Raw genomic sequence first — 57,671 nt, 5'->3', positions numbered from 1 at the left:
TCGTCTCCAAGACGGCAGATTCCATCACGTTCAAGATTCCGAGCTTCCGCCCCGACCTGGAACGCGAAGTGGACCTCATCGAAGAAGTCGCCCGCCTCGTCGGGTTCGACAACATCCCGTACACGCTGCCCTCCTTCAAGATGCAGCCCAACGAACTTCCGCCGATTGAAGTTTTGAACCGCAAGATTCGCAAGACCCTCTCCGCAATGGGCCTGCATGAATGCCTGAGCCTGCGCTTCACGAGCAAGGCCCGCACCGAGACCCTGTTCGGCCCCGAAAGCGACGACCGCCGCTCCAAGCCCGCACTGCTCCTGAACCCGCTTTCCGAAGAACTGGGCGCCGTTCCCACGAGCCTCCTCCCCAACCTCCTCAAGAGCGTTGCCGAGAACGAGAAGAACCGTCCGGGTTCCGTGCGCCTGTTCGAAGTGGCCAAGGGCCAGTTCAAGCGCGACCGCAAGGACGTGCGCGACCCGGGCTTCGACGAATCGAACCTCGTCGCCCTCACGATTGCAGGCAACTTCGATACAAACCCGCTCAACGACAAGCCCGCCCAGATTGACTTTGCCTCCTTCAAGGGATTCGTGCAGAGCTTCCTCAAGCGCGTTGGCCTCGTGGTGGAATTCCGCGTGCCCGCCAAGCCTGAAATTTTCCTGCACCCGGGCAAGCAGACCGAAATCCTCGCCGACGGCGTGGTGCTCGGCACCATGGGCGAACTCCACCCCTCCGTGATGGCCGCTAACGACATCAGCTACACCACCTACGTGATGGAACTCGACATGGACAAGATGGAACACGCCACCCACAAGAAAATCGTGTTCGAAGCCTTCAGCCGCCAGGTGCCGTCTAGCCGCGACATCTCGCTCGAAGTGGCGAAGTCCATGACCCACGAGGACATCGTCGCCCGCATCAAGGGGCTCAACCCCAAGAACCTCGCGAAGATTACCCTCAAGAGCATCTACGAAGGTGACAAGATCGAAGCCGGCAAGAAGAACATGGTCTACAGCCTCACCTACCAGGCCATGGACCGCACGCTCACCGACGACGAAGTCAACAAGGCCCACAACAAACTGCGTGACAAGCTCGTCGCGAACGGCGACATCGTGCTCCGCTAAACCGCGCCTATATAAAGATTAAAACCGCTGAGGCATCCTCGGCGGTTTTCTTTTTAGTCCTTGACGCAACGGACTGATTGCCAAGGCGCACCATAGGCGTTGGTCATACGTGCATAGTCAAAGCCGTAGCTCAGCTCCACATTGTACGCATATTTGTAATCGTCCGGATTAGAAGTCCAAAAGGACGCAGCTCCACCCTCTTTTGTGTAATCTCCACTGGAATACCTGAAACCTGCCGGTAAAGCACAAAACCCGTAGGCATCAGTGCCACTATCGAGTGCATAACTGAATAAATCTTCGGTTAGCCAATCGGTCTCGGACCTGAGTTTCTTGCACACCCCATCCCATATCCATTCGCGTTCAGAATTTCTACTTCCACCCACAGCCGTGAAAAGGGCAGCCCATTCCGTGGTATCCGGCAAATGCCAACCTTGCGGGCATATTCCTTGTACCGGATATATTGGCGAACAAGGAGGATTACTCCCACATCCCACGCCATTCGTAGACCACGTTCCCGCACTATCCATTGCAATACTCCACGAGTACAAGCGACCATACTTGGCGCAGGAGTCCGCAGAGTTTGTATAGCAAAAACTGGAGTCTGTTACGAAATTGAGGTTCTCGGCCATCCATTCCTGGTCACCGATTTTTACGGTCTTGTAAACCTGACCATCGCGTTCGTCCTTCACCGTGCCGTACTCGCAATTATCCACATTTCCCATCTTGCAGGGTTTCACGGGAGCATCGAAATCCTCTGTGCTGCCGTTCGAATTCGGCGTGGCACTGGATGAAGACATTCTCCCATCGGGACGGGTCGCAAAGTCGCTGTCGTCGTCACCGCAAGCAACAAGAATCGCGGCACAAGCCAACAGAACACCAAAATATCGTTTCATAATTCCTCCTATGCTTTTCTCGTAAAAATAATTTTTTTGACAGATTCTTTCAGCAAATTCCGCTAGCCTGTGATTAATCCTTCACGCAACGGATCGGAATGGCGAACTTGTACTTTTCGTTGATTCCCAGGTTCGTCGACCCGGTAGCAGCTTTCCCATCGTACATAATAAACATCCAGGCATATTCTTCGGCATAGTCAAGCGACCAGAAATAGCCCTCCTCGCCAACTTTTTTGAATTCATCCGTATCGAAAAGGTAATAGCCGCCCGGCAGCAGCGAAAAACCGTAAGCATCGATACCATATTCCCAAAGGTAAGCGCTTCTGAGCGTAATGGAACCATAAGGCCACTCATCGTCCGACCCAACGACAGCTACATGAGGCGTTCCCGTTGCCGCCACATCTTCAAGGATATGTATTTCCGAAGATGACGGCAAATGCCAACCGTCCATGCAAAGCCCCTGGATATGGGTCAAGTCACGGCAGTCAGTCCCGTTGCCGCATTCCCGCGGATTTTCGGGATCGTTCGCCAGGGCGACCGAGTCGATGGCCGCGCCCCACGTATAGAGCCTACCATACTTTATACAGCTATCCGGTTCATTGTCGTAGCACCAGTTCTTCCCGAGCAGGCTCGGAGTCAAATCGCTATCCGCATAGCCCAGGTTTTCCGCCATCCAGACAAGGGAATCGATGGCTATCGTCTTATACACCTGCCCGTCGCGTTCGTCCACGACCTCGCCATAAGAAAGTTCAGGGTTCAGGTAGCGCCACGAGAACTTTCCGTCGAGGCGCCCGTTACCCATTTCGTTGAGGGAAAGTCCCAGGGCATCCGCACAACGGCTCTTCAGCTCCGTAGCCGTACTGTCCATAAACTCTTCCGCCGTTTTGTTCGGCATGATTTCCTGGGTACAGATCAAGTGGAGTTCATTGCATGCAAGCCCGAGCTGATCCTCGACCGATCCCTTTGCATTTTCACAGCGTTCCACGAAGGAAAGGGAATCCGCCTTGCAACCGGCTACCGGATTGTCCATATCATAGGTCTTGTCAAGACGGTCTACGACAATAGCCATCATGGAATCGCGCCGCAAAAGCTGCGTAAAGAGTTCCCTGGCAGAATCAAGGTCCACCACAAGCCGGACGCCGTTTTCATCTTCATAGACATTCACGGTGCAGACGGCAGAGTCGGCCCCCATATCGGTATAGTTAAAGTATGGCTTCGGAGCTCTCAAGAAAACAATATTGTACCACGAAACGGACGAATCCCCTTCGAGCACGACCTTTTCCGAATCGGCGGATTGTTCCGGCTCCCAGGTTTTCAGGAGTTTGAGATAAGCGACGGTATCCTTGATAATCTGGGCATTCTCTTCTTCGGTCGTGCCATGCGCAAGAAACTTGTCGTTTTCGGAACAGGCCGAGACGACAGACAACAAGGCAAAAAACGGGGAAAGCCACAGGAGAAATACAGGAACGAACTTGCGCATATATGAACAAATATAAAAAAGGTTGCCTACTGCACAAATTATCACTCTTTGACAAAAATTTTTGCTATATTAGGGGCAAAGGGCGGACCGGAGCCGCGAGTCCGGGCATTTTCCGCAAGAAATATCGCGAAATTTCTTAAAATTGGCGAAAAAAGGCATTTTTTTAGTTTTGAAAGGTAGATAATGGCTGTAAAGTACGACAAGGACAGCATCAAGACTCTAGATTGGTACGAACACATTAGGCTCCGCCCCGGTATGTACATCGGCAAGCTGGGCGACGGACAGAGCCCCGACGACGGCATCTACGTGCTCGCGAAGGAAGTTATCGACAACTCCATCGACGAGTTCGCCATGGGCGCGGGCAAGAAGATTGAAATCGACATGGAAGACCACAGTTGCCGCGTGCGCGACTACGGCCGCGGCATCCCTCTCGAGAAGGTCATCGACTGCGTGTCGAAGATGAATACGGGCGGCAAGTACGATTCCGAAGCCTTCCAGAAGTCTGTGGGCATGAACGGCGTGGGTACCAAGGCGGTGAACGCGCTCTCCACAAAGTTTATCGTACAAAGTTTCCGCGACGGCAAGGTCAAGCGCGCCGAGTTCAGCAAGGGCATCTTGGTGAAGGACTTCAAGATTACCTCCACCACCGAGAAAAACGGCACCGAAATCTACTTCGAGCCCGATAACGACCTGTTCAAGAACTTCCGGTTCCTCCCCGCCTACATGGAAGAGAAAATCTGGAACTACGCCTACCTGAACAACGGGCTTACGCTCGTGATGAACGGGAAGGATTACAACAGCCCGAACGGGCTCTTGGACCTGCTCCACAGCCGCACCGACGACACCATCCGCTACCCGGTCATCCACTGCAAGGGCAAGGACATCGAGTTCGCCATCACGCACTCGAACCAGGAAGGCGAACACTACTTCAGCTTTGTGAACGGCCAGCACACCACCCAGGGCGGCACCCACCAGGCGGCATTCCGCGAAGGCTTGGTGAAGGGTGTGCGCGACCACTTCAAGAAGGAATACGACGCTTCCGACGTGCGCAACTGCATCGTGGGTGCCGTTTCCGTGCGCATCCAGGAACCGGTTTTCGAATCCCAGACCAAAACGAAGCTGGGGTCCACCACCACGGCCCCCAACGGCCCTGCACTCCGTACCTGGATTGTGGACTTTGTGGCCCGCGAGCTGGACAATTACCTCCACAAGAACGAGGACACGGCCAAGAAGCTCCTGGAACGCATCAACCAGAACGAAAAGTTGCGCAAGGAACTAGCCGGCGTCAAGAAACTCGCCAACGAGCGCGCCAAGAAGGCTAACCTCAACAACAAGAAGCTCCGTGACTGCAGCGTGCACCTCACCGACGCCAAGAACCCGCTCAAGAGCGAGACCATGATATTCATTACCGAGGGTAATTCCGCCTCCGGTACCATCACCACGGCCCGCAACCCCAAGACCCAGGCGGTGTTTAGCCTGCGCGGCAAGCCGAAGAACAGCTACGGCCTTTCCAAGAAGATCGTGTACGAGAACGAGGAATGGAACCTGCTTCAGGCTGCCCTCAACATCGAAAACGGGCTCGAGGACCTGCGCTACGACAAGGTGATTATCGCGACCGATGCCGACGTGGACGGCATGCACATCCGTCTCCTGGTGATGACGTTCTTCTTGCAGTACTTCCCGGAACTCGTGCAGGAAAAACACCTCTACATATTGCAGGCGCCGCTCTTCCGCGTACGCAACCGCAAGGACAAGAAGAAGACCTTCTACTGCTACGACGAAGAGGAACGCGACAAGGCCGCGAAGGAAATCAACAAGAAGGATTTGGAAATCACGCGCTTCAAAGGTCTCGGTGAAATGGACTCCGAGGACTTCAAGCTGCTTATCGGCGAAAACATGCACCTGGAGACCGTCACCATGCCAAGCGACGCCTCCCTGGGCAAGTTGCTGGAATACTACATGGGCAAGAACACCCAGGCCCGCCAGGACTACATCGTCGAAAACCTGCGCACCGAAGCCGTGGAGGAACTCTAGATGGACGAAGAACAGAAAACTTTAGGACTTTCGAACGTAAACCACCTGGAAAAGCTGTACAACGGCTGGTTCCTGGACTACGCGAGCTATACGATTCTCGACCGCGCCGTGCCCTACTTCGAGGACGGCCTCAAGCCGGTGCAGCGCCGCATTCTCCACACCATGTACGAGATGAACGACGGCAGCTTCCACAAGGTGGCGGGCATCGTGGGCGACACCATGCACTACCACCCGCACGGCGACGCCTCCATCTACACGGCCCTCGTGAACATGGGCCAGAAGAACCTGCTTATCGAGCCGCAGGGTAACTGGGGCAACCCGCTTACGGGCGACGAGGCCGCTGCCCCGCGTTACATCGAAGGCAAGCTCAGCGACTTTGCGCTGGACGTGATGTTCAACCCCGAGACTACGGAATGGATCCCGAACTACGACGGGCGTTCCAAGGAACCGGTGACGCTCCCCGCGAAGTTCCCGATTCTCCTGGCCCAGGGCGTGGACGGCATCGCGGTGGGCCTTTCCACTACAATTCTCCCCCACAACTTCAAGGAACTGTGCCAGGCGAGCATCGACTACCTGCGCGGCCGCAAGTTCACGCTTTACCCGGACTTCTACACGGGCGGCATCATCGACGTGAGCGAATACAACGACGGCCAGCGCGGCGGACGCCTCAAGGTCCGTGCGAAAATCGAGAAACTCGACAACAAGACGCTGGTCATCCGGGAAATTCCCTTCGGCACCACCACCGATAGCCTCATCGACTCCATCGTGGCGGCCAACGACAAGGGAAAAATCAAGATTAAGCAGATTGTGGACCACACCACCGAAAACGTGGAAATCCAAATCCACCTGCAGGCAGGTTCCGACCCGCAGGTCGTCATCGACGCGCTCTACGCGTTTACCGACTGCCAGACGACACTTGCCGCCAACAGCTGCGTGATTATCGACAAGAAGCCGAAATTCAGCAGCACCACCGAACTTCTGAAGCTCAGCACCGACCACACGGTGCACCTGCTGGACTGGGAACTGGACAACGAGCTCAAGCACCTGCAAGACCAGTGGCACATGACGAGCCTCGAGAAAATCTTCATCGAGAAGGAAGTCTACGAGGTCATCAAGAAGGCAAAGACCCACGACGAGATGGTGGAGCTCATCGACGAAGGCCTGAAACCCTTCGTGAAAAAACTCCGCCGGGAAGTGACCCGCGAAGAAATCCTGAAGCTGGCCGAAATTCCGGTCCGCCGCATCAGCCGCTTTGACCGCAAAAAAGCCGACGAGTTCCTGGAAGAACTCGACAAGAAGATTGAAGAGGTAAACTACAACAAGGAACACCTCACCGACTACGCCGTGAACTACTTCAAGAATATCCTCAAGAAGTACGGCGAAGGTCGCGACCGCAAGACAGAAATCGGCGAATTTGGCCAGGTGAGCGCCGTGCACGTGGCTCTTGCGAACCAGAAGCTCTACGTGAACCGCAAGGAAGGCTTCCTCGGCACAGGCATGAAGAAGGAAGAATACCTCTTCGACGTGTCCGAATACGACGACCTCATCGTGTTCAAGGCCGACGGCAGCTTCAAGGTGGTGAAAGTGTCCGACAAGGACTTCGTGGGCAAGAACATCGTGCTCGTGGAAAAGTTCAACAAGGACGACGAACGCCATATCTATAACGTCATCCACCAGGATGGCAAGGAAGGCACGGCCTACATCAAGCGCTTCAACGTGGGCGGCGTGACCCGCGACAAGGACTACTTCATGGGCAAGAACAAGCCCGGTAGCCGCCTGCTGTACCTCTCCAGCAACATGAACGGCGAGGCCGAAGTCGTGGAAGTGACGCTCAAGCCGCGTCCGCGCACCAAGCTCAACTTCGAGGTGGATTTCAGCACCATCGAGGTGAAGGGCCGCGGCGCCATGGGCAACATCGTCACCAAGTACCCGGTCAAGAGCGTCAAGCGCATCCGCAAGGGCGTAAGTACCCTCGGGGCGCGCGTGCTCTACTTCGATGCCCCCAGCGGCCTCATCAGCACGCAGAAGAAGGGCGACCGCATCGGCGAATTCGGCGAGAAGGACAAGATCCTTATCGTGAAGGAGAACGGTACGGCCCGAGTGCACGACATGGCCGACCCGATTCTCGTGGGAACCGGCGTGAAATACGTCCACAAGTTCGACCCCGAACAGGTGTTTACCGTACTCTACTTCGAGGGAGGCAACTTCAACTACATGGTGAAGCGCTTCAACCTGGAAGGCTGCCCCATGACGACGGAATTCAGCCTCATCAGCGACCACAAGGATTCGCAGATGATTGAATTCTTCGCGACAGATGACGCACGCCAGCTCATGGAATACCAGGTGGGCCGCGAAGTCCAGAAGGAAGAACTCGACCTCACGGAAGTCGCCGACATCAAGAGCTACAAGGCGCTCGGCAGCAAGTTCACCGCAAAGAAGGTGAAGCGCACGAGCCGCATCACGCCTCCCGACACCTTCGACGACGGCACGAGTGACGACGCAGGCGCCGAGCCCGAAGACCCGACGCTGTTCTAGGCCGGCGATAAACAGCGCTGACGTTAAACAGCGCCGTCGCCAATTCAAATACAAAAAGCCCGCGGTTCAAACCGCGGGTTTTCGTTTCAAATATAACGGTTCGGGTCTCGTCCCGGGAAATTACAGGCCGTAACGAGCGAAGGCGTCTTCTTCGCCGATGATTTTGAAATCGACTATGTACTGTTTCTTCGAAACGGGATTGTTGTATTCAAAGACCTCGATAACCCAGGCGTTCTTTTCGCACTGGATGAGGAATCCGGTGCGTTCGAGCGTTCCGACAGTCTTCGTGCCAAGAATTTCGAAACCCACGGGCTTGCCGTACTGCGCCGCGATATTCTGGAATATCGTAGCGTATTGCATCTTGAGGTTCGATACATTCACGTTCCCCTTGAGGAAGGGGCTATCGTCGAGCACGGCATCGAAAGCCTTGTCGTACTTATCTGCTTTCAGGTGATCGACCATCGCCTTGACGCATTCGCTGGAGTGCGGGCCTGCAAATGCGAACGAGCAAAGCAAAAGGCAAAGAATTAAGGACTTGATTTTCATAGTTTCTCCTTTATTTTTTTTCATAATACTTGAATACGTCTTCCTCGGTCACCACGCGCAATGCGCTGAACGCGCTTTTACCGTTTAGCGATTCGTATTCCGTTATCACAATCAGCCACGCAGACTTTTCACAGTTAATCTGGTAAACAGTCTCGTCATAGGACTTGGACAGGCGGCGGGTACGCAGTTTCGTATGGTTCAGCACCTTGCCATGCTGCTTGACAAATTTCTCGAAATAACCGGCGTACTGCGAAACTCCCACCGCCTTTTGTTCTTTACTCATATCCATGCCATAATCCAACAAAGACGAGGCGGCATCCTTGTACTTGGACTTTTTAAGGAATTTTTCGACCTTATCCATCTGCTTGTCGGCAACAGCACCGGCATGGCACATCGCGGCCATCAAAAAAACATATAATAAAGAGCGCAGGATTTTCATATAACCTAATATAGTATTTCAAAAATTAAGCGAGGCGCGGTTTCCCCGTCCAACCAAGTTTTTCGCGGAGTGCGCCCACGAATCCGGTATGGCGCATGCGGATAAACGTCGTCACGGCCTTGCATTCGCTCAGCACGACCTTCTCGCCCACCTTCATCTCGTAGGCGGTACGGCCATCGAACACGAGGTCGAGCGGGCGCTCCACCGCAGAAACGATTTCAAGCTTCTTGTCGGTAAGCGAAAGCACGAGCGGGCGCACGGAGAGACTGCTAGGAGCGACGGGCGTGAGCACGACGGCAGGAGTGCTCGGGTGGATGATAGGGCCACCCGCCGCGAGGTTATAGGCAGTAGAACCCGTCGGTGTAGAAACCAGCAGGGAATCAGCCCAGTATTCGGTAAGGCACGTGCCGTTGTAGGCCACGTTCACGTTCACCATGCGGTCGGGCATGTGCGCGCGGACATGGACCTCGTTCAAGACCGTCTGTTTTGCGACCACCTTGCGACCGCGATAAACGACAGCATCAATCATCATGCGTTCGCGGGTAGAAAAGTCACCCGCAAGCAAGTCATCGAGCGTCTTTGCAAGGCCTTCCACGCGACTTTCGGCAAGGAACCCCACGCGACCCGCATTCACTCCGAGTATGGGAATATTGTGCCCGAGCGCGATATGCGCGGCAGAAAGTACCGTGCCGTCCCCGCCGATAGCAAGAAGCAGGTCCATGCGCGAAAGCCCGGATTCCTTGATCACGTGAATCGGCTTCTTGGCAAGCCCCTTCAGGGAATCAAGCGCAAAGAATTCCACCTTCGGGTGCGTCGCGGCCCAATCCGCAATCTGGTCGAGAGCGTTCGCGAGATCAGCACTCTTGTCCTTGAAACCGACGATTCCGATTTTTGAAAACTTCTTCATGATCCTCCCCCTATTCCTTGCCCTCGTTCGCGGGAGCCTCGGAGACAAGCACCTGCTTCAGCTTTTCGACAACGCCCGGGAACATCGCCTCCACGGCGTCAACATTCTTGACGGGTTCATCGTTCTCGAGGGCAATAGAAAGCACACCAAGCGCAAGCCCCGCCTCGGGTGAATTTCCGCCGTCAAAGTCGCTCCCGTTCACGATGGTTTCCATCCCGCGAATAACGAGCCCGTCATCGTACACGCCGACTTCCACGCCGGTCTTCCGCAGGTTTTCTGCCAAGAAGTCGTTTGACACGCGCATCTCGGAGCGAATTTCCTTCGGAATACGGAGGATGGTTTCGCCCTCGGCAAAGCACGCCGCCACCGCGAGGAACGCATAATCTGAAAGCGACGTCGCGATGGCGTCTTCGCCAAAGCGCCTGCCCTGTAGCCGTTTGCCCGCTTCCATCGGGTAGATTTCCACATCGCCGTACACGTCGCCGAACTTTTCCCTGCGGGTCACGGTCTCGATGTTTGCGCCCATGCGCTTGAGGCAAGTGAGCGCCCCCGCACGGGTGCTGTTCAGGTCCACGTTCAAAAGCTTTACCACATTACCCTTGGGCACCTTGCCGATGGTCGTCAGCAAGGCAAATGCCGTCGCCTCGGTCGTATCGCCCGGCACGTAGTAATCGCGCCCGGTAATCACGCGGGTTTCCGCAAGTTCCGTCATCTGGGTGCGTTCAATCTTCTTGCCCTGCGCCATCATCAGGCGGCGTTCGAACTCGCTCAGTTGCTCCATGCCGCGTCCCTCGTAACGGAGGGGCACGCCAAAGTACATGAGCATCTTCGTCCACTGGTCATGAACGAGCGAGCGTTCCTCGAAGCTCACGTACTCGCCACGCACCAGCGTGCGGAGCAGCACCCTGTTGCGCATAATAAACGGCACGTTCCCGAGCGAATCCTTCTTGAGCGCGGGTTCTTCGGGCGCAAAGCGGAATACGAGCCTTGCAGGTTCATCGGATTCGAGTTCCACCTTGAAATATTTCTGGAGGGTCACCTTTGCTGCGGCAACCGCAGCGGCACCCGTTTCGTCATTTTCAGCCGCAAAGGTATAGACCTGTTCGGAATCCTTGCTCGCGAGCGTCCACAAAAGGACGTTCTCCTGCTCCGGAAAATCATACGGGAGCATCGACGGGAGCGCATACTGGAAGCCCCTGCCGTCAAGCACCAGCTGGTGCCCGTGCAGTTCATAGCGGAGCCCGAATTCGGCGAGGGCCTGCGCAAAACGTTCTGAACCGCTGGCCCAGGCAAAATCGTCGAGCACGGTGCGCCCGTTCACAAGCAGGCCCATCAAAAGCGTAAGGTCCATCCGTTCCCTGTCGGGATTCAACGCAAATTCCATTATCGTTCCTTAACTTCGTAACCGAGGTAACCGAGCAGTTTCACCGCGCGGGCAGCCTCGTCCTGGGTCTTGAAGGCAATAAGCAGTGTGCCCGCCACGTTCTCGCGGACCTTCATGAGTTCAATATCGCGAATATTGAGCCCCTCTTCGGCGAGCGGCTGCATCACGCTCAGGAGTGCGCCCGGCTTGTCCTTGAGCGGCACCGTAATCTCGAAAAATGCGGAAGCGGCGTTCCGGCCAGGAGCGAACAGGCTTGCACGACCCTCGTTGCCCGCCTTGAAAATTTCTTCGAGCGAATCGGAACGGTCGGCGCATTTCCCACCGGCGACCGAACCGCGGGTCGCATCGAACGAACCACCCGCAGGCCTGCCGTCCTTTACCACGTCGAGTTTCTGCATCGCCTCGATAGTCGCATTCACGCCATCACGAACCTCGGACAAGGCACGCACCGTCTCGTCGCGGTTGGTGACGGCAATATCGTGCCACATCGCCCACCCGCTTGCCGCAATGCGCGTCATGTCGCGGAATGCGCGACCCGCATAGTGCTGGTAGTTGTGGCTCAGCAGGCGGTCAGGGATGCTTGCCGCCAGAGTAGAACTGAGCATCTGGGGCATGTGCGAAACCCACGCCATAGTGCGGTCGTGATGTTCCGGCGGGAAAACTACTGCGGAGGCGCCGAGGAACTTCACGAGTTCAAGGAGCGGCGCGTAAACGCTTTCGGCAGTTCCCTCGGGCGGGCACACGAACCAGTAGGCGTTCTCGAAAATCGCGGGATCGTTGTATTCGCAGGTGCGCTTCTCGGAACCCGCCATCGGATGGCTGCCCACAAACTTGAACGGGGCCGGCAGTTTGGAACCCGCCCTGCAGATTTCGACCTTCGTGCTCCCGATATCGCTCACGAGGCACGCGGCGCCGTTAGATGCACCATTAGACAGCGCGGCCTCCTTGGCCCACTCCACCTGCGAAAGCGCGTCAATCGTCTTCAAAATATGCAGAATCGGGCCACACAGCAAAATGAGGTCGCAGTCGCGGGACCACTCTTCTACCTGCGCGTATTCAAAAAACTCGTCCGCTAGTTCCAACTCGCGGGCGCGTGCAAGCGTCGCGGGCGAACTTACCGCGCGTATGACCGTCGGGCGCTTCGCCTGCTTAAGCGCAGAAGCAATAGAACCCGCCAGGAGTCCAAAACCCACCAGGGCAATACGCTTCATCATTCCTCCACCTTGCGGGTCTCTTCCATAATCGTGCGGAAAATATTCACGATAGATTCCGGCGGGAGCGGGCCACCCGCCTTAACCGCCTTCTCGGCGACAGCAGCTAGCACCGCCTCTTCGCGGGCCGCGTCGAATACCGGCAGGCCCTTCTCTTTCTTGAGCTTGCCAATCTCCGTCGCGAATTCCGCCCGCCTGTTCAAAAGCGAGATAATCGTATCGGTGAGTTCATCGATGCGTTTGCGCCAATCGTCTATTTCCATATGGGAATCCATGTGCCGAAAGATAGAAAAAAGAGGGTAATTTTATGCCTGCGCACGCCACACAGGGGCAATTTCACAAAAAATGGGGATTAAACGCCCCCTTTTTCGCACTTTTAGTACCCAATTTCTAGAACAAAGTAGCATAATTCCCCCGGAAAAGCCCGCGAAAGGATGATTTCAGGTTATTTCCAGGCCAAAAACAGGCGTTTTTCGCACCGTTCTTTTACAACAAACTAATATTTTTAACACACAAACTAACAAAATGGGGACCAAACGCCCCAAATTCACCCCATTTAGTCCCCAATTTCGGCATTTTTGCATTTTTCCCAGCCAAAACACGGCCAAAACACAGCCAAAACCGGCCCGCAACAAACACACTTGACACACTTTGTTCATTTAGAACTTTCGAAGCATTGCGAAACGCAGGCTTCGATTCTATTTTCTACTTGTGTATGGATCGGAGACCAACTATGAAACACCTGAAGAAAACAATCGGAATTCTAGCGGTACTAGCCATGGCAGCATCCGTCAACGCAAAAGACTTTAGCGGTGCAGAACTCTACACCAAGAACGAGTTTACCTACGGCAAGTTTGAAGCCCGTATGAAAATGGCCGCCATTTCGGGGACCGTCAGTTCCATGTTCCTCTACCAGAACGGCTCCGAGCAGGCCTCCGCAGAACGCTGGGTCGAAGTCGACATCGAAGTGCTCGGCAAGAACCCCAGCAGCTTCCAGTCCAACATCATTACCGGCAAGGCTGGCGCCCAGAAGACCTCCGAAAAGCATCACGCTGTCAACCCCGCCGCAGACCAGGCCTTCCACACCTACGGTATCGAATGGACTCCTGATTATGTCCGCTGGACTCTCGACGGTGAAGAAGTCCGCAAGACTGTCAAGGGCGAAAACAAGAACCAGGTCGAGAACCTCATCGGCACCCAGGGCCTCCGCTTCAACCTCTGGTCTTCCGAAAGCGCCGATTGGGTTGGCCAGTTCGACGAATCCAAGCTCCCGATTTTCCAGTTCATCAACTGGGTCAAGGTCTACAAATACACCCCGGGCCAGGGAGAAAACGGCAGCGACTTCACCCTCGACTGGATAGACAACTTCGATACTTTTGATGCCAATCGCTGGGCCAAGGGCAACTGGAGCTTCGACGGTAACCGCGTTGACCTGACTCCGAACAATATCTACTCCGTAGACGGCATGCTGATTCTCGCCCTCACCCGCAAGGGTCAGGAAAGTTTCACCGGCCAGGTTCCCCAAGACACTGAACCAGGTCCGACGCCGACATTCTCCAGTAGCAGCGAAATCACGGTACCGACCAGCTCCTCCAGCGCGACAGAAGCAATCCAGCCGGTCCGCATGCAGGTGCAGAACAAGCAAATCCGCGGAACCGTGAATGCGAAGGGCGCCCGCGTCAACGAGACCCGCGCCAATGACCCCCGCAAACGCTACCGCGTCAACTTCAGCTTTTAAATAACAACACCCCCCAAACAACAGGACCTACGCAGCAATTGTTGCGTAGGTCTGTTTTTTTCTATATTCGAAAAGTATGCGAGAGGAACTGGAGAAAATCATCACTGAACTCCCCCACAAGGACGGAGACAGGCTCCCTAGCGTCCGCGCTCTGATGAAAGCCTACGGAATTTCATCGGGAACCGTCCAAGCCGCCCTTCGGAACCTCGAAAAGGAAAAACTCATCTGCCGCATCCAGGGAAAAGGCTGCTTCTGGACCCAGGGCGGCATCGCAAAATTTTATGACAGAAACGTCGTCCCCACAGTCCGGGAATCCGCCTCCGAAAAACTGGAGCGGCTTTTCAACGAAGACTGGGACCGCGGCACCTTCCGCCTTGACAAGCCCCTCCCCCTGATGAAGGAACTCGTGCTACGCTACAATACATCGCAGGCGGTCCTTCGCAAGTTCCTGAACGATAAAATCCAGCAGGGCACACTAAACCGGACCGGCCGCCTATACAACTTTATCCGCAAAAGGGAAACTACAGGAAAGCCTTCCCTCAGCGAAATCGTATTCGTCACCCGCTGCAACAGCTGGGGCGGATTCACCGCCGAGAGTGAACGAGAAATGGATTTCTTGCGGATGGTCTACAAGAAGGCGGGCGCCGAAAATTACAAGCTTATTTTGCTCGGCATCAACGAAAACAGCGACACGCTCATTGACCGAAGCGGCAAGCCCCGAAAACTCACCGACTTCCAGAATGCCGTGGGAGCAGTGCTATCAACCCTGCTCGTGATGGAACCGCTCAAGTTGCTTCAAATGTTCGCCGGCGTCAAGTACCCCGTCGCCGTCTGGTGGGAGCACCCCCTGGGAGGCCTCCCTCCACGCTACCTGCAAAAGGAAAACTGGACCTTCTTCAATTCCACATTCGGAACATCCCCGGGTGTCGAAATGGGCAAGTTCCTGATATCCCACGGAATCAACCAGGCTGCGTTCTTTTCGCCATATCACAACAGTTCATGGTCCATCGACCGGCTGGAGGGGTTGCGAATTGCAGGCCTCAACGTCATCGAATACACCGACAGCGAATTCGCGAGTCCCTGGGACTTCAAGCAGATTGCGCGAGGCAAGGTCGAAAAACATGCCGTAGAATCCTACGCACGCGATTTGCTCAAGCAAAAAATATCTTCGATGATGCACGACCGCGATTACAGGAACATTCCGATCGTATGCGTGAACGACGACACCGCAAGCATGCTTCTCGAAATGCAGGAAGAAGGGACGCTTAACAACCTGGGCGAGATTTTTGCATTCGACAATTCCGCCGAAAGCTACCTGTTGCGCCTTCCCTCCTACGATTTCAACACGCAGGCGCTCGTCGACCACATGTTCTACACCATCGCCAATTCCGACGCTTTCCGCATGCAGCGGAAAATCCAGCAGATTCTCGGGAACGTCGTAGAAAAGTAAAAAGAAAGCCTAGTGCTAATGCCGCTGGTATAGCTCCAGCCCGAATTCAGGCATGGCGGCAAGGATATGGTCGAAGATATCCGACTGGATTCCTTCGTAATCTTCCCACACGACCGTATTGGTAAAAGCGTAGATTTCAAGAGGAAGCCCCTGCGGCGTCGGCTCCAGCTGGCGCGTCATGAGCGTCAAATTCTGGGCTATCGTCCCGCAAGAACGCAGGTAAGCCGTGCAGTAGGCGCGGAATGTGCCAATGTTCGTGAGATGACGACTGTTGAGCATCTCGGGTTTGAGAGTTCCCTGGTCCACGCCGAGCAGGTTTGCCTTGGAAGGCTCTCCAGCAATTTCTCGGGTCTTCTTTTCCAGATACGGAGCCAGAATCTGTATTTTGGACAAGCTTTCAATTTCGGCGGGAGTAAGGAAACGGATGCTCTTCTGGTCAATAAACAGAGACCTCTTGATGCGTCGAACACCGGAATCCTGCATTCCACGCCAGTTACGGAACGAATTCGTGATGAGGTCGTAGGCTGGGATGACCGAAATCGTATTGTCCCAGTTGCGCACCTTTACCGAGGTGAGCGTGATGTCCATGACCGTACCGTCGGCATGGTGACGCTCGATTTCGATCCAGTCTCCCTTGCGGAGCAAATCAGAAATATTGATTTGCACGCCCGAGACGACCCCCAGGATCGAATCCTTGAAAATGAGCATGAGTACCGTCGCCATCGCACCGAGCGCGGAGAAGATGATGACAGGGCTCTTGTCCGTCACCTGGCTCACGATGAAGATTGCCGCGATACAGAATAGAGCGACTTTTATCGCCTGGAAAATTCCATGGAGCGGCCTCTTCATTGTCCGTTCGTTGATGCCGTTGAAATGTTCCACCACATCGAGAACCGAACAGGCGATCGCAAACGAGAGAAGCGTATACCAGATGTTCGCCACCCTGGAACACAAATCGTAAATCCATCCCTCCGCATCGAAAATCCGCGAGACAGTCGTCGAAAACGCCGTCGCGGGAATCACCTGCAAAAGGCGGGAGGCCACATGCCGCTCGACCAGGAGTTTGTTGAATGCGCTCGGGTTTTTCTTTGCCCAATGCTTCAGGAGCGGCATAATGACCGCATAAATCGCAAGGTAGAGAAACGCGATTGCCGAAAGAAGGAAAGCGAGGTTGACGTATTCGTTATCGATAGGCATTGTTCTACTTCCTTATCAGACGCATGATTCCTTGACGGTTGTATTCTGGGGAATCCTTCGGAAATGGATTCTTTATTTCGCTACGGAGGACGAAAGCGCCGGATTCTCCCGCATCGATCTCGGTTCCCGACTTCGAGGAAACCTCGCCCGAGAATATGGAATCGGCCGCGACCGCAAGGACATCACGGAGCGCATTCTCGGACAAGGCCCCCTTCGCAATACAAAGGTCCGGAGAGTTGAACACTTCAAGTCCAAGCGTATAGAGCGTATCAGCGTTTTCGACAAAGTTAATCCAGGGATCCATCGGGAATTCGCCATCGCCCAGTTCCTCGCGGAAAGCATCCGCAGTCCAGGCAGTACCGGAATGCTGCATGTAGACACCGGCCGCGCCGGCAGAAAGCAACTTCAAGATAGCCGTATTCACCATGCGGAGGTCATCGGTATTTTTCAAGGTGCCAAGCAAGAACAGGAGCGACTTGTGGGAATCGATAGCCGACGCCTCTTCTCCAGAAATGTCCCTGTGTTCCTTAAATATATCCGAGAGTCCCGCAGCAGCGCCATTTCGGGCAACCTTGAAACTTACGCTGCAGCCGGGGACAAGCAGCGACTTCGCTTCGGGCAATACGGATACTGTATCCGTCAACTTGAAAATCTCGGAAGCGGGAACCGGAATCGGGAATGCGAGAACGAACTGATTCATACTTTATCCTCGGGCAAGCAGCCCTTCAACAGCTCCCTGCAACAGGCCCCTTTCACCGGGCTTCGGGAGCTTGACTTTTTTCTTGAAAGATTCTTCGAACGACTTGACCGACAACCCGTGTTCCGGAATATGGACGGCATAACCCGCCGAAGCGAGTTCACGAGCAAGAACAAGCTGTTCATACTGGCCTGGAGTCGGGACAAAGATGCAGCGAGCCCCCAAAAATGCCATGTCCATCACGGTGCTGTAACCGCCACGGCTTATGACCCAGTCGGCATTGCGAACGGCTTCCGCAAAAGCCTCCGTTGGCAGGTGCGTGCAAAAATCGACATTGCCTTCGGTCCAGGAGTTGCGCGGAACCTGAGGTTTACCGAGAATCATCAGGTGCCGCCCCGGAAGCGCACGCAGTATTTCGTGCAAGCTCGCCTCGAACCGGGAACGAGCGGGTTCCACTCCCGAAACCACAGCGACGGAACTGTACTGGGCCATACCCGACGGACTCGCCGAGGCTTTGACCATATCCACGCCAAAACGGGAAAGCGGGCCCACAAACTTGACATTAGGCTCACTACGGGACTGCAAATGCGACAGCGCCCCCGCATAACCGGGAAATTCCGCCACATCGGGAACCCACACTTCATCGAAATGCCGCATGCGGGCCTCGTGCCAACGGATTCCCACACCTTCGAACGCCGAAAGTGCAGGCGGGAACGCGATTCGCCTCTGATGCGTCATGTAGACATTGTAGGCTTTCTTCGAATAGAACGCGAAACGGTTATCCGAAAACAGGATATCGTAGCCATGGCGATCGACCATTTCTTCGGCATAGCGGTGCTCGTAGCGCATGACCGCATTCAAGTGCGCCGTGTTTTTCAGGAGCCACAGCCCCATGTTGGCACCGAATCTCGGATAAACTACGTTGTATCCAGGAGCAAGGCGCTGCCGCAATCCGGGAAAAACTTCGCGAAAGAAAGCCGCATTCGCCTTGACTACGGCAATTTCCACCTCGGCTCCCTGCGCCATGAACTCCCGTATGACGGGCACGCAACGCGTTGCATGCCCCAGCCCCCAATCCAAAGGGGCTACCAGGATTTTCACCGGGCCTCCAGCCAGGCGTCCGCCCAGTCGCCGTGGTCACAGTCCTTGTTTTCGCCCATATCAATACGGAGCACCAGGGAAGTCGCACCACTGATTTCCACGTCAATCTTCTGCTTTTCTGTCGAATACAGCCTCTTGGAACGGAAGACCTCTCGACCCCCAGCCTCGACAACGAAGGATGCCCCGTCGCCACAGGCACTTTCGTCATCCAGCCCGACAACCGCATGCAACACATCGAAATGACGCGGAAGCGTGAACTCCAGGACAGAATTCGCATGGCTACCGATTCCGTAGCGGAAGGGTTCTCCGTCAAGTGTCAGCTTGTGGTGTTCCACGGACTCGTTGAGCTGCGGCGCGCCCCAATCCTGGGAGAATCTACCCATCTTGATAGACGAAAGCAACGCCACCGTTTCCGATTCGACAAAGAAATCGCGATAAACGGGAAGGGTATCCCCATCGGGCATGGAGCACGAGAAGAAAGCCCTGTTCATGCCTGCACGCACCTTCGTCGAATCAAGCAGCAGCGAATCCGAATCGACGGTCAACAGCAATTCTCCGTAGTGTTCGCCATTGAGCGTGTAGTCACAGGCGATAGATTCCGGGAAATGCTTGTTCAGGACAATCCGGCCACCGGATTGTTCCGACACGATAAAGTTCTGCGCGTAGTGCGAGACGCCCTTCTTCGAAATAATCTTGTAGATGACCAGCGGATAGCCGAAATCTTTGGAATTCACCAACACGCGCTCGTGCTTGTAGCCTTCCAGAATCTGGTCAATCTGGTCGGTCGTCTTGAAGCCAACCACACGGCTGTCCCGGTTCACCTTGCCGTAGCCGTCCTGACCACGCACCAGGTAGATGTTACCGCCGGACTTCTGCATCCATTCCGCAAAGACTTCGGTACTCCAGCCTTCAAAGGTGCGCTCGCTGAAAGCGCTATGCCCTTGCGCAAGCATCTGCCACGGGCGCGCATAGATATACACCGAATTCTTGGGAAACTTGGATAGTTCCGTATTCAGGAATTCCTCTTCCCCAAGCAACCTGTTCTTGTAATAGAGCATGTTGTTGCGGTAACTCGGGGCATGGTACACCATAAGCCCAAGCGTAAGGAGGCAAGCAAGCCCCATGACAATCGTCGCGGCGGCGTCCTTGCGCATCTTGGTCGAAAACTCGAGCGCATCATAGAGACCGAGCGCCATCAAGAGAGCAAACATCGGAAGCGCCACCAGCACGTAACGCTGGTTGATATCAATCGTGAACGTTCCCGACACATTGAACATGATGACAAAAATCTGGAGGCAGAAGAATATGCCCAGGATAAATCCGCGCACATAGCGGCGGAATACAACCATGCGGACAAGGAGCCAAATCGTCGCCAACAGAAGAATCACGGTGAACGTCGTATAGAACGGGTTCGGGAGGATTCCACCAAAGTTCGGGTCTTGCATCATCTTTACAGGACCCTCGAACAGGTTCATGTTCAGCATGACTTCCAAATTGGTTTTCAGGTTGAACCACAGGTTCTCAAACGAGTGCGCCGCATGTTCACCGCCCTGGAAGTCGTAGCCGCGATAGGCAGCCATGTTGTTGACGCTGGGCCAGCTCACCGCAATCACGGCGGCAACAAAGGCCGGCAGGCGGTATGGCTTTTCGAGGAAGTAGCGGTAGTAGTAGAGCGCGAACGGAATAAACGCAAACACCGTCTCCTGGCGGGTCTGCGCAAAGAATCCGAGCAGCGGGACCGTCAGCAAGAAGTGTTTCCACGTTACCTTATTCGTAGGTACGAACGCATACCACGCCATGAGGAAAGCGAGCAGGCAAATGTAGAGCACTTCGGTAGATGCCGAGCGGGCCTGCAGCAGGTAAATGGGCATACCGCCCAAGAACGCGGTCGCCGCCAGCGCGAGCCTGCCGCTCCTGAACCACTTGGAGAGCGCGAGGAAGAACGCGATGAGGCTCAGGATATAGAACGGGTAGTTCACAAGCAGCGCCGTATCGCGATTCGGTTCCATGAAGTTAAACACGAGCGAATACACGAACCCGAGCGCCTTGCCCTTGAAGTTGTTCACTTCCGTCTTGCAGTCGAGAACACCGTCGGTCCATACGCCTTCGTTACAGATGCCGCCCGTATGCTGGAAATACATCTGGAGTCCCATCGATTCCCAGCTCGTCTCGTCGCTCAGCACGCGGTGCGTGTTGCTGATGTTGCCGAACATGAACACCGAAAAGAGGATCAGCAGCACTAGCAAACCGCATAAGCTCTTGCCCTCGGGCAAAAAGCCCTTTATGTTCTTTGCAACGAAGGGCATGTTCACCACGACACCCGCAACCAGCAGAATAAATGTCGAGAGGATGGCGTAGTAGCCCCAGTCGATATCCCAGCGCCTTGCAAACGAAACGGAAAGGTTATTGAATATGAGGAACGCGGCAAGCATCACGACAAGCGTCGTCGCAAGCATTACCGCCTGCGGTTTGCCCAGGCAAAGGGATTTCACCCATTCACGCAGGGACTCCGCCACCGATTTCCGATTATTCTTTTCTTCTTTTACAACAGTATTTTCACTACTCTTTGCACTCATACAAATCCTAATGTTTCACTCCTAATTTTGTATTCCCAACCGTTCCATCGCAATTTTCTTGCCGGTCTGCACGTCGCTCTTGCCGCTACCGAGTTTCGGAAGCACGTCAACCTTCACCACGGCACCGGGGAGCATCAGCGGCGGGAGTCCCACCTGCTTGAGCATGTCCTTGACTTCGTCTTCGGATTTTTCGCCCGCATACACGAGTACGATTTTTTCACCCTTGGAGCCATCGGGGACAGCTACCGCGAAGTGGTCAATCTCGTCGAACAGCGAGCATTCCGAAATCTTGAAGTCCACCGACCCGAGGCTCACCATCTCGCCACCGAGTTTCGCGAATCGGCTGTAGCGGTCCACGATCGTCAGGTAGCCGTCCTCATCAACATGGCCCTTGTCTCCCGTCTTGTACCAGCGCTTGCCATTGATGACCGCAATCGCCTGCGCAGTCTTTTCCGGATTCTTCAGATAACCCTTCATGATCTGGGCTCCACCGATAAGGATAAGGCCGTCCTCGCCCACGCCGAGTTCTTCCATGGTATCCGGATCCACAATGCGGAACTGCGTTCCCGGAAGCGGAGCGCCGACGGTACCTGGCTTGTTGCCCTCGATAACCGTCTTGTAGTCATCCATGAGCACGTCCTTCGTGTTCACCGCCGCCACCGGAGTCGTCTCCGTACAACCGAAACCCTCGAAAATCTCGAGTTTGAACTTGGTACGGTACAGCTGGCGCACGTCCTCACGAATTTTCTCGGCGCCGGCGTAAATGCTACGCACATGCGAGAACATCAGCGGATGCACAGCTCTGTTCAGGCCCCACATGCGCAAGAACGTGCCCGTGGCCACCATGATAGACACCTTGAACTGGGCGCACATGCGCGACACGAGCCTTGCATCCGTCGGGTCGGGGCAAGTCGCCACCGGCACGCCTTCCACAAGGCAAAGCATCGTCGTGATGGAGAACCCGAACGCATGGAACAGCGGGAGCGAACCGAGGAACACGTCTTCCGCGGTCGGCAGAAGCACGCTTTCGCACTGTTTTATATTGCCCATCAAATTAAGATGCGTGAGTTCCACACCCTTGGGGCGGCCTTCGGAACCCGAACTGAAAATGATAGTTGCCACGTCATCAAGCGAGACCTTCTTGAAGAAGCGAAGCTCCAGGTACCACGCGGGCAAGAGCATCACGCGCAGGAAGTTCTTCACGAGCGTCGACTTGTGCAGCTGCCCCTTCAGATCTTCCATGTAGTAGACCTTGTACTTGTCGAGCAACACTTCCATCGGGAGTCCCTTCTGCTTCAACTTCTCGACAAACACGCGGGCCGTGATAATCGTCTTCACTTCGGCCACGCCACAGCAATAATCCATCGTGTCGGGTGTATTCGTGTAGTTCAGGTTGTAGACGGTTTTGCCCTTGAGGAGGCACGCCATGTTCACGATGATACCGGGGCCGGACGGCGGAATAAGCACGCCCACCTGTTTTTCGCCCTTGGTCAGCTTCTCTATCATAGCGCCGAACGAGAGCGCCGCCGCCGCAAGCGCATGTGCCGAGAGGTGGTTTCCATCCGGGCTGAACACGGCCGGACCGCTACCGACACGTTTGGCAGTGCGAATCCAGGCAGAGGCCACCGGACGCAGCTTGCGGATGTAGGTGGTCCACGCGGTAATCGAAAGTTCCTGCACAGCGCGTTTCACCATCATCGGGTTCGAATCAAGCGGAAGCTCATCACCAAAGGCAACCGTCACGATTCGTCCGCCGCTATGCACCATGTCCTTGAAGCCGGCATCGGCCATGGAATAGCTACTTCCCCACAGGCCCTGCACATAGAACGGCAAAAGTTTCACGCGCGGAACATCCTTGATAGCCGTCGAATAATCCAGACGGAAACGGCTCATGTTGCCGGTCGAAGTCATCGCATTTTCGGGGAACATTACCACGGCCTCCCCGCGCAGGAGGGCCTTCCTCGCCTCCTCCATCGCTGGCCCCGGATTCGAGATATCGAGGTCAATCGTCTCCATCTGCGATAGCAGCAACTTGACATACCACTTTTCGAAGGGGCGACGCGTTATGACGAAACGCATCGGACGCGGGCTCGCCATCTGGATCATGGCCCAGTCGATATAAGAGATGTGGTTACCTACCAGGAGCACCGGACCTTCCCACGGTATATTCTGCACGCCCGTCACCAGGAACTTGTAGTGTATCGAGAGCACGGAGCGCAACAGTTGGCGAAGCAAAGTCTGCGGCATGGCCCAAAGCGCCCAGATTGTCCCCGCAAGGCAGACTACCCCGAGGATGAAGAAGAGGTTCATCCGGTCGAATGCGAAATAGCGGATCGCCACAATCGCAAGCACGTCGATAACGATAATGCAAAGGTTCTGCACCACGTTCGAAAGCGAAAGCACATGTCCGGCAGAGCGCGGCTTCGTGTTGTAGAGCATCGTCGCAAACATCGGGAGGGCGAAAATGCCGCCGCTGAACCCGAGAAGCGCGAACGCGATTGCATTGTAAGGTCTCGGAATGAGCGGGATAAGGAACAGCAAGATCGACGCCCCGGCAGTTCCCATCGGAATCAGGCCCATCTCGATAAAGTCCTTCGACATCCGCATCGCGAAGAAGAACCCCGCAACCAAACCAATCGCAGCACCGAAGATGGCATAATTCGCGAGGACATCCTGATTAAACAGCGACCCCGAACTGAACTGGTCCTGAATAACGAACACCATGAGGAATATCATGACCCAGAACATCGCCTGACCGATAATCGCCTGACGGAGCGACCTGTTCTTCCACGCCTTCGCCATCTTGCGTCGCGCATACTTGGATGACAGGTAATACTTCCAGGGGAATTTGAGGTCCTTGTCGTAAGCTCCGATTGACGGGAGCCTAACGGCAAAGAAAATAGCGAACAGCTGCAGAGCACCAAGCGTGTAAAGAACCTGCAGAATCATATTTTCGCGGACAGCAAACGCAAGAGCCACGCCCGTAAAAATGAGCCCGAGGAAGGTGACAATCATCAAGGTGCCGCTGCCGCCCGCAAGGAACCGCACGCCGACCAGTTCCTTCAGGTAGCCATTCTTGGCCGGGCTCTGGAACGCCTGCAGGACAAAGAACAGAGCGATTCCCCCGAACATCATGCGGAGGTCATCAAGGTAGGCGCCAGCACAGAACAGGCCCACCACAGGGAGCGAGAGCAAGGACGTCCACAGGAGGATGCGTTCCTTGGGATACTTGTCCGAAACAAAGCCCGCAGGAGTCAGCAAGAGCACGCAGGGCAACAGGAAAAGCAAATGGAGCACATAGAACTGCCACGAGCCCGTCGCCGTAAATCCCATACGAGAAAGCACAAGTTCCGTGTAAGCAACCAGCGCAGTCGACACCGCCACCTGGGTAAACGCAAGTCCAAAAAACGAAAAGAAGCCCTTGATTTTTTTCATTTCGGCAATCCCCCGAAGTTAAAAATGTTGTGCGCTAAAGGCCGTTCCCCTTGAGCAGTTCGACATAGTCATCCCCTTCCTCACCCACCAGGATTTTCACCTTGAGGTTCTTGTCGACAACTATCGTCTTTGGAAGAGTGATGTTCTGGCCCGCTTTGATGAGTCCAAAACCTTCCGTCATCCGTCCAAATGGATCGGTAATGGCGGGAAGCTTGTCGGCAGAAATCTTTTGAAGGAACGACAGCACCTTGGAAGGTTCCTTTTCGCCCACATTTACCAACACGATTCCCGTTTTCGCCTGCGCAAGTTCAGCCTGATGAGCAACAATCTGCTTCAGCCCCGCACGGCACGGGACACACCACGTAGCGAAATACACCAGCGCGACACGGTCATACTTTTGCACCAGACGTTGAAGGTGAGTCCTCGTGAAAGGCGTATTATCATTCTTGAGTTCACGCACGGCAAACCACGGGACCGAATCCTTTATCTCAGCCGGGAGAGGCAATTTCTGGGAATCGGCAGCAAAAGACGCCGGAGCAAAGAACGCAGCAAGAACCAAGAACACCACAAACAGCTTTTTCATATTACCTCGCAATCCATCGAACGAGTTCTTTCATCCACTCAGCAATCAAGTCGCCCTTGTCGATGCTATTCACAATCTTACCCCTGGCTTCGTTTTCGTCAAAACGGCCAACCCCCTTGAGGGTCGCGCCTAGAGTAAAGTAAGTCTCTCCGGAGCAGGAACTGCCGTTCAGGGCGACGACCTCGGTGCAAGTGATTCCAAGGCCGCCTTCCTTGCATTTCGGATCCGAAAGTTCGAGGCTGAGCACGAGCCCCACCTCACATGCCGAATCCAGCATCGTCTGCAAGAAGACCTTCTTCGAAAGTTCCTGGAAAATCTTCGTCGCCTCCTCCGCTTCCAACGAGCCATCATAGTAGACCTTGTAGCGGCTCTTGAAGTCGTTGTAGCCTTCGAGCGACTTCTTGTAGTTTTCCTCAATATCGCCGTAGCCGTCCTTGAAGCCTATCGATTCCAAGACGAGAACTGCAGCCTTGTACTTTCTGTAGGCATCAACCATGATGTCGTAGTTGCTGAACTTTTCAAGAGGATGCGTCGTCATGTCGAGAACCGCCATCGACGAGACCAGCGCGTCGCGGGCGCTCTGGTAATCCTGCCTATAAGGCTTCGCCGCATCTTCACGGGACATACAGGCCACGACACCCGTCATGCCGTCGCGCGCAAGCGTCGTCATGGGATGGACGTCCTGCATATTCCGCAGCTGGGCCGAGACCTGGGATTTCATTTCAAATGAAGACTGTATAGCTTCCGAGCCGTCGCTGGACATGTCCTCCTTTCGGATAGACGTGTTGGCCGCCTTTACGGAACTCTGGATTTGCTGTGCGATTTTCATGACGGCGATATTGAGCGCCTGGTCGTAGTCTTCTGCAGTCCCCACACCCTGCAAACTGCCTTCAGGGCACGAATGCATCTTCAGTTCCTGCATGAGAGAGACCTTGGGTGGAGGCTGCGTACCATAGGACGGATTCGTCGCGGGTTGCGGATCCTGGGATGCGCACCCGAAAAACATCATGGACGAAAACGCCACGAGTACAAGACCGGGGATACAAGTTTTACATTTCATCGTGCTACGAAAATAAATATTTATCAACCCTCAGTCAATCCAAAAAGAAGGGTGCAGGCCTGAGCCGGCACCCTTTGGGGAGTAGATGAGAGTTGTTTAGCGGAAATTCGCCGTAAGAGTCGTCACTTCGCCCGGATTGAACGTGCGTGTAGCCTCTTGGTTGCCGTCGCTCCAGCCCGCGAATACCGAGCCCGACTTCGGAACCGCAGTCACCGTCACGGGAACATCCCTGAAGAAACTTGCCGCAATGCTCGACTGATCAAGCGGGAGGTTATGCACCCGTATTTCGCCCAAACCCTGCACAGACAACGTTGTTTTCACCGTTTCACCAAGATTGAAGTACTGCTGCATCTCGCTCATAATCGTCTGCTGGCGGCTCTGCGCGAAACTCTTTATCTTCTCGAGATTCGTGCCGAAGGAGCCCGCGTTGTAGCCCCAGAATTCGGCATCGCGAGACATTTCAGACTGCACCTGGCTCTGGAGCGCGTCAATCTGCTTCACGAGACGGTCCGCAGCGAAGTTCATCGAAAGGAGCACGCAGAATCGGTTGATGAACGCCTTCTTGAAGCCTTCGTTTCCGAGCAGGCGAATCATGAGAATCGTGTGTTCCGAGATGGAACCGCCCGACTGTTGACCACCCTGCTGGCCCATGCCCGGCATCATCATACCCATGCCGTTCGTACCGTTCGCATTGGTCACGTAGCTGAACACGTTACTGTTCTGCGTATTGTAGCCGGCGCCGAATCCGAAGTCCACATCGTACAGGAACCACTTCCACTTGCTCTTCTGGCTAGCCACACGCCATTTCTTCATGTTGTTGTGCGGCCAGTCGCCATTATTCACGAACATTTCCGCCGCCATGTAGTTCATGTAGTTTTCCACGTCGACCTGTTCGGCAATCTTGTTGTAGTTCGCTTCGCTTGTAAGCTCGTTGCCCTGCAACCAATCGACCATCGCCTTGTAATCGGTAGAAGAACCTGCCGAGGCATCGTTGTTCGCATCGAGAAGGTCGATATCGTTCGGGTCGAGCCCGTAGCGCGTTTCGTAGTAGTATTCGCTATTGCGTTCACGCAGGTCATGGATGCCGTAGTACTTGCCATTGTAGTACACTATCACATAGCGCCCGTGCTGGTAATCGACCCCCAGGCCTTCCGTCATCTGGGTTCCGATGCGGTCGCGCACGTAGTCGTCACCGCTGTTGTTGCCAAAATTCCTGAACGAGAAAGCCTTGAACTTCTTGAGTTCCGGATAATCCGGGAACAGCGGGTACTTGAGGCGCTTATTACCATATTCCTCGCGGAGCGTCACGGAGAAGGATTTTTTCTCCTTCGCGCGGCTGTACTGGCCCGAAATCTTGTAGTCGCCCATCACGCCGAACGCGGGTGTCTTCGGGGAACCGGGTTCGAACATTTCCACGTACACGGGGAGTTCGCGGTTGCTCCAGAAATTCGCACCGTACTTCGGGTCCATCATGCTTGCGCTATTGCCCGTCATGTAGAGGCCGGAATCGGCGCTGAACATCGAAAGCGGGTCGGTCGTCACGAAGATCGCGGCGAGGGACGGCTGCTGTTCGAACACATAGGTACGGATAATCTCGTCGCTCGGGTAGCTGCCGTCGGCATAGGTACGGCAACGGAACACCGTCGTGGAAGAGACGTTCAGGGACTGCACCACGGGGGAACTTGCCGTAGCTTCGGCACCGCCCTGCTCGCAGCGCGTGCCTGCCGGGAACGTCACCGCGACTGCAGAAGAGTAGAAGCCCGAAGGCGGAATGTTCACCGCATTGGACTGAGCCTGTTCTGCAAACACCTCGCCCGCCGTATTGCCGTAAGGCGAAGGTGTCGCAAAGCCCCACTTGCCCGCAGCATCACGCGACCAGGAAGCCCCCGTCGGGACCGAGGAATAACTTACGGAATCGAGGATAGCGCTGTTCTCGTCCACAAGGAAGAGGGCGCCCGAATTTTCGGCCTTGAAGGTTGTGTGCGGTTCGTGACCGCGTTTGCGCGCGATATACGAGGTAATCTTGATCGTCGTGGATTCGCTGCCCGCAGTCTCGGTCGCAAACGTCGTTGCGGTAATGTTGTTGCGGTTGATCTCGCTCGCATTGTCGCTGAGCCTCACGTAGTACACCGCAGAGGAGTCGCCCGTACCGCGAAGGTTCTTGCCGCTCCAGTCGCTCATCGCATCGCCTTCCTTGAAGTTCAGGCGAATTTTGTGGGTCTTGGTAATGAACCCGCGCACCACGAGCTGGTCGGCATTGCCCGGTTTAGAAGCCGCATTGACAACCACGCGCGTGTACGAGCCCTTGTTCGGGGAAACCTTCACCACGGCACCAATCTGGTTCACGCCGCCCTCGTTATAGCACAGGGCAGACTTGCCCGGCAAATTTTCCGCATTCGTAGTCGTTGCTCCAGCTCCGGCACCGCCACCAGGATTCATACCGCCGCCCCAGTCACCCATGCCGGGGAATGCGCCGAACCCACCCGAAGACGATTCAGAACTGCAGTTAGTCCCAATCATGTTCACGGAATCGGAAGGAGCGATGTAATCTGCATAGTTCTTTCCCGAAAGGAACACGACCATGTGGCTCTTCGCGGGGACCGTCGCATTGCCGAACACCCAGCGGCGCGGGTATTTCGCGTCATTACTGAGCGCAACGCCCTTGAGGCTCACCGGAGCGTCGCTCGTGTTGTAGAGTTCAACCCAGCCCGGGTCGTTGCCGTCGTTATCCTTGAAATTCGCGTTCTCGGGCGAAACTTCGGAGAAAATCACCGGGAAATTGCCCACGTAGGTAAGCGGTGTATCGACCGCGACCATCTGCTGGTCTTCACCAGGTAGAGGGCCATCGTGCCCAGAACTCTTTTGCGAAGACGAAGACGAGGGAACAACCGTCCCGTCACCACCCTGCGAAAGCGGAATTCCGCCATCGGCCGAGGATATGGGCACAACAACCGGTTGACCGTCCTCGCCAATAATTACCTCACCGCTGCTAGAAAGGCCTTCGGCACCCGAATCGGGAGAAACCGGGTTCGTCCCGGAGTCGTCGGAGCATGCCACCACGCATGCCAAGCCAAAACACACCATGCACCAGAAAAATGACTTCCTGATATGCATACCCTAATTATACCCGCAAAAATGTCGTTTTTCAAGAAAAAACGCGGTTTACACGCGATTTCTCCATCGCAAAAACGGAACATTTCACCCCTTTCAACACATCACGGGACTATTCGCCCCAAAAAAGGATATATTAGGAATATGAAGGTATTTTTTCTCCTTTTTTTGACACTCGCGGGCGCCTGCACGGCGTGGGCAGAACCGCTGTTCATCGGCTACTACCCCGATTGGGGAAAGTGGCACAAGCCCGCATACACCGTAGACAAGGTCCCGTACAAAAAACTCACCCACGTGCTGTGGAGCTTTATCACGCCGGATACCGATGGTTCGCTTCGCGGGGATGCCGCCGAAGACCCGACCGCCCTTGACGAGATGGTAGCACTCGGGCATGCCGCAGGGACGAAAGTCATCGTCTCGCTCGGCGGTGGCGGGCAAAGCGAAAACTTCGTGCCTGTCGCATCGGACAGCGCCCTCCGCGGCAAGTTCATCGCTAACCTCGTGCAGTTCGTCGCCGACCACAACCTGGACGGCCTTGACATGGACTGGGAATGGGAATACAACCCCGTGCCCGACGCCGACACCATCGCCTACAACAAGCTACTCACCGAACTCCGCGCCGCACTCCCCGAAGGCAAAACACTTTCTGCGGCGCTTCCCTGCTCGCAGTATTACGGCAAATGGTTCACGCCCGAAGTCCTCGTGAAAAACCTCGACTGGTTCGGCTTCATGACCTACGACATCACCGGCGACTGGGACGAAAAGGCCATGTTCGATTCGCCGCTCTACCCGCACAGCGGTTACACCACCTGGTCGTGGGAACAGACCCGCGACTACTGGAAAAAGCGCGGCGTCCCGACAGAAAAGATGGTCTTCGGAATCCCCTCGTTCGGATTTCAATTTGAAGGAGCGACAGGCCCCAGCACCGACTTCACCAAGGGAACCGCAAAGCAGGTCCCGTACAAGGATATCGTAACAAACCCCGAATGGGAATTCTTTTTCGACAGCGTTTCCGTAGAACCCTACGGCGTATCGAGTACCGGATACGTGACCTTCGAAGACCCGCATTCTTCTGCCATCAAGAGTCGCTGGGTCAAGGATAACGGCTACGCGGGCATCATGGTGTGGGAAGTCTCGCACGACTACATCGAAGACACCGGGAACCCAATCCTCGACAGTATCGCGGTAGTTTTGCGCGACGGTTCAACTGACGCAATTCCATACGCCCGCAAGGTTCGCGCCACACCGCAACTGCGCCAGCAAAACGCCACGGGCAAGCAGGTAGACGCCCTCGGCAAGAGCGTGAAAGGCAAACCGAAGTTTATCCGTATTTTCGAACCGTAAAGGACCCGTTTTTTTACTTGACTTTACGCATATTCTGTATTAGATTAATAACATCGGGTCTTTTCCCGAAAGGTGTGTGGATTATATGGTGAAAAAATATCTCGCGGGCGCCGCCCCCGTTATCACAACTGCGGCATTGGCAACAGGCATGCTTGCCGCAATGTCATTCGCGGCGGACCGTTCCGTCGCACTTGAAAAGAGCATCGAAACGCTCGAGCCCATGAAGGGAATCGTGTTCTGGCCCGACCAGGCGAAAGACCAGAAGAATTTGCAAGGTTCGATTTCGCTCGAATACTCGTACTGCCTCCCCTGCGCCGTGGTGAAAGGCAAGACCGACGACAAGATTGACTACGACTGGAGCACCTTCGAAAAGATGCTCGACGATATCGCGAGCCGCGGGCACCAGGCCATCGTGCGTTTCCGCATCGAGTACCCGAGCGCGACCATCACGAACGCATCGGGCTGCACCGAGAAGGTGAAGGGCGCCACCGCAGTCCCCAACTACATCAAGGCGAACAAGTCCTACACCGAGACGTATTCCGAAGACCCGGGCGGCGACGGCCCCACCTACTATGCCGACTGGAGCAACAAGGAACTCCTGTGGTTCTACAAGCAGTTCTACACCGACTTTGCCACGAAATACGACAACGACCCGCGTATCGCATTCGTGCAGGCGGGTTTCGGGCACTGGGGCGAATACCATATCTACGGCACCAAACTCAATTTCGGAGTCAACTTCGCCACCAAGGATTACCAGGCCGAATTCCTGACGCATCTTGATAGTTTGTTCAAAGAGACCCCGTGGAGCATCTCCATCGATGCGGCAGACAACAACTACACGCCCGTCGCAGGCAACAAGACCTTGCTCGGGCTCAATTTCGGACTCTTCGACGACTCCTTCATGCACAAGGAACACGACATTTCGCAGGGCAACGGCGACAACGAGCGCAACTGGCGCGACCTGGGTACGGACCGCTGGAAAACCGCTCCCGGCGGAGGCGAAGTCAGCTACTACACCGAAAAGGACCAGCGCGAGTTCCTGAACCCGGCAGGCCTTTACGGAGTCACCTGGGAAGATGCCGCCGCCAAATACCACATGACCTACGTGATAGGCAACGACGCGCCCGAAGGCAGCTTCGCCACCAAGGAACGCGTGTACGAGGCCAGTTCCTATGCAGGCTACAAGTTCGAAATCACGGGCTACGCAGTCAACAAGATTTCTGCCGCCGTCCGCGTAAAGAACATCGGCATCGCACCGCTTTACCACAACGCCTACGTGACCGTGAACGGCGTGCGCAGCGAGAAATCGCTCAAGGGCCTCCTCCCCGGCGAAGAAGTGACCTTCACTGTCGCGGGCCTCACAATCGGCGACAGCGAATCGCCCGAGCCCACCATCACCGGCGACAAACTTTTGAAAGGCGCAACTATTCCCTACAAGGCAAACCTCAGCGCAAACGCCGAAGTCATCGCGGGGCTTATCGAGGAAGGCACCACCGCCATCGGGCGCGGCATCCGCGTAAACAGCGCCACCGAAACTTCTAACAAATACGGCTGCGACAAAGTCCGCATGACCGACCTCAAGGGCCGTACGCAAGGCAACTCAAAAGAGTCACCGAACAAAGCGTATTACAAAATTACGGGAAAATAGAGCTACCGCTTCGGGTTGTAGTTGTTCATCAAGACCATCGCCAGCGCTACACACAACATAATAACGCTACCGACAACGACCTGCTGCCGGTGGTCATAATCACGTTTGATGTATTTCGGGTCTTCTTCGTTCAACTCCTGAAGCGTAGGCCCCTGGGCAAGTTTCGTCGAGTCAATTCCGCAGATTTCTGCAATCTCTTCCTCGGTCATGTTCAACGTGCTCACGCCGAGGCTGTCGCACTTGTTCGGAACGTCTTCCGCAAGGGCAGGAAGCGCAAAAAACAGAACAAGCAAGACAGCGAACGCAAGACGCATTAAGGCACTATTCCTTCGCGAGCTTGTCGAGAATCTGGTTCACGAGGCCCGGGTTGGCCTTGCCGCCGGACTTGCGCATGGTCATTCCCACGAGGAAGCCCTTGAGTGCGACCTTTCCGGCCTTGAATTCGGCGAACTGGGCGGCATTTTCGGCACACACAGCGCGGACCACTTCTTCGATGGCACCGGTGTCGGTCACCTGCACCAGGCCCTTTTCCTTCACGATAGCTTCAGGATCCTTGCCGGTTTCGAACATCTCGGCGAAGACCGTCTTTGCAATCTTTCCGTTGATGGTGTTGTCGGCAATGAGGTTCACGAGCTTGCAGAGGTCTTCGGGCTTGATCTTGAGGGCGCTGAGGCCACCTTCGAGCTCCTTCACCTTGGCGAGAAGTTCCGTGATGACCCAGTTGGCGAGCACCTTGCCGTTCTTGCAGTTCTTTGCGGCGGTGTCGTACCATTCGCTCACGTCGCGGTCTTCGGTCAGCACCATGGCGTCGTATTCGGAAACACCGAAGTCGTCCATGAAGCGCTTGCGGCGGGCATCCGGCAGTTCCGGAAGCGTGCGGCGGATTTCTTCCACGAAGGCAGGGTCGGTCACGAGGCGGACCATGTCCGGTTCCGGGAAGTACTTGTAGTCGTGGGCGTCTTCCTTGCTACGGATGACGATGGTCTTGTCCGCGTTGGGGTCATAGCGCTTGGTGCACTGTTCCACTTCCTTGCCGGCATCGAGGGTCGAGGCCTGCAGGTTCATTTCGCAGTACAGTGCCTTCTCGAGGTTAGTAAAACTGTTCAGGTTCTTGATTTCGGCGCGGATACCAAACGGGGCGTCTTCGCTCTTGCGGAGAGAAATATTGCCGTCGCAGCGCATGTTGCCGTTTTCCATGTTGGCGTTGGAAACACGGGTGTATTCCAGCGTCTGCTTGATCTTCTTGAGAACGAGCACGGCTTCTTCGGGGCTACGGATATCCGGTTCGGTCACGATTTCGCAAAGCGGAGTGCCACAGCGGTTCGCATCGAAGTGGGATTCGGTCGGGCTCATGTCGTGGATAAGCTTGCCGGCGTCTTCTTCCATGTGGATACGGGTGATGCCCACGCGCTTCTTGGTGCCGTCTTCCTTGACGATTTCGAGCCAGCCGTTCTTGCAAATCGGGTGGTCGTACACCGGAAGTCCGCCCGTCTGGGTAATCTGGTAGCCCTTCGGCAGGTCCGGGTAGAAGTAGTTCTTGCGGGTCCACATCGCGTTCAGGTCGATTTCGCAGTTGAGCGCAAGCCCAAGGCGAATCGCGTATTCCACCGCCTTCTTGTTCGGCACGGGCATGGCACCCGGCATACCGAGGCAAACAGGGCAAACGTGCTTGTTCGGGGTCGTATTCACTTCGATTTCGCAGCCGCAGAACATCTTCGTCTTAGTCGCGAGCTGGCAATGGATTTCAAGACCGATAACAGGACAATAGTTAGGCATAAAAACTCCGTAATTTTACGGAGGGAAAGATAGCATTTTTTTTGCTAGACTTCGTCCAAAGTCACGACGAGGGCGTCGGTAAGGGTGCGGAAATTCGCACATTCAGTAAGGATGCAGTCGGCGCCGTTCACAAAAGCCGTCGCAAGGCGCAGGGATTCCGCTTCGGTAATCTTGTGGTTCGTCTTCTGCGAGGCCGCATAGAGTTCAGCGGCCTTTACGGAAACTTCGGCATCTACCGGGCACACCTTCACGTTCGCGGAATGTTCAAAGAACTCGCGGTACTGGCGGGCAAGCACGCCCTCGTTCGCACCGAACGCCTTGCGGCTAATCTCAAACAAAGTAATTGAAGAAACAAGAACCTGAACGTTCTTCTCGTACACCATGTCGAGCACGCCCGACACCGCCGGGTAGTAATCGGGATGCATCTGCAACAGCCGGACCAGCGGGCCGGAATCCAGGAAAAGAATGCGGCTCTGTCCGATATCCCTTATCACTCGTAGATTTCCATGTAGGCGATGTCTTCGCGCATGCCGGCACGCACCATCTTGAAGCGTTCGGCCTTCGGGTAGTAATACCAGATCATCCACTCGCCCGCCATGTCGGTGCGTTTGGTCTTGATAGCGATAGGCTTTTCACCCTTGTAGAATTCGCGCTTGTGAGGAATCACGTGTTCGAACGGGCGGTAGGTATGCACGGTCTCCCCCGCCTTGCGTTCGATGAAGCCGTTCCCGCCCTTGCTCCAGGTGATGTAGACGGCGCCATTTTCATCCTTCATCTCTTCGCAGCTATCGAAACCGCTGCCGCACCAGAAGAACTTCTTGTACTTGAACTGGACCTCAGGCATGTTGAACTTCGCAACCTTGCGGGTATTGCCCTTGTAGTTGTCGTAATCGCCTTCAAGCTTGTACTGCCCCGCATTATACTCGTTGCAGCCGCGCTGCGCGACCTTCACCTTGCGGCCCGTAACGGCGACATCCACGGTGCAGCCATCTTCCTGATATGCGAAGCGAGCGTTGCGGCCCGCCTCGCGAATTTCGAGGTTTCCCATCTCGATTTCAGCACGGTTGCCTTCCGGACCGTTCTGGATAACCACGTCGAACCGCTTGGGGTTGTTCGGGGACTTTTTCAGATAAACACTACCCGTCGCGGAGGCGTACTCGCCACTCAGGTCGAGGGATTCCTGCTGGAACCGGGCAAGTTCCGCGCGGCGCACCCAGGCGCTTCCGTACTTGCACTCGATTGGGACGTACTTCGGCGGTTCGCTCGATTCCACCTCGACCCAGGTTTCCACCTTTTTCTTTTTGACCTTCGTCTTGACGCGTCCCTTCTTGTCCTTGACAGGGCGGCCCTTCTTGTCGGTCACCTCGACCGTTTCCTTGACCCAGGTGACCTTCTTTACTTTATCCTTGGGAATCGGGAGTTCCTTGATCCAGTCGGACTTGGAAAGTTCACCAACAGGAGCGGCCTCGTTGACCTCGTTTCTTACTTTCTTATAAACAGGAAGCGTTTCCTGCGCAAGCGCAAATGTTACGAACAAAGCGGTGGCAAAACAAATAATTCGTTTAAGACTAATCTTCATGGCACGAAAAATTAACTTTTTTTGTAAAAGTTGAGGTAAAATCTCCCATTTTCGGAAGCAATTCGCCCATTTGTCCATTGTTTTTTCTAAACTTTCGGCATATTAATTTACAAAGGAGAATTCCGAAGATGAAAAAGATGATCCTCGCTTCTTGCGTTCTGGCAGCAGCAGTCTTTGCCGCCCCGGAAGCAGCCCCCGAAGCAGCACCCGCTGTCGAAGCTCCCGTAGCCGAAGCTCCTGCAGCCGAAGCTCCCGCTGCCGAGGCCCCCGCCGCTGAAGCCGCTCCTGCAGCCGAAGCTCCCGCTGCCGAGGCCCCCGCCGCCGAAGTCGCTCCCGTAGCAGAAGCACCTGCCGCTGAAGCCGCTCCCGTAGCAGAAGCTCCCGCCGCTGAAGCACCGGCAACCGAAGCCGTCGCCGAAGCAGCCCCTGCCGAAGAACAGGTCGCAGCCGCCGACGAGCAGAAGCCCGCCAAGAAGAAAAAACGCCGCAAGAAAAAGAAAATGATCAAGAACGCCGTGCTCGAAACCCCGAAGCTCGCGTTCGATATCAATGCCGACTTTGAATTGGAAGCTGGCAAGGTCTTCTGGGCAAGCGAAGAAGACGAAATGAGGGACAACCTCGAAACGTGGAACGGCGAAGCCAACTTCGCAGTCCTCGCTGAAGGTGAAAACTTCAAGGGCAAGATTGCCGTAGCGTTCTACCCCGGTGACCTGAAGGACGAAGGATTCGCCGACAAGGACGCCAAGAAGAAAGCCTTCCGTAACGACGAGAACGGCAAGCTCGACGACTACTACTCCCTCGACGAAGCCTGGGCTTTCCAGGAAAACGACCTGATTAACTTCAAGGTCGGTCGCTGGGATAACACCGACAAGAACGGTGACTACTTCGGTGGCTACATCGACGGCTACCTGAACGGTTTCATGTCCACGCAGCCCTCCGAAAACCAGCTGCAGCTCGGCATCACCCCGTCCGAAACGATGGACCTGAACGTGTCCTTCATCAGCCAGTCGGCAAACCTCGACAAGGGTGACCTCCGTGCCGTATTCAACTTCCACAACCTCGAAAGCCTCAAGGACCTGAAGATCCAGCTCGGCTACCGTAGCAACATCTTCGACATGGTCTACGACGCCGACGCTACCGTAAAGCACAACGTGTCTCTCAAGTTCAACGTCCCGCTCTCCGAGAACTTCATCTCGCTCTTCGGTGAAGCGGCCCTCATGAACATCAGTGCCGACGACGACCTCGTCATCCCGCTGACCGGTGGTATCTCCATCGTCACGCCCATCGTTGACCGCATCATCGTTGAAGCCGAATACGTGGGCGACCGTCACGAGCACAAGGACTTCCAGAGCAAGTTCGCAGCCAAGCACGTGAAGGACGTTCTCGGAGCCATCTACCTCGAGAAGGCATTCACGGACCGCTTCAGCCTCTCCGCCGGCTTCCACAGCTACGGCAGCACGAGGGACTTCATGCTCTCCGGCAACCTCGTTGGCCGCATCAACTAAGTCCAAGCGCCTAGAATTCGAAAAGGGCCCGCCAATCGGCGGGTCCTTTCATTTAAGAGGTTTGGCGAGGGCCGGAGTTACAGCGCGGGGACGCAGACGGTCTGCCGCTCGGTAAGGTTCTTCCAATAGCGTACGGGAAGGCAACGGCGCAACAGTTTCGGGTTCTCGCGTTCCTTGATGGCGATGGATTTGTAGTAATCCTGCCACAACTGAGTAAAGGAGTCGCTTTGGATGGCATCCGTCAAGGCGGTCGCATCGGGCAGGGTCACAACGCGACTTTCTCCCGTTCGGTCATGCAGAAGGGCATACTTCCGTCTCTCGTCGTAGATGACCCAGTTCTCATTGGAAAACCTGTTGCGGAAATGAGGTTCGATGAGGAGGAGGACATCATATTTCGGGTCGATTTTCGAGACGTAGAAGTTCCCGGGAGCTTTCGAAAAACGGACCATGCCGAGAAGCCCCCCGGCCTCGTGACGCACCGAATACGCAAGCTTGTATAGCGGGAGCATTTCCGTCGAAGCCACGTTCTTTGCAAAATTCGGATCGTCACCCGCAAACAACTTGCGAAGGTATGCGAGAATCTTCATCTCGACCCCCGGTTCTTCCGAAAGGAACGCCGCATACAACAGGTTAAGCACGTCATCGCCCGCATAATTCACGACGGCGCGACGGAGGCGCGAAGCAGATTCGTCGTTCGTCTCCACACGGAAGTTCTGCTGAAACAGGTCCCCTGTCGCTCCCGTGTCGCGGTCAGGGACAAAGCTTTCCACATCCAGATGCTGGGAATAGATTTCAAAAACGGCGCTCAAGAAGCCATCAAACGAGGAATCGTAAGAAATACAAAGAGACATGGTGTTATCCTGCTGCTAGAAGGTGTGGTTTTGGCAAGGAGATCCCCGCCTTCGCGGGGATGACATTCGTGCTGGGGAATACAGATGGCAACGAGTTTGTTGTTGCGGGCGCGGAAGGCAACAGCAGAGGCGTGCTATCGAAGAGGTCGAGCTGCTGGGTCTTCGAGGGCGCAAGCAATAAGGGCCGGATCATCTCGGGATAGAACTGTCGCACTCCCGCGGGAATGTCGGGATGGTAGATGAAATATTTCGCACGCTTCAGCACCACTCCCATTTTCTTTAGTGTTTCGAGGCGTATCTTGCAATACCTGCGGCTCGAGACAATCAGCTGGGCGGATTTCACCCCGATTCCGGGAACACGCAGGATCATTTCGTAATCCGCCGTCTGCAAGTCGACCGGAAAGAATTCCGGATGACGCAACGCCCACCCCGCCTTCGGGTCAAGATTCAAGTCCAGGTTCGGATGCTTCGCATCCAAAATTTCGTCGTAATCGAACTTGTAGAATCGCATGAGCCAATCCGCCTGATAAAGCCGATGTTCCCGCAAGAGCGGCGGCTTCGTCGTAAGCGCGGGGAGGCGCTTGTCCGCATTTACCGGCACATAGCCCGAAAAGTAGACGCGCTTGAGCCGCTGCTGCCTGTAGAACCCTGCTGACAGCGTGAGAATTTGAAAATCCGTTTCGCCGGAGGCCCCTACAATCATCTGCGTGCTTTGCCCCGCAGGCAAGAAGTTCGGTGTATACCTCCCCCGCGAACCCCCGTACTCAATCTTGCGTTCGGCAAAGTAGTTCATAGGGGCATAAACCGAAGCGTAATTCTTTTCAGGAGCAAGATAGGTAAGCGAACGCTCTGACGGGACCTCGATATTCACACTAGTGCGATCCGCATAAAGTCCCGCTTCGTGAAGCAGCTTTTCGGACGCTCCAGGAATACTCTTCAAATGAATGTAGCCGCCGAACCTGTGGACCGTCCGCAATTCCTTCACGACTTTCACAAGACGTTCCATCGTGGCATCGGGCGACCCCACCACCGCAGAACTCAGGAAGAGCCCCTCGATGTAATTGCGACGGTAAAATTCGAGAGTCAGGTCAATCACTTCCTTCGGCGTAAATGTCGCACGCGGAATATCGTTGCTGCGACGATTCGCACAGTAAGCGCAGTCGTATTTGCACGCATTCGAAAGCAGAATCTTCAAGAGCGAAATGCAGCGGCCATCGGAAGACCACGTGTGGCAAATTCCCGCCGGACAAGCATCGCCAAGCCCCCTCGGAGGCGCAGATCGCCTGGAACCACTCGATGTGCACGAAACATCGTATTTCGCTGCAGCAGAAAGAATATTCAGTTTTTCGCGGACATCCATATCATACTCATCTTTTCACTTGAACTTTTGTGCAGTATAAATATAATATCTAGTGTACAAAAAAGCAAGTACTGAATAAAATTTTAAGCATTGATGCCGCAAAGAGGCGCCTCTATAGCTTTTCTTGGAATCTAGTTATAGACAAAACCTATTAGTAAGAAAGATATAAGCAAAATTCCTGCGTCTTCCGTTATTTCCCTATTGAAAAGGTAGGAATAAAATCCTAATTTACTCCACGTCGGGCGGAAACGCCGCCCAGAAACTTTAAAACCTAGAAACAGCAAGACGAAAGATTTGCGAAGGCAGGATAGCTTATGAAATATCGAATGTGTACCCTAAGTGAGGCTCGCGGAGCTTAAATCCGCCAGGCTGGGCCCCGGCTTGAAATATAGGGGCACTATTTAACAGTCATCCTGCATGGGGATGACAAAACAGAAAAAAGGAATTTCACACATGACTACTCAGAACAAGCTCCACTTCGAAACTCTTCAGCTCCATGTTGGCCAGGAACAGGCAGACCCCGCAACCGATTCCCGCGCGGTTCCTATATACCAGACCACCTCTTACGTTTTCCATAACGCACAGCACGCATCCGACCGTTTCCATCTGAAGGATGCAGGCAACATCTACGGCCGCCTCACCAACACCACGCAGGATGTTTTCGAGAAGCGCATTGCTGCCCTCGAAGGCGGTATCGCAGGTCTCGCCGTCGCTTCTGGCGCCGCAGCCCTCACCTACGCCATCACGGCTCTCGCCCGCAAGGGTGACCATGTGGTTGCCCAGCGCACCATCTACGGCGGTACCTACAACCTCCTGGAACACACGCTCCGTCCGTTCGGCATTGACACGACCTTCGTGAACACCCGTGACCTGAAGGAAGTCGAATCTTCCATCAAGGACAACACGAAGCTCGTGCTCATCGAGACGCTCGGCAACCCGCATTCCGACATCCCGGATATCGAGGCCATTTCTGAAATTGCCCACAAGCACAAGATTCCGGTGCTCATTGACAATACCTTCGGTACTCCTTACCTGATCCGCCCGCTGGAACACGGCGCCGACATCGTGATCCATTCTGCTACGAAGTTCATCGGCGGTCACGGTACGACTCTCGGCGGTGTCATCGTTGACGGTGGCAAGTTCGACTGGGCTGCCAGCGGCAAGTTCCCGCAGTTTACCGAGACGAACCCTAGCTACGGCGTGCCTTTCACGGCCGCTGCTGGCGCCGCTGCCTACATCGTGTACATCCGCGCCATTCTCCTGCGAGACGAAGGTGCCGCGATTTCCCCGTTCAACGCTTTCCTGCTGCTCCAGGGTACGGAAACGCTTTCGCTCCGCCTCGACCGCCACGTGGAAAACACCAAGAAGGTCCTCGAGTTCCTCGTGAAGCACCCGAAGGTCGCGAAGGTCAACCACCCGAGCTTCAAGGACCATCCGGACCACAAGCTCTACGAACGCTACTTCCCGAACGGCGGCGGTTCCATCTTCACGTTCGACGTTAAGGGCGGCCAGGAAGAAGCCTTCAAGTTCATCGACAGCCTCAAGATTTTCAGCCTGCTCGCGAACGTCGCCGACGTGAAGAGCCTGGTGGTGCACCCCTACACGACGACTCACTCCGAACTCACTCCGGATGAACTCGCCGCCGCAGGCATCAGCCCCGCCACGATCCGCCTCTCCATCGGTACGGAACACTACGAGGATATCATCAACGACCTCGACCAGGCCTTGAACGCAATCTAAGGAATTATAGTATGTACGGACTTTACCTTAATTCTGTTCGATGTTGGCCCTGATAGTAGGCTTTTCATTCGGGCCGTCGACCGCGGCTTAACATCAACAAAATTTTAAACAAGATCCCCGCTCTGATGGCTACGCGCACTAGCGGGGATCACAAAAAAAAAGGAATTTCAAAATGTCTAAGATTTACACTTCTGCCGACCAGCTTGTTGGTCACACCCCCCTCCTCGAACTCACTCACGTCGAAGCTTCCAACAACCTCGAAGCCAAGATTCTCGCGAAGCTCGAGTACTTCAACCCCGCAGGTTCCGTGAAGGACCGTATCGCGAAGGCGATGCTCGACGATGCCGAGAAGAGCGGCAAGCTCAAGGCCGGCTCCGTCATCATCGAGCCGACTTCGGGTAACACCGGTATCGGTCTTGCTTCCGTCGCTGCCGCCCGCGGTTACCGCATCATCATCGTGATGCCCGAGACCATGAGCGTGGAACGTCGCCAGCTGATGAAGGCCTACGGTGCCGAACTCGTGCTGACCGAAGGCGCGAAGGGCATGAAGGGCGCTATCGCCAAGGCAGATGAACTCGCGAAGGAAATCCCGAACAGCTTCATTCCGGGCCAGTTCGTGAACCCCGCCAACCCGGCCGCCCACAGGGCCACTACCGGTCCCGAAATCTGGGAAGACACCGACGGTAAGGTCGATATCTTCGTGGCGGGCGTGGGTACTGGCGGTACCGTGACCGGCGTGGGCGAATTCCTCAAGAGCAAGAACCCGAACGTGAAGGTCGTGGCCGTGGAACCGGCCAGCTCTCCGGTGCTCAGCAAGGGCGTCGCGGGCTCCCACAAGATCCAGGGTATCGGTGCCGGGTTCGTGCCTGACACGCTCAACACCAAGGTCTACGACGAGATTATTGCTGTCGAGAACGAGGCTGCTTTCGAAGCCGGCCGCGAAATCGGCAAAAAAGAAGGCGTGCTCGTGGGTATCTCTTCCGGTGCTGCTCTCTGGGCTGCAAAGGAACTCGCGAAGCGTCCCGAAAACAAGGGCAAGACGATTGTCGCTCTCCTCCCGGATACCGGCGACCGCTACCTGTCTACGGCACTCTTCGCGGAATAAAGCTTGAAGCCATCTCAGATAAGGCGCAAGGATTTCGGTCCTTGCGTCTTTTTTTATTCGGGATTTTTCGATTGATGGCTAGCGGGCCACGGAATAATATTCCGCAATCTTCTTCACGAGGGAATCCATAGTCGTCTCGTCAGACGTCACCGTTTCAAAGCCATGCTTGCGGGCGGCATTTTCCGTCATGCGACCGATGCAGAACGAAAGGGACGGGCGTGCTTCCGCCATCTTGACAAAGTTCTCGACGGCGCTGGTGCTCGCGAATACGACGGCATCGGCGCCGGCAACGGCTTCGCGCTTCCATTCGGGAAGTTCTGTCACAGGGAGTGTCTCGTAAACGACCCAGCGGGTCGATTTCGGCAGGAGTTCCAACAGCGTATCGTCCGCGAGATTGCCTTGCAGGAGGAGAATGCGGGATTCATCGATTTCCCCCGCGGTCACCTTTGCCGCAAGCAACTTTCCAAGGCCTTCGCCGGTATGGTCTTCGGGCACGTAGTCGCAGCGGATGCCGTATTCGAGCAACTTCTTTTCGGTAATTTTGCCGACGCTCGCAATCTTCTTTCCGGCAAGGACGCGCACATCACAACCTGCGGCGAACAGCTGCCTGAAGAAACTTTCCACGCCGTTCGTGCTCGTGAAGGCGAGGATGTCGAAATTCGCGAGGGCTTTGAAATCGGCTGAGGAGATCCGCGCCTTCGCGGGGATGACATCCCTGGTTTCGATCATCGGGGTTTCGATGACTTCGGCGCCGAGAGCCGTGAGGCGTGCGGTAATCCCGCTGGCCTGCTTTGCGGCACGGGTCACCACGAGGCGCTTGCCGGCAAGAGGCAAGTTCTTTTTCCACGCGAGCGTTTGCCCGAGTTCTACGACGCCACCCATAATCGTAATCGCAGGTGCCGTCACGTTTTCGCGGGCAATCGTCTCTCCCGCAGTCTCGAGCGTCGCCATGACGGTGCGCTGGTACGGGGTCGTGCCCTTCTCGATAAAGGCGAGCGGCGTTTTCGGGTCCTTGCCGCATTCCATAAGCCGGCGGGCAATAAAATCCATGTTGGCGATGCCCATCAGGAATATGAGCGTGCCGGGGCACTTCGCGAGAGTCTCGAAGTCAAGGGAAAGGGGATCGCCCGACTCCGCCTTTTCATGGCCGGTAATGATATGGAAGCTCGTCGCAATCCCGCGATGACTTACAGGTATGCCCGCATACGCAGGCACGGAGATTGCAGACGTGATGCCCGGGACCATCTCGAATTCGACGCCAGCGGCAACCAATTCCAAGGCCTCCTCGCCGCCACGCCCGAACACGAACGGGTCGCCGCCCTTGAGGCGCGCTATCACACCGCCGGGAACTTCCCCTGCGAACTGCACCAGAAGCTTGTTGATTTCAGACTGTTTGACCTTATGGTGCGTCGGCATCTTGCCCACGTCTACCATCTTGGCCTTCGGATTGCAGAACCCGAGAATCGCAGGCGAAACGAGTCGGTCGTACACCACCACGTCGGCCTTTTCCAGAATTTCCTTGCCACGGAGCGTCAACAGCCCCGGGTCTCCGGGACCTGCACCAATCAAGTAAACTTTTCCAGCACCGCTCATTACAAACCTTCAATAAACTACAACTGTTCGCGAATCTTGCCCGCAAGCGCAACACCCGCCTCGCGAGCCTGCATCACAGCATTTTCAAACGATTCGCCCACACCGGATTCAAGCGCACCAAACTGCACGCCATGTTCCGCACGGAGCAAGCGCTGTGAAGATTCGTCCCAGTAGATGCCGCGGATTTTCAAATTGCTCGCATCGGCGACGAATTCGGCAAAACTCGCCACCGGGAACTGGCAACCCGCATTGAGCGCCTTGAGGAAGGCCATCTCGGCAACTGCGATACAATAGGTGGGAGCGTCGTTCACGCGGGAAAGAATGGTCTGGATTCTATCGGTCGCAAGGCTCCCTCCAGAATGACAATCGGCCAAAGTTTCAATCGCGAGGATTCCCTGGCCAGATGCAGGCAAAACTTTATCGGTATCGAAGTATTCCGTCACCTGGTCTGCAAGGCCCATGCGCTTGAGGCCTGCAGCCGCAAGCACGACGCCGTCGAGTTCATCAAGTTTCGAGAGGCGCGTCTGGATATTCCCACGGATGGGCACGAATTCCAAGTCCGGACGGAGCGCCTTGAGCTGCACCACCCTGCGGATGCTGCCCGTACCGACGCGGGCACTCGAAGGCAGGTCCATAAAGTGCACGCCGCCTGCACCACCGCGGGCAATAAACGCATCGCGCGGGTCCTCGCGTTTGAGGACTGCGGCCAGCCTGAATTCCGGCAAGACTTCTGCCGGCATGTCCTTGAGGCTGTGGACCGCAATATCGGCGCGATCTTCGAGCAGCGCGACTTCGAGTTCTTTGATGAACACACCCTTGCCACCGAAGCTCGCAAGGGACTTGTCGAGCCTTCGGTCGCCCTCGGTCGTCATCGTCACGAGTTCGTACGTGAGGCCCGGGTTCGCCGACACGAGGGCGTTGGCGGCAAGCGTAGTCTGCGCCACGGCAAGGGCGCTCTTGCGCGTTGCAATCCGCAGCGGGCGCACATTTCCGCCCTGCGAAAAAACGGCATTATTCATCGCTTGCCTCCAGGCACTTGAGGAACACCTTCACGTCTTCGGGCGAATTGCCCGCCTTTACCTTGTACAGGTAATCGTTCGCCATCTTCTTCGCAAAGCGTTCGTACATCATGCGGATGCGTTCGCGTTCATTTTCCGGCAAGTCGGGCATCGAGCGCAACAGCTTTTCGGATTCCTCGTTCGCGGTTGCAACCATCCTGTCGGCATGCACGCGGATATCCTTCGAAACCTCGTCCATGCGGTACCACTGCAAGAACTCGTCCAGGCCTTCCTTCAAGATCTTCTGCGCGGCCTCGAGTTCCACCATGCGCAGGCGGCGGTTCTCCGAAACAATCTTTTCGAGGTCATCGACGCACACGTACTGCACGCCGGGAATTTCGCCAATGGAGGCTACCGCATTGCGCGGGCTACCGAGGTCAATAATCAAGCGTTTCCGTCGGTCGGTCACTTCGGCTGGTTCGGCAGGCTCACCAACCAACTCAGTGACCTTCTCGAATTCATCCTTCGTGATAAGGGGTTCCTGGCAGATGCTGCACAGTACGACAACATCGCACTTGCCCAGCACCTTGTAGCGGTCCTCGAGCTTCACGGGGGTGAGCACGTCTGCAAACTTTTCGGCATTTGCGAAAGTTCTGCTGCTCGCAAAGATATTCGTGGTGTATTCCTGCACGTACTTGAGCATCAGGGAACCCATCTCGCCTAGGCCCACGATATACACGGAGCGGTTTTCGAGGTCATCGAACGTGCGCTGCACCTGCTTCATCGCCAAAAACGGGATGTTGCAACTGAGCTTGCTCAGGTTTGTCTCCGTCTTGATGCGTTTGGTGGTGTGGATTGCCCCCTGGAATAACTTGTTGAGGCTGTTCCCCGTCGCATGCAGGTTGTGCGCCGTCTCGTAGGCACGGCCAATCTGGTGCAGAATCTGGTCCTCGCCCACGGCCACGGAATCGAGCCCAGCAGACACGTTCATCACATGATGCGCAACGTCGTCACCCGTCTTAAAGTAAAAAAACTTCGCAAAATCCTCGAACCTTTGCCCCGCAAGCTTGCACACGTACTGCACGAGTTCCGCCTCGGCAATATCCCTGTCCGATGCCACGTAGACTTCGGTACGGTTGCACGTCGCAAGAATCAGGAGTTCGTCAAACGGAGAATGGCCGAGCGCTTCCGTCTTCACTTCCATCGGGATGTAAAACTTCTCGCGGACTGCGATTTCGGCCACCTTGTGGCTCATGCCTGCCATGTAGATTTTGCGCATGGCCCAAAGATAGAAAAAGAAATCCCTGCACAGAGGCAGGGACAACCAATTACTGCAGTTGCCGCAAAACTATACGGCGTCAAGCACTAGGAATTACTGGCACGAATTATAGCGGCCGACGAACTGTATGAAGAAATCTTGCGGGGAACCAACTTCATCATTAAATTCCAACGTGACGGCTGCTACCTTTTTTAATGCTTCTGCTCGATCAATTTTTTTACCCCAACCGCCCTGTTTGAAATTGTCCCATGGAATATTTACAACAGACATTTCAGACGTCTTGGGCAACTTGTAGTTGAAATTATCATAATCAACTACGACTGCCTCATTCTCGACAGGAATCTCTAAATAAAAGTCTACCGTAGACTTGTAAACAATACAGAGACCATCCCAATCTGTAACATCAGCGCCCTTTCGGGCTCCCACGATATAATACCCATCATTTAGAGACTTATTATGTCCTGTATTTACCCAACTATATGTCCAAGCCCCCTTAATCTCTTGTTTAAGCCCGCACCACATGTCGCCACAAGCGATAGACCCAGAAGAGGAAGAAGACGAACTATAGTCCACACCACGTACTTCTACAGTCGGACACGAAATCGTTCCCCCAAAAATCGGATTCGACAAACCAACTTCTACTCCCACAATTACGCTGGAATAGGGTCCACCAACCGTAATTTTTCCACTAAACTCGTGAGAAAACCGCATTGACATGTATGGAGTCTCATCTAAATAAAGCCCAGCATCCATGTTCCCCGGAAAGGACGAATCCAATCTTGGACTGATTATATAACCATCATTACAGCCGTCAACCTTCCAATAAATTTTGCTTAGGATCCATCGTTCAATTCGGCATCGATCCACTGAAAACGCCGTTCCATCCAGTCCAGCATGACCGAAATGGCCTCTGCATAGTCCTCGTAGGGCTCCTTGAGCGCCCAGTTCTCGGTATTGCTCATTATCGGCCAACGCCGGTATTCGTTCTTGACGGCCTTTTCGATGATGGCCCTATACAGGGGGACGCTGTCGGCCAGGGCGTGGATTGTCTCGCGGTGTTCCATCCAATACAGCCTCGCCTCCTCTTTCACTTCCGGGCTCCGGAACATGGAACCGAACCACCTGTATTTCCGGATGTACCAACCGTCGAAACCGCGGTTCCGCTCGTAGGATTCGTTGCCGAAAGATATATCGAAATCCCAAATCGGGCCAAAATGAATCTTGCCGCCCTTCTGCCATGTCATGAAAATGCTTCTGCCAAAATTGGCATCCTCGTTCTTCGAGAATTCCTGGACCCAGTAATAGGGCATAAAATCGTCCATATCCACCCATTCCGCGACAGCACCGCTATCTATGGTGCAGGCCCGCTGCAGGCAGCGTTCAAAGTCACACAGGTGCGTTCGCAAAAGCTCCATCGACTCCTGCGACACATTCTTGGGAGACCTCACGTGGAACGGTTCTCCCGTGCACGAACGAAAGAACGGTGAATCTATCTTCTTTTCGCCTTCCTTCTCGAAAAGGAACGAGGTGTCGTTTTCCGCGATGTTCACGCGTTCCTTCGCGACCTTGACCGATTCCATGAGGAGGTAGAGCCCCATATACCTGCGGTTCAAGTAAAGTTCCACAAAGCGGCAGCGCGGCGTGTACGGCATGCCCAACCATTCCGAAAGACGCGTTGCCATATAGTTTCGCAGGTGCGCCTTGTCGCCATAGTTGGCCACAAGCACCCAGTCACGACTTGCGGGCATTCCAAGAAAGGCGAGTTTATCCTTAAATTCCAGTTTCAGGCCGTACTTGGGCATCTTGAAACTCGAATTGCCACGACCATGGACTGTCAGCTCCAGGACTTCGCTTTCGGGGCCCGACTCCCCATAAATTTGAAGAAGCGAAGGATGGATTGTTTCCCGGTCGCGGATGCCCGAAAAATTCTCGGTTTCGATGACAATACGTGGCAAGTCTGCATAGGGATATTCGGAATCGTCGAGCGGCAAATAGTCGGGAGACGGGTCGGTCGTCTCGTTCTGGCATCCGACCACACAACAGCCAAAGCACAGAAGCACCGCAACTGCAACCGGCAATATGCACTGTCGAAAATGTTCACGCATCCTGCATCTAAAATAACAATTTTTATCTTTCTCCCCATGAAACCGGCAATCGCATGCACCTTGTTTTTGTTCGCCGTGGCGGCACACGCCACCGAGGTCCTGCATCCGATTCTGCCGCCCGCAAGCAGCCTCAGCATCCAGGGAACCGAGGAACTGGACGAAGATGTCTACAGCACAGACATGGCAGTCTCGCTGGAATACGCCCCGCTTTCGCGTATCAGCCTTTATGTCGACGGCTCCTTCCGTTTCATGAGCTACAGCTACGAGTATTCGACCGAAGGGTATCTCCACAACTACTGCAACCTGCACGTGAACGGATTCAACGAGACGTATGCGGGAATCCGCGGGATCCTGTATAAAAACATCGGGCTCGATCTGGGCTGGAGATTCCCGCCCGGCGAAGGATCGCAAAAGAACCGGTTCCACCGCCTCAACGTCGAACCGTTCACTTACCTGCAATTTTCAAGGCACCTCGTTTTAGGCACCTCCCTGCGCTACAACATGTTCCTCGAAGACAAGAACTACATGCCGGGCGATGAAATCGGCATCAAGGCGTCCTTCGTGTGGAAACTCGGCTGGAACGACTCTCTCCATACAGGTTGGAAATTTAGCGAGGTATTCCTCTACCAGGCGCGCATCACGGATTCCGAGAACAGAAACCTCGACAAGCGCTTCCGCAAGATGGACGACAAATACCGGGGTTATAAAATGAAATTCGATGCCACCCGCTTCTTCAGAATCTACGGGCTACCGGTCGGCATCGGTTTCAACTACGAAATCCACGACGGGACCCTCTTCGGATTCGAGACGGGACACCGCGTGGGAATATACCTGCAGGCCACCCCTTAGGCTATATTTCTGACAGCGCCGCTAGGCGAAAAAATCAAAGCTTGTTTTCTTGAGTTCGCGGAGGGAATGGAGCACGACATAATCGGGACTCCCGATAGATTCCGCGGCACCCTTTATGAATGTTTCGAGTTCCGCGGCAGACTGGGCATGCATCATCGCATAGAGCGTGTAAGGGAAGCCTTCGAAGGAAGGGCGCTCGTAACAATGGGATACATAGGGCTTTTGCGCGAGGACATCGCCGGCAGAGCCCGGGGCATCAAAGCACACCATCGCATTGAACGCGAAACCCGCATCCTGGTGCCGAAGGATAGCCCCGAAACGGCGCATTCTCTTTTGCGCAAGGTCGTCGCGGAGGGCCTCGATAGGAACACCCCAGTCCGCAAACGGCGTGAGCGAATGCGGGATGTCGCCACAGGCGATGCGGATGCGGGCCCTGTCGGACGACGACAACGCGGTAACGAATTGCACACCCCGATCATCATTCCCGCTGTCATTCTGGAGGGGCAAAGCCCCGATAGAATCACGGAAATCTTCATTTCTTTCGTCTGCGCCCTTCCCCATCACCGTGTTTATCTTAAACTTTTTCGTTGCGGCAAGGATATGCACGTCGTGCAAATCCGTAGTGGAGCAAAGCCCCTCGACAACCGCACGAATTTCACCTTCGGACTCCGCGATAACGGTAAACCAGACGTTGTATTCGTGGGAGCGCACATAGTTGTGCGTAATCGCAGGGATCCCGTTGACTGCAGTTGCGAATTTATCCACATCAGAAACCTTGCCCGCACAGAGCCGCGAAATAAAGCCGAGTTTTTGCGAGTCGTAGATGCCACCGATGCGACGGACAATCCCAGAATTGCGGAGGTTCTCGACCGCTTCGAAGACAGCCTGTTCGGTGACGGTTTCACCCTCTCCTCGCCCATTCAGGACATCCGTAAGCACACGATAAGGGCGCTCTTCCAGCGGGAAGGCGTCCTGAATGGTATCCAGAAGCGTTTGTTCGAGCGGGGTCAGGATATTTCCTCGTCCGTCAGGTAGCAAGCCGGATCCTGTTCCCAGAAGTCGCCCGTGACGGCTTCGGCGCGAGTGCGGAAATTGCCGTTGCAAAGGTTCAAGTAGGCGCACTTGGGGCAGCGTCCCTTCAAAATCGGCTTCCTGTTCTTGAGACCCGCCATAATCGGGTTCGATTCGTCGCTCCAGATTTCTCCGAAGTTCCTTTCGCGCACATTCCCGAGGGTAATGTACTGCGTGAATTGGTCAGGGTGAACGTTTCCGATGCTGTCGATGTTGCCAAACGCCATGCCGCTGCGGTTACCGCCATTACGCTGGATGAGTTCCAGCACCTTCTCTGCTCGGGCAGGGTCCTCGCGCTTCATGCGCAAGTAAAGGTAGACTGCATCGGCGTGGTTATCGACGGTCAGAATTTCCTTGTTTATCCCGCGCTTCTTGAAGTCGAGCGTGCGGTCAATAATCAGGTCCATCGCCTTGCGGCTCTCTTCGTGGTTCAAGTCGTTTGCGACCATCGCGGAACCGCGCCCGCTGTAAACCAGGTGATAGAAGCATACGCGGTCGATATTTTCGGCTTCGAGCAAGTCAAAAATCGCATTCAAGTCTTGCACGTTGTAGCGCGTAATAGTAAAGCGAAGGCCCACCTTCTGGCCCGTCGCCACACAATTGCGGATTCCGCGCAAAGCGAGTTTGTAAGCGCCTTCCTTGCCGCGGAATTTGTCGTGCGTCGCTTCGCAACCGTCCAGGCTAATGCCCACGTAGCCCACACCCATATCCTTGAGTTTCTGGGCGACATCGGGCGTAATGCAGGTGCCGTTCGTGCTGATGGTCGGGCGAATTCCCTTGCTTGCCGCATAGTTCGCAAGTTCAAAAAAGTCCGGGCGCAAGAGCGGTTCACCACCGCTAAAGAGGATTACCGGCACCTTGAAATCGGCAAGTTGGTCAATAAGCGCCAAGCCTTCTTCGTGGGTCAATTCGTTCTGGTACTTGATGGCTTCGGAGCGGGCGTAACAGTGCACGCAGCTCAAGTTGCACGTCTTGGTGCAGTTCCATACCACCACGGGGCCGCGTCCCGGCGCCACGCCATTCTTGCACTCATGGGCCCGCGGTTCATAGCGGAGCTGGTCCCCGAAGTTCGGAGTATCCATCAAAAGCTTGGTAATGCTTATCATAAAGATTTCCAGAAGAGGCTACTTCCTCTTCTTGTTCCTCGTGATGTCAGCGAGATTCTTCACCTTGCGGGCAGAGAGTTTCTTCGGCTTCGCAGGAGCGGGTTCCTCGTCCTTCACAGCAGCTTTCGAAGCAACCGGCTTCACGTCGATATGCTTATAGGCACCCTCGATGACCTTGTTGTCCACAAGAATCTTGTAGGTAAGCCCATCGACAAACGCCATCCAGCTCGCCTCGATGATGTTGCTCGAGACTCCGACCACATTCCAGTAGCCCTTCTCGTCGCCAAAGGTCGTCCACACGCGCACCGTCGCGTCAGAAGCCACGTTGGACCCCAGCACGCGCACCTTGTAGTCATCGAGCTTGACTTTCGCCATGTTCGGGAAGAACGGGAGCAAAGCCTTACGCAGCGCCGCGTCGAGAGCGTTCACCGGGCCGTCGCCTTCGCTCACCTGATGGCTAATCTTGTCGCCAATCTGGAGCTTGACGGTCGCCTGCGAAACGGACACACCCTGCGGAGTCTTGTCTTCGATGACGCGGTAGCCCAGCACCTTGAACGGTTCCTGAACCATTCCGAGGTGGCGGTAAACGAGCATCTTGAAACTCGCCTCGGCAGAGTCGAAATGCCAGCCCGCGTTTTCACGCTCCTTGATGAGCGTGAGCAGCTTGCCCACAACCGGATCCTTCTTGTCGATGCCCGGCTTGATGGCCCTGAGCTTTTCCACAACGAGGGAACCGCCCGCCTGGTCGCTCGTGACGAACACGCGGTCGTTACCCACCTCGTGCGGGTCGATATGCTCGAAGCTGCGGCTCACCTTCATCACGCCGTCGATATGGGCACCGCCCTTGTGCGCAAACGCCGCATCGCCCACGTACGGGGCATGCACGTCGCTCGGGAGGTTCACAATCTGGTCCACGTTGCTGCTCAGCTGGCGGAGGCGAGCCATTTTTTTGGCGGCAAAGAACTTTGCGCCCATCTTGAAATGAAGATCGGCGGCAATGGTCGTGAGGTTTGCGTTTCCGCAACGCTCGCCATAGCCATTCACAACGCCCTGCACCATAGTCGCACCGCACTTGACGGCATAAATACTGTTGCATACGGCAAGGCCCGCGTCATTATGCACGTGGATGCCGATGGGCGTCGAAATCTGTTTCTTAACGTCCTTCACAATCTGTTCAAGTTCCCACGGCATCGTCCCGCCGTTCGTATCGCAAAGCACGATGCAGTCCGCACGGCCGCGTTCCGCAGCCTTCAGCGTCTCGATAGCGTATTGCGGGTTCGCCTTGTAGCCGTCAAAGAAATGTTCCGCATCGTAAATCACCTCCTCGGAATGGTCCTTGAGGTAGTCGACGGAAGACTCGATCATGTCGAGGTTCTCTTCTAGCGTGGTGCGGATGACGTCGGTCACGTGCAGGTCCCAGCTCTTGCCGAAAATCGTCTTGACCGGGGCTTCCGACTTCACGAGCGCCTGCAGCAGCGGGTCATTCTCGGGCAACACCTTCGGACGGCGCGTAGAGCCGAACGCGGCGATCTTCGCATGTTTCAGCTTCACTTCCTTGATTTTGCGGAAGAATTCCTCGTCGGTCGGGTTGCTCGGATTGGGCCAGCCCCCTTCGATGTAGTCAAAACCGAAATGGTCAAGAATTCGCGCAATCTGCAGCTTGTCGGCGAGAGAAAGGCTTATCTTGCGGTCTTGGTTACCGTCACGGAGGGTTGTATCGTATAAAAGGACTTTCATGAGCGCAAAGATAGAAAAATATCCCCGCGACTAGAGCCTATTGTTCACCACGTCCCAATCGATGATGCTCCACAGCGCCTTGAGGTAGTCCGGGCGGCGGTTGCGGTAGTCGATGTAGTAGGCATGTTCCCACACGTCGAACGTGAGAAGCGGCTTGAGGCCCCTGGCGAGCGGGTTCTGGGCGTTGCCTTCCTGCGTAATCACGAGTTTGCCCGATGCGTCGGCGGATAGCCAGACCCAGCCGGAACCGAAGAGGGAGGCTCCCTTCGCCTGGAATTCTTCCTGGAACTTTTCGAAGGAACCAAAGTCGCGGACAATAGCCTCGGCAATTTTACCGAACGGCGTATTGCTAGCAGACGGAGACCTGAACTGCATAAAATACATGTAGTGGTTCAGGAACTGCCCCGCATTGTTGAACACGCCCCCTTCGGCGCTTTTCACGATGTCTTCGATAGACTTGCCCTCGAAGGCACTCCCCGGGAGGGCCGCATTCAGGTTGTTGAGGTAAGTCTGCAGGTGTTTCGCATAGTGAAATTCAATGGTTTCAGCACTCAGTGCCGGAGCCAAGTCCCCCGCCGCATACGGAAGGGCGGGCATTTCAAATTTTCCATTGACCGGTTGAATCATGTAAGCCTCTTTATTTGCGGTCGTGCCGCGGTTAAATGCTACTTTCGATAAATTCCTTGCGGAACGTGCCGTTGCCGAGCAGGATGTCGATGGGCAACTTCTTGAACTCATATTCGTAGGGCGGTTGCTTCCAGGCGAAATCCTTCGGGTACTCGTTGAAGATGTACTGCAACAGCTTTACCGCCATGTCGAAACTGCGGAACTTGTCACGGTCGAGCACGTGTATCTGCGCGCCTCCGCAAATCTGCCCCGCGCCCTTGTGGAACGTGGGCTGGAAGTAGTTCTCACGGAAGTACACGCCGGGAAGCTTGAGCCCGTTCATGTACTTGCAGAGCTTTACGGCATCGATAAACGGCGCACCGAAAATCTCGAACGGGCGCGTAGTACCGCGGCCTTCGCTCACGTTGGTGGCCTCGAAAAGGCACATGCCCGGATAAACGATGGCGGTATCGAGCGTAGGCATGTTCGGGCTCGGTAAAATCCACGGGAGCCCCGTCTGGTCGTACCACATCTTTTTGTCGTAGCCTTCCATGCCGAGCACATAGAGTTCGCACTTGGGGAAGCGTTCTTCCTTGAACTGCACCGCAAGTTCGCCAATGGTCTTCGCGTGACGCGTGCGGATGCTGTGGAGTCCCACGAAACTCGTGTAGCCTAGATCCAGCACCGGGCCTTCCTCGTCCACACAGTTGATGGGGTTCGGACGGTCCACAACGATGACAGGGATGCCGGCCTTCTCGCAGGCTTTCATACAAAGGAACAACGTCCAGATGAACGTGTAGTAGCGGGCGCCAACGTCCTGCAAGTCCACGAGCATCATGTCCACGTGGCTAAGCATCTCGGGCGTGGGTTCGCGGTGTTCGCCGTACAGGCTATAGACGGGTATGCCCAGTTCGGGGTCGGTGTAGCCCTCCCACTCGATCATATTGTCCTGTGTGTGGCCCTTGATGCCGTGCTGCGGGCCAAAGAGGGCCGAAAGCTTGAACAGCTTGCCGTCGTATTCCTTGAGGAGGTCAAGGGTGTAGTGCAGGTCCGGGAGGACCGATGCCGGGTGGAGGACGGCGCCGAGGCGCTTGCCGCGGAGATTTACGGGAAAAACCTTTTCAAAACGTGAAAGAGCCAAAGTAGTCATATGTCCCAAAATATAAAATAATGTAGTCAAAGTCAAAAAAAATCCCCAAAATGGCACAAAGTGTCAAAATGTTTTTTTTATTTTTGGAATAGAAACAAAAAACAACAGACAGGTAAAAATATGGCATATCTAAACAAAGTGATGCTCATTGGTAACATCGGAAAGGACCCTGAAATTCGCATGAGCCAAACCGGCGGCCGCAAGCGCGTCGCCTTCTCCCTCGCCACTAGCCGCCGTTACCGCGACAACAATGGCGAACAAAAAGAACAGACCGACTGGCACAACATCGTCGGCTGGGGCAAGATTGCCGACATCGTCGAACAGCTCGGCATCCGCAAGGGCATGAGCCTCTACGTGGAAGGCACCCTCACCAACCGCAGCTGGACCGACCAGAACGGCCAGAAGCGCTACGCAACCGAAGTGAACATGGACACCTTCCAGCTCCTCGGCCCCCGCACCCCGGGTGCCGGCCAGGGCGGCAACTACCAAAGCGCCAACCAGGGCAACAGCTATTCTTCACAGAACAGCGCCCCCGCCTTCGAAAGCGCCATGCCCGAGGGCGACGACGACCTCCCGTTCTAGCGTTCGACTATGAACCAGGACGTAGCCAATATTTCATTGATGTTCGTGCTCCCGCTCGGGATCACGTTCATCACTATTCTCCAGACGGCAGCCGCCCCCGAGCGCATGCACAAGATTATCGGCGCGGGGCTTTCGTTCCTCGTCGTCGTAATGGACTGTCTCTTCTACTTCACGAAGAACTCCTTCATCAGCTACAACGCCGACGGCGGACTGCTTCTAGCATTTGCAAGTCTTCTCTTGTTCGGAATTCTGAACGTTATCCGCAGCGAGGATGTCCCGGCGAAAGTCGCGAACATCCTTTTTTGCGTATTCATGCTTTCGGCTTTCGTGGGAATCGCCTACTGGGAGCGCCCGACCCTCCTCGTTACGGCCGACTACACGCCCGCCGAGCTAGCCGCCCAGAACGCGAAATACCAGGACTACATCGCCTCGTTCCAGAACGGTGAAGGAGGCAAGTGGCAAGAGGCCCCGAAAGGCCGCTCCGCAGCGCCGAATGCCGGGACGGCCACCCCAGGCGCGCAGCCGCGTCTGAGCGATGCCGCCAGGAGCAGACTCGACAAGTATGTCGACGAGTGCACCAAAGTCATCGACCGCATGAACTCCATCATGGCGAGCATCGAGAGCTTCGGGACCATTCCCGCAAACGCGTCCGAATCCGAACGCGAGCAAAAAAGCCAGCAGGCGCTCGCCATCAACAACAACGCGACCGCACTCAACAAGAAGACTCTCGGGCTGTTCCATCCGCACGAATCGAGCGAGGCACACTCCGAAATCATCCAGGCGAGCGAAAGCGTCCGCCTTGCCGCGTACTCGCTGTACACCTACACCCTGCAAGAAAACGCACAGGAGCAGGCCAACCAGTACAGTCAGTGCAGAAACCAGATTACGCAGGCAAGGGTATCACTGGACCGCTTCTGGAAGGACATCGAGAACTTAAAATCAAACTACCAACCTCAACAAGAAGATAATTAAAGGTTAATTATGATTCGCAACGTTGCCATCATGGGCGCAACCGGCGCCGTCGGCCAGGAAATCCTCTCCATCCTCGAGGAACGCAACTTCCCGCTGCAGAGCCTCAAGCTCCTCGCTTCCGAGCGCAGCGCGGGCAAGGAATTCAAGTTCAAGGGCGAATCGCTCAAGTGCGAAGTCCTGAACAAGGATTCCTTCAAGGGTATCGACCTGGTGCTCAGCTCCGCCGGTGCCGCGATTTCCCAGGAATTCGCCCCCATCGCCGTCGAGAACGGCGCCGTGGTCGTCGACAACACGAGCTTCTTCCGCATGGACCCGAAGGTCCCGCTGGTCGTGCCCGAAGTGAACCCCGAAGACATCAAGCTCTACAAGGCTGAAAACGGCGGCAAGGGCATTATCGCCAACCCGAACTGCACGACCATCATGATGGTTGTGGTCTTGAACCCGATCGAGAAGATTTCTCACATCAAGAAGATTCACATTTCTTCTTACCAGAGCGCAAGCGGCGCAGGTGCCATCGCCATGGAAGAACTCAAGCAGCAGTACAAGGACATCATCGAGACGGGCACCACCACGCACATCAACAAGTTCCCGTTCCAGCTCGCGTACAACGTGATTCCGCAGATCGACAAGATGACGGAAAACGACTACACGAAGGAAGAAATGAAGATGTTCAACGAAACGCGCAAGATTATGCACAGCGACGTCCGCTGCGCAGCAACCTGCGTCCGCGTTTCTGCACTCCGCTGCCATTCCGAAGCCATCAGCTTCGAAACGGAACGTCCGCTTTCTATCGAAGAAGTCCGCAACGCCATCAAGAACGGCGAAGGCCTCCAGCTCTGCGATGACGTTGCAAACAACGTCTACCCGATGCCGCTCAACCTCATGGGCACGGACGACGTCTACGTTGGCCGTATCCGCAAGGACCTCGCTTGCGATAATGGCATGAACATCTGGATTGTTGGCGACCAAATCCGCAAGGGTGCAGCTCTTAACGCTGTCCAGATTGCAGAACGCCTCTAATCGCGTTGCGCTCCGGCCAAAAGCCGCGAAACGCATTTAAAAAAGAGTCTAGCCTTTGCTAGACTCTTTTTTTTGCCTGTCATCCCGGCCCCAGTGCCGGGATCGCCATTATACAATAACGCCTCCCTTTCGGGAGGCGCATCTTGTTTCACATGTCTTGCCGGCCACTGTGCCGGCATCAGTATTTCAGCAATTAGAAGCGGACC

The 57,671-nt window shown here is 55.2% G+C and carries 47 protein-coding genes (1 of these 47 running past the window's edge); 14 read left to right on the top strand and 33 right to left on the bottom strand.

Annotation, left to right across the window (positions count from 1 at the left end; all coding sequences use genetic code 11):
- Positions 1-1,112 carry the 3' portion of a phenylalanine--tRNA ligase subunit beta gene (gene pheT / locus B2310_RS10665; protein ID WP_290731345.1) on the top strand. Its footprint begins 1,324 nt before the window's first position, so 1,112 of the gene's 2,436 nt are visible here — the last part of the coding sequence; its start codon lies beyond the left edge, outside the window; the stop codon is at positions 1,110-1,112.
- A gap of 53 nt (positions 1,113-1,165) precedes the next feature.
- Here the strand turns inward: pheT and B2310_RS10660 are convergent, their stop codons facing one another.
- Both B2310_RS10660 and B2310_RS10655 read right to left on the bottom strand, forming a co-directional pair.
- Complete coding sequence (locus B2310_RS10660; protein ID WP_290731343.1) at positions 1,166-2,005, bottom strand: fibrobacter succinogenes major paralogous domain-containing protein; 840 nt, start codon at positions 2,003-2,005, stop codon at positions 1,166-1,168.
- Between the two features lie 73 nt (positions 2,006-2,078).
- Positions 2,079-3,485, bottom strand: coding sequence for an FISUMP domain-containing protein (locus B2310_RS10655; protein WP_290731340.1), 1,407 nt, complete (start codon positions 3,483-3,485; stop codon positions 2,079-2,081).
- Positions 3,486-3,668: 183 nt separating this feature from the next.
- Between B2310_RS10655 and B2310_RS10650 the strand changes: the two genes are divergently transcribed.
- The gene (locus B2310_RS10650; protein ID WP_072811200.1) at positions 3,669-5,519 is read left to right on the top strand and encodes a DNA topoisomerase IV subunit B; all 1,851 of its coding nucleotides are present in this window, start codon (positions 3,669-3,671) and stop codon (positions 5,517-5,519) included.
- A complete protein-coding gene (locus B2310_RS10645) occupies positions 5,520-8,054 on the top strand; it encodes a DNA gyrase/topoisomerase IV subunit A (protein WP_290731337.1) in 2,535 nt (844 codons plus the stop codon).
- A 120-nt stretch (positions 8,055-8,174) separates the two neighbouring features.
- Here the strand turns inward: B2310_RS10645 and B2310_RS10640 are convergent, their stop codons facing one another.
- The 6 genes from B2310_RS10640 to B2310_RS10615 are packed head-to-tail and all read right to left on the bottom strand — an operon-like array spanning position 8,175 to position 12,816.
- Positions 8,175-8,600: a hypothetical protein gene (locus B2310_RS10640; protein WP_173365427.1), complete on the bottom strand. Its 426-nt coding sequence runs from the start codon at positions 8,598-8,600 to the stop codon at positions 8,175-8,177.
- Between the two features lie 10 nt (positions 8,601-8,610).
- Positions 8,611-9,039: a hypothetical protein gene (locus B2310_RS10635; RefSeq protein WP_173382133.1), complete on the bottom strand. Its 429-nt coding sequence runs from the start codon at positions 9,037-9,039 to the stop codon at positions 8,611-8,613.
- A 25-nt stretch (positions 9,040-9,064) separates the two neighbouring features.
- Entirely contained in the window at positions 9,065-9,946 is an 882-nt protein-coding gene (locus B2310_RS10630) for an NAD(+)/NADH kinase (protein WP_173365429.1), read from the bottom strand.
- Positions 9,947-9,956: 10 nt separating this feature from the next.
- On the bottom strand, positions 9,957-11,330 hold the full coding sequence (locus tag B2310_RS10625; RefSeq protein WP_290731330.1) for a 3-phosphoshikimate 1-carboxyvinyltransferase: 1,374 nt from the start codon (positions 11,328-11,330) through the stop codon (positions 9,957-9,959).
- A complete protein-coding gene (locus B2310_RS10620) occupies positions 11,330-12,544 on the bottom strand; it encodes a prephenate dehydrogenase/arogenate dehydrogenase family protein (RefSeq protein WP_290731327.1) in 1,215 nt (404 codons plus the stop codon). The genes B2310_RS10625 and B2310_RS10620 overlap by 1 nt, the downstream gene beginning before the upstream one ends.
- Complete coding sequence (locus B2310_RS10615) at positions 12,541-12,816, bottom strand: chorismate mutase (protein WP_255252354.1); 276 nt, start codon at positions 12,814-12,816, stop codon at positions 12,541-12,543. The genes B2310_RS10620 and B2310_RS10615 overlap by 4 nt, the downstream gene beginning before the upstream one ends.
- A 458-nt stretch (positions 12,817-13,274) precedes the next feature.
- Here B2310_RS10615 and B2310_RS10610 point away from each other — a divergent pair, with 458 nt between their 5' ends.
- The gene (locus tag B2310_RS10610; protein ID WP_290731324.1) at positions 13,275-14,279 is read left to right on the top strand and encodes a glycoside hydrolase family 16 protein; all 1,005 of its coding nucleotides are present in this window, start codon (positions 13,275-13,277) and stop codon (positions 14,277-14,279) included.
- A gap of 76 nt (positions 14,280-14,355) precedes the next feature.
- On the top strand, positions 14,356-15,729 hold the full coding sequence (locus B2310_RS10605) for a winged helix-turn-helix domain-containing protein (RefSeq protein ID WP_290731321.1): 1,374 nt from the start codon (positions 14,356-14,358) through the stop codon (positions 15,727-15,729).
- A gap of 15 nt (positions 15,730-15,744) precedes the next feature.
- On the opposite strand, the gene B2310_RS10600 is transcribed toward B2310_RS10605, so the two are convergent.
- From B2310_RS10600 to B2310_RS10565, 8 genes are all read right to left on the bottom strand, one after another.
- Positions 15,745-16,926 (bottom strand): mechanosensitive ion channel family protein, encoded by a 1,182-nt coding sequence (locus B2310_RS10600; RefSeq protein WP_290731318.1) that lies wholly within the window; start codon positions 16,924-16,926, stop codon positions 15,745-15,747.
- A gap of 4 nt (positions 16,927-16,930) precedes the next feature.
- On the bottom strand, positions 16,931-17,626 hold the full coding sequence (locus tag B2310_RS10595) for a hypothetical protein (RefSeq protein ID WP_290731315.1): 696 nt from the start codon (positions 17,624-17,626) through the stop codon (positions 16,931-16,933).
- A gap of 3 nt (positions 17,627-17,629) precedes the next feature.
- A complete protein-coding gene (locus tag B2310_RS10590) occupies positions 17,630-18,724 on the bottom strand; it encodes a glycosyltransferase (RefSeq protein WP_290731313.1) in 1,095 nt (364 codons plus the stop codon).
- Positions 18,721-21,300 (bottom strand): NPCBM/NEW2 domain-containing protein, encoded by a 2,580-nt coding sequence (locus B2310_RS10585; protein ID WP_290731310.1) that lies wholly within the window; start codon positions 21,298-21,300, stop codon positions 18,721-18,723. The genes B2310_RS10590 and B2310_RS10585 overlap by 4 nt, the downstream gene beginning before the upstream one ends.
- A 21-nt stretch (positions 21,301-21,321) precedes the next feature.
- Entirely contained in the window at positions 21,322-24,735 is a 3,414-nt protein-coding gene (locus B2310_RS10580) for an MFS transporter (RefSeq protein WP_290731307.1), read from the bottom strand.
- A 34-nt stretch (positions 24,736-24,769) separates the two neighbouring features.
- Entirely contained in the window at positions 24,770-25,318 is a 549-nt protein-coding gene (locus B2310_RS10575; RefSeq protein ID WP_290731305.1) for a TlpA disulfide reductase family protein, read from the bottom strand.
- Position 25,319: 1 nt separating this feature from the next.
- Positions 25,320-26,378, bottom strand: a complete 1,059-nt coding sequence (locus B2310_RS10570; protein WP_290731303.1) for a hypothetical protein — start codon at positions 26,376-26,378, stop codon at positions 25,320-25,322.
- Between the two features lie 96 nt (positions 26,379-26,474).
- Positions 26,475-29,492 (bottom strand): CotH kinase family protein, encoded by a 3,018-nt coding sequence (locus B2310_RS10565; RefSeq protein ID WP_290731301.1) that lies wholly within the window; start codon positions 29,490-29,492, stop codon positions 26,475-26,477.
- A 141-nt stretch (positions 29,493-29,633) separates the two neighbouring features.
- Here B2310_RS10565 and B2310_RS10560 point away from each other — a divergent pair, with 141 nt between their 5' ends.
- Positions 29,634-30,833: a glycoside hydrolase family 18 protein gene (locus tag B2310_RS10560; protein WP_290731298.1), complete on the top strand. Its 1,200-nt coding sequence runs from the start codon at positions 29,634-29,636 to the stop codon at positions 30,831-30,833.
- 85 nt (positions 30,834-30,918) lie between these two features.
- The gene (locus tag B2310_RS10555; RefSeq protein WP_290731295.1) at positions 30,919-32,481 is read left to right on the top strand and encodes a hypothetical protein; all 1,563 of its coding nucleotides are present in this window, start codon (positions 30,919-30,921) and stop codon (positions 32,479-32,481) included.
- 2 nt (positions 32,482-32,483) lie between these two features.
- Here the strand turns inward: B2310_RS10555 and B2310_RS10550 are convergent, their stop codons facing one another.
- From B2310_RS10550 to B2310_RS10535, 4 genes are read right to left on the bottom strand one after another with little or no spacing between them, the layout of a single operon-like run.
- Positions 32,484-32,795 (bottom strand): hypothetical protein, encoded by a 312-nt coding sequence (locus B2310_RS10550; protein WP_173365444.1) that lies wholly within the window; start codon positions 32,793-32,795, stop codon positions 32,484-32,486.
- A 7-nt stretch (positions 32,796-32,802) separates the two neighbouring features.
- The gene (gene gatB, locus B2310_RS10545) at positions 32,803-34,257 is read right to left on the bottom strand and encodes an Asp-tRNA(Asn)/Glu-tRNA(Gln) amidotransferase subunit GatB (protein ID WP_290731291.1); all 1,455 of its coding nucleotides are present in this window, start codon (positions 34,255-34,257) and stop codon (positions 32,803-32,805) included.
- Between the two features lie 44 nt (positions 34,258-34,301).
- Complete coding sequence (locus tag B2310_RS10540) at positions 34,302-34,751, bottom strand: type II toxin-antitoxin system VapC family toxin (RefSeq protein WP_173382148.1); 450 nt, start codon at positions 34,749-34,751, stop codon at positions 34,302-34,304.
- Entirely contained in the window at positions 34,748-35,794 is a 1,047-nt protein-coding gene (locus B2310_RS10535; RefSeq protein ID WP_290731285.1) for a hypothetical protein, read from the bottom strand. Before B2310_RS10535 ends, B2310_RS10540 begins: the two co-directional genes overlap by 4 nt.
- A 170-nt stretch (positions 35,795-35,964) precedes the next feature.
- Here B2310_RS10535 and B2310_RS10530 point away from each other — a divergent pair, with 170 nt between their 5' ends.
- Positions 35,965-37,341 carry a hypothetical protein gene (locus B2310_RS10530; RefSeq protein ID WP_290726812.1) on the top strand — a complete coding sequence of 459 codons (1,377 nt, stop codon included), beginning with the start codon at positions 35,965-35,967 and terminating at the stop codon, positions 37,339-37,341.
- Positions 37,342-37,418: 77 nt separating this feature from the next.
- On the opposite strand, the gene B2310_RS10525 is transcribed toward B2310_RS10530, so the two are convergent.
- Positions 37,419-38,192: a TIGR03915 family putative DNA repair protein gene (locus tag B2310_RS10525; RefSeq protein ID WP_290731282.1), complete on the bottom strand. Its 774-nt coding sequence runs from the start codon at positions 38,190-38,192 to the stop codon at positions 37,419-37,421.
- A 4-nt stretch (positions 38,193-38,196) separates the two neighbouring features.
- Positions 38,197-39,552 (bottom strand): putative DNA modification/repair radical SAM protein, encoded by a 1,356-nt coding sequence (locus B2310_RS10520; protein WP_290726818.1) that lies wholly within the window; start codon positions 39,550-39,552, stop codon positions 38,197-38,199.
- A 453-nt stretch (positions 39,553-40,005) separates the two neighbouring features.
- On the opposite strand from B2310_RS10520, the gene B2310_RS10515 reads away from it, so the two are divergent.
- Positions 40,006-41,292, top strand: a complete 1,287-nt coding sequence (locus B2310_RS10515) for an O-acetylhomoserine aminocarboxypropyltransferase/cysteine synthase family protein (RefSeq protein WP_173382152.1) — start codon at positions 40,006-40,008, stop codon at positions 41,290-41,292.
- 172 nt (positions 41,293-41,464) lie between these two features.
- Positions 41,465-42,397: a cysteine synthase A gene (cysK, locus tag B2310_RS10510; RefSeq protein WP_072808735.1), complete on the top strand. Its 933-nt coding sequence runs from the start codon at positions 41,465-41,467 to the stop codon at positions 42,395-42,397.
- A 78-nt stretch (positions 42,398-42,475) separates the two neighbouring features.
- Here cysK and cobA read toward each other — a convergent pair whose 3' ends face one another.
- The 5 genes from cobA to B2310_RS10485 all read right to left on the bottom strand — a co-directional run bounded on the left by cobA (position 42,476) and on the right by B2310_RS10485 (position 48,372).
- Entirely contained in the window at positions 42,476-43,990 is a 1,515-nt protein-coding gene (gene cobA / locus B2310_RS10505) for a uroporphyrinogen-III C-methyltransferase (RefSeq protein WP_290731277.1), read from the bottom strand.
- Between the two features lie 17 nt (positions 43,991-44,007).
- A complete protein-coding gene (hemC, locus tag B2310_RS10500) occupies positions 44,008-45,009 on the bottom strand; it encodes a hydroxymethylbilane synthase (protein WP_290731274.1) in 1,002 nt (333 codons plus the stop codon).
- Positions 45,002-46,267, bottom strand: coding sequence for a glutamyl-tRNA reductase (gene hemA, locus B2310_RS10495; RefSeq protein WP_290731271.1), 1,266 nt, complete (start codon positions 46,265-46,267; stop codon positions 45,002-45,004). The genes hemC and hemA overlap by 8 nt, the downstream gene beginning before the upstream one ends.
- A gap of 93 nt (positions 46,268-46,360) precedes the next feature.
- Positions 46,361-47,020: a hypothetical protein gene (locus B2310_RS10490; protein WP_290726834.1), complete on the bottom strand. Its 660-nt coding sequence runs from the start codon at positions 47,018-47,020 to the stop codon at positions 46,361-46,363.
- Between the two features lie 80 nt (positions 47,021-47,100).
- Positions 47,101-48,372 (bottom strand): CotH kinase family protein, encoded by a 1,272-nt coding sequence (locus B2310_RS10485; RefSeq protein ID WP_290726836.1) that lies wholly within the window; start codon positions 48,370-48,372, stop codon positions 47,101-47,103.
- Positions 48,373-48,408: 36 nt separating this feature from the next.
- Between B2310_RS10485 and B2310_RS10480 the strand changes: the two genes are divergently transcribed.
- Positions 48,409-49,221 (top strand): hypothetical protein, encoded by an 813-nt coding sequence (locus B2310_RS10480; RefSeq protein ID WP_290726838.1) that lies wholly within the window; start codon positions 48,409-48,411, stop codon positions 49,219-49,221.
- Between the two features lie 21 nt (positions 49,222-49,242).
- Here B2310_RS10480 and B2310_RS10475 read toward each other — a convergent pair whose 3' ends face one another.
- From B2310_RS10475 to B2310_RS10455, 5 genes are read right to left on the bottom strand one after another with little or no spacing between them, the layout of a single operon-like run.
- Complete coding sequence (locus tag B2310_RS10475; protein ID WP_290731266.1) at positions 49,243-50,259, bottom strand: Lrp/AsnC family transcriptional regulator; 1,017 nt, start codon at positions 50,257-50,259, stop codon at positions 49,243-49,245.
- Positions 50,229-51,398, bottom strand: a complete 1,170-nt coding sequence (gene nirJ1, locus B2310_RS10470; protein ID WP_290726842.1) for a putative heme d1 biosynthesis radical SAM protein NirJ1 — start codon at positions 51,396-51,398, stop codon at positions 50,229-50,231. Before nirJ1 ends, B2310_RS10475 begins: the two co-directional genes overlap by 31 nt.
- Before the next feature lie 18 nt (positions 51,399-51,416).
- Positions 51,417-53,135 carry a citramalate synthase gene (gene cimA, locus B2310_RS10465; RefSeq protein ID WP_290731263.1) on the bottom strand — a complete coding sequence of 573 codons (1,719 nt, stop codon included), beginning with the start codon at positions 53,133-53,135 and terminating at the stop codon, positions 51,417-51,419.
- 30 nt (positions 53,136-53,165) lie between these two features.
- Entirely contained in the window at positions 53,166-53,762 is a 597-nt protein-coding gene (locus tag B2310_RS10460) for a superoxide dismutase (protein WP_290731260.1), read from the bottom strand.
- A gap of 31 nt (positions 53,763-53,793) precedes the next feature.
- Positions 53,794-54,891: an exo-beta-N-acetylmuramidase NamZ family protein gene (locus B2310_RS10455; protein WP_290731257.1), complete on the bottom strand. Its 1,098-nt coding sequence runs from the start codon at positions 54,889-54,891 to the stop codon at positions 53,794-53,796.
- Between the two features lie 120 nt (positions 54,892-55,011).
- On the opposite strand from B2310_RS10455, the gene B2310_RS10450 reads away from it, so the two are divergent.
- The 3 genes from B2310_RS10450 to B2310_RS10440 are packed head-to-tail and all read left to right on the top strand — an operon-like array spanning position 55,012 to position 57,465.
- Positions 55,012-55,473: a single-stranded DNA-binding protein gene (locus tag B2310_RS10450; RefSeq protein WP_173365385.1), complete on the top strand. Its 462-nt coding sequence runs from the start codon at positions 55,012-55,014 to the stop codon at positions 55,471-55,473.
- 9 nt (positions 55,474-55,482) lie between these two features.
- Entirely contained in the window at positions 55,483-56,445 is a 963-nt protein-coding gene (locus tag B2310_RS10445) for a hypothetical protein (RefSeq protein ID WP_173365386.1), read from the top strand.
- 9 nt (positions 56,446-56,454) lie between these two features.
- Positions 56,455-57,465, top strand: coding sequence for an aspartate-semialdehyde dehydrogenase (locus tag B2310_RS10440; RefSeq protein ID WP_290731252.1), 1,011 nt, complete (start codon positions 56,455-56,457; stop codon positions 57,463-57,465).
- On the opposite strand, the gene B2310_RS10435 is transcribed toward B2310_RS10440, so the two are convergent.
- A partial coding sequence (locus tag B2310_RS10435; protein ID WP_290731249.1) for a hypothetical protein occupies positions 57,462-57,671 on the bottom strand: 210 nt, incomplete at its 5' end. The genes B2310_RS10440 and B2310_RS10435 overlap by 4 nt on opposite strands.

Origin of the sequence: Fibrobacter sp. UBA3629, assembly GCF_002374005.1 — a bacterium.
Taxonomy (GTDB): Bacteria; Fibrobacterota; Fibrobacteria; order Fibrobacterales; family Fibrobacteraceae; genus Fibrobacter.
Note: the sequence above shows the minus strand (reverse complement) of the source record. Positions and strands in the feature narration are given on the sequence as shown.

Coding starts and splice junctions, on each gene's coding strand:
- B2310_RS10645 (WP_290731337.1), top strand. CDS start 5,520: ATGGACGAAGAACAGAAAACTTTAGGACTTTCGAACGTAAACCACCTG.
- B2310_RS10555 (WP_290731295.1), top strand. CDS start 30,919: ATGGTGAAAAAATATCTCGCGGGCGCCGCCCCCGTTATCACAACTGCG.
- B2310_RS10575 (WP_290731305.1), bottom strand. CDS start 25,318: ATGAAAAAGCTGTTTGTGGTGTTCTTGGTTCTTGCTGCGTTCTTTGCT.
- B2310_RS10490 (WP_290726834.1), bottom strand. CDS start 47,020: ATGGATGCTGGGCTTTATTTAGATGAGACTCCATACATGTCAATGCGG.
- B2310_RS10625 (WP_290731330.1), bottom strand. CDS start 11,330: ATGGAATTTGCGTTGAATCCCGACAGGGAACGGATGGACCTTACGCTT.
- B2310_RS10595 (WP_290731315.1), bottom strand. CDS start 17,626: ATGAATCAGTTCGTTCTCGCATTCCCGATTCCGGTTCCCGCTTCCGAG.
- B2310_RS10610 (WP_290731324.1), top strand. CDS start 13,275: ATGAAACACCTGAAGAAAACAATCGGAATTCTAGCGGTACTAGCCATG.
- B2310_RS10570 (WP_290731303.1), bottom strand. CDS start 26,378: ATGAAATGTAAAACTTGTATCCCCGGTCTTGTACTCGTGGCGTTTTCG.
- B2310_RS10455 (WP_290731257.1), bottom strand. CDS start 54,891: ATGACTACTTTGGCTCTTTCACGTTTTGAAAAGGTTTTTCCCGTAAAT.
- B2310_RS10485 (WP_290726836.1), bottom strand. CDS start 48,372: ATGCGTGAACATTTTCGACAGTGCATATTGCCGGTTGCAGTTGCGGTG.
- B2310_RS10445 (WP_173365386.1), top strand. CDS start 55,483: ATGAACCAGGACGTAGCCAATATTTCATTGATGTTCGTGCTCCCGCTC.
- B2310_RS10605 (WP_290731321.1), top strand. CDS start 14,356: ATGCGAGAGGAACTGGAGAAAATCATCACTGAACTCCCCCACAAGGAC.
- B2310_RS10560 (WP_290731298.1), top strand. CDS start 29,634: ATGAAGGTATTTTTTCTCCTTTTTTTGACACTCGCGGGCGCCTGCACG.
- B2310_RS10450 (WP_173365385.1), top strand. CDS start 55,012: ATGGCATATCTAAACAAAGTGATGCTCATTGGTAACATCGGAAAGGAC.
- B2310_RS10630 (WP_173365429.1), bottom strand. CDS start 9,946: ATGAAGAAGTTTTCAAAAATCGGAATCGTCGGTTTCAAGGACAAGAGT.
- B2310_RS10615 (WP_255252354.1), bottom strand. CDS start 12,816: ATGGATTCCCATATGGAAATAGACGATTGGCGCAAACGCATCGATGAA.
- gatB (WP_290731291.1), bottom strand. CDS start 34,257: ATGCCTAACTATTGTCCTGTTATCGGTCTTGAAATCCATTGCCAGCTC.
- B2310_RS10565 (WP_290731301.1), bottom strand. CDS start 29,492: ATGCATATCAGGAAGTCATTTTTCTGGTGCATGGTGTGTTTTGGCTTG.
- nirJ1 (WP_290726842.1), bottom strand. CDS start 51,398: ATGATAAGCATTACCAAGCTTTTGATGGATACTCCGAACTTCGGGGAC.
- B2310_RS10525 (WP_290731282.1), bottom strand. CDS start 38,192: ATGTCTCTTTGTATTTCTTACGATTCCTCGTTTGATGGCTTCTTGAGC.
- B2310_RS10515 (WP_173382152.1), top strand. CDS start 40,006: ATGACTACTCAGAACAAGCTCCACTTCGAAACTCTTCAGCTCCATGTT.
- cobA (WP_290731277.1), bottom strand. CDS start 43,990: ATGAGCGGTGCTGGAAAAGTTTACTTGATTGGTGCAGGTCCCGGAGAC.
- B2310_RS10440 (WP_290731252.1), top strand. CDS start 56,455: ATGATTCGCAACGTTGCCATCATGGGCGCAACCGGCGCCGTCGGCCAG.
- B2310_RS10640 (WP_173365427.1), bottom strand. CDS start 8,600: ATGAAAATCAAGTCCTTAATTCTTTGCCTTTTGCTTTGCTCGTTCGCA.
- B2310_RS10530 (WP_290726812.1), top strand. CDS start 35,965: ATGAAAAAGATGATCCTCGCTTCTTGCGTTCTGGCAGCAGCAGTCTTT.
- B2310_RS10655 (WP_290731340.1), bottom strand. CDS start 3,485: ATGCGCAAGTTCGTTCCTGTATTTCTCCTGTGGCTTTCCCCGTTTTTT.
- hemA (WP_290731271.1), bottom strand. CDS start 46,267: ATGCGCAAAATCTACATGGCAGGCATGAGCCACAAGGTGGCCGAAATC.
- B2310_RS10660 (WP_290731343.1), bottom strand. CDS start 2,005: ATGAAACGATATTTTGGTGTTCTGTTGGCTTGTGCCGCGATTCTTGTT.
- B2310_RS10520 (WP_290726818.1), bottom strand. CDS start 39,552: ATGGATGTCCGCGAAAAACTGAATATTCTTTCTGCTGCAGCGAAATAC.
- cysK (WP_072808735.1), top strand. CDS start 41,465: ATGTCTAAGATTTACACTTCTGCCGACCAGCTTGTTGGTCACACCCCC.
- B2310_RS10550 (WP_173365444.1), bottom strand. CDS start 32,795: ATGCGTCTTGCGTTCGCTGTCTTGCTTGTTCTGTTTTTTGCGCTTCCT.
- B2310_RS10635 (WP_173382133.1), bottom strand. CDS start 9,039: ATGAAAATCCTGCGCTCTTTATTATATGTTTTTTTGATGGCCGCGATG.
- B2310_RS10580 (WP_290731307.1), bottom strand. CDS start 24,735: ATGAAAAAAATCAAGGGCTTCTTTTCGTTTTTTGGACTTGCGTTTACC.
- B2310_RS10480 (WP_290726838.1), top strand. CDS start 48,409: ATGAAACCGGCAATCGCATGCACCTTGTTTTTGTTCGCCGTGGCGGCA.
- hemC (WP_290731274.1), bottom strand. CDS start 45,009: ATGAATAATGCCGTTTTTTCGCAGGGCGGAAATGTGCGCCCGCTGCGG.
- cimA (WP_290731263.1), bottom strand. CDS start 53,135: ATGAAAGTCCTTTTATACGATACAACCCTCCGTGACGGTAACCAAGAC.
- B2310_RS10585 (WP_290731310.1), bottom strand. CDS start 21,300: ATGAGTGCAAAGAGTAGTGAAAATACTGTTGTAAAAGAAGAAAAGAAT.
- B2310_RS10620 (WP_290731327.1), bottom strand. CDS start 12,544: ATGATGAAGCGTATTGCCCTGGTGGGTTTTGGACTCCTGGCGGGTTCT.
- B2310_RS10460 (WP_290731260.1), bottom strand. CDS start 53,762: ATGATTCAACCGGTCAATGGAAAATTTGAAATGCCCGCCCTTCCGTAT.
- B2310_RS10650 (WP_072811200.1), top strand. CDS start 3,669: ATGGCTGTAAAGTACGACAAGGACAGCATCAAGACTCTAGATTGGTAC.
- B2310_RS10600 (WP_290731318.1), bottom strand. CDS start 16,926: ATGCCTATCGATAACGAATACGTCAACCTCGCTTTCCTTCTTTCGGCA.